The 44,868-nt window shown below is 75.0% G+C and carries 44 protein-coding genes and 1 riboswitch; of the genes, 27 read left to right on the forward strand and 17 right to left on the reverse strand.

Annotation, left to right across the window (positions count from 1 at the left end; all coding sequences use genetic code 11):
• The 10 genes from CBZ_RS07970 to CBZ_RS08015 all read left to right on the forward strand — a co-directional run.
• Positions 1-1,527: RsmB/NOP family class I SAM-dependent RNA methyltransferase (locus CBZ_RS07970; RefSeq protein ID WP_246013148.1), on the forward strand; the 1,527-nt coding region annotated here is incomplete at its 5' end.
• Between the two features lie 76 nt (positions 1,528-1,603).
• Positions 1,604-2,263, forward strand: a complete 660-nt coding sequence (gene rpe, locus CBZ_RS07975) for a ribulose-phosphate 3-epimerase (RefSeq protein ID WP_130781041.1) — start codon at positions 1,604-1,606, stop codon at positions 2,261-2,263.
• Positions 2,264-2,397: 134 nt separating this feature from the next.
• Positions 2,398-2,533, forward strand: a riboswitch (FMN riboswitch).
• Positions 2,534-2,709: 176 nt separating this feature from the next.
• Positions 2,710-3,825: a bifunctional diaminohydroxyphosphoribosylaminopyrimidine deaminase/5-amino-6-(5-phosphoribosylamino)uracil reductase RibD gene (gene ribD / locus CBZ_RS07980; RefSeq protein WP_130781076.1), complete on the forward strand. Its 1,116-nt coding sequence runs from the start codon at positions 2,710-2,712 to the stop codon at positions 3,823-3,825.
• Positions 3,826-4,449 (forward strand): riboflavin synthase, encoded by a 624-nt coding sequence (locus CBZ_RS07985; protein WP_130781042.1) that lies wholly within the window; start codon positions 3,826-3,828, stop codon positions 4,447-4,449.
• A complete protein-coding gene (gene ribB / locus CBZ_RS07990; protein ID WP_130781043.1) occupies positions 4,446-5,804 on the forward strand; it encodes a 3,4-dihydroxy-2-butanone-4-phosphate synthase in 1,359 nt (452 codons plus the stop codon). Before CBZ_RS07985 ends, ribB begins: the two co-directional genes overlap by 4 nt.
• Positions 5,801-6,268: a 6,7-dimethyl-8-ribityllumazine synthase gene (gene ribH, locus CBZ_RS07995; RefSeq protein ID WP_130781044.1), complete on the forward strand. Its 468-nt coding sequence runs from the start codon at positions 5,801-5,803 to the stop codon at positions 6,266-6,268. Before ribB ends, ribH begins: the two co-directional genes overlap by 4 nt.
• Position 6,269: 1 nt before the next feature.
• Positions 6,270-6,971: a nicotinamide riboside transporter PnuC gene (gene pnuC / locus CBZ_RS08000; protein WP_130781045.1), complete on the forward strand. Its 702-nt coding sequence runs from the start codon at positions 6,270-6,272 to the stop codon at positions 6,969-6,971.
• 51 nt (positions 6,972-7,022) lie between these two features.
• The gene (locus CBZ_RS08005; protein ID WP_130781046.1) at positions 7,023-7,286 is read left to right on the forward strand and encodes a phosphoribosyl-ATP diphosphatase; all 264 of its coding nucleotides are present in this window, start codon (positions 7,023-7,025) and stop codon (positions 7,284-7,286) included.
• Positions 7,287-7,345: 59 nt separating this feature from the next.
• Positions 7,346-8,194 (forward strand): ATP phosphoribosyltransferase, encoded by an 849-nt coding sequence (gene hisG / locus CBZ_RS08010; protein ID WP_130781047.1) that lies wholly within the window; start codon positions 7,346-7,348, stop codon positions 8,192-8,194.
• 8 nt (positions 8,195-8,202) lie between these two features.
• Positions 8,203-8,637, forward strand: a complete 435-nt coding sequence (locus tag CBZ_RS08015) for a PH domain-containing protein (protein ID WP_165446702.1) — start codon at positions 8,203-8,205, stop codon at positions 8,635-8,637.
• 47 nt (positions 8,638-8,684) lie between these two features.
• Here CBZ_RS08015 and CBZ_RS08020 read toward each other — a convergent pair whose 3' ends face one another.
• Complete coding sequence (locus CBZ_RS08020; RefSeq protein WP_130781049.1) at positions 8,685-9,827, reverse strand: DUF3866 family protein; 1,143 nt, start codon at positions 9,825-9,827, stop codon at positions 8,685-8,687.
• Positions 9,828-9,863: 36 nt separating this feature from the next.
• On the opposite strand from CBZ_RS08020, the gene CBZ_RS08025 reads away from it, so the two are divergent.
• From CBZ_RS08025 to CBZ_RS08070, 11 genes are all read left to right on the forward strand, one after another.
• Positions 9,864-10,913 carry a helix-turn-helix transcriptional regulator gene (locus CBZ_RS08025; RefSeq protein ID WP_130781050.1) on the forward strand — a complete coding sequence of 350 codons (1,050 nt, stop codon included), beginning with the start codon at positions 9,864-9,866 and terminating at the stop codon, positions 10,911-10,913.
• Positions 10,906-11,880: a helix-turn-helix transcriptional regulator gene (locus CBZ_RS08030; RefSeq protein ID WP_130781051.1), complete on the forward strand. Its 975-nt coding sequence runs from the start codon at positions 10,906-10,908 to the stop codon at positions 11,878-11,880. Before CBZ_RS08025 ends, CBZ_RS08030 begins: the two co-directional genes overlap by 8 nt.
• A 6-nt stretch (positions 11,881-11,886) precedes the next feature.
• Positions 11,887-12,216 (forward strand): hypothetical protein, encoded by a 330-nt coding sequence (locus CBZ_RS08035; RefSeq protein ID WP_130781052.1) that lies wholly within the window; start codon positions 11,887-11,889, stop codon positions 12,214-12,216.
• Positions 12,217-12,304: 88 nt separating this feature from the next.
• Positions 12,305-12,568, forward strand: a complete 264-nt coding sequence (gene tatA, locus CBZ_RS08040) for a Sec-independent protein translocase subunit TatA (RefSeq protein ID WP_130781053.1) — start codon at positions 12,305-12,307, stop codon at positions 12,566-12,568.
• 45 nt (positions 12,569-12,613) lie between these two features.
• Positions 12,614-13,402 (forward strand): twin-arginine translocase subunit TatC, encoded by a 789-nt coding sequence (tatC, locus tag CBZ_RS08045; protein WP_130781077.1) that lies wholly within the window; start codon positions 12,614-12,616, stop codon positions 13,400-13,402.
• Complete coding sequence (locus CBZ_RS08050) at positions 13,399-14,313, forward strand: diacylglycerol/lipid kinase family protein (RefSeq protein WP_130781054.1); 915 nt, start codon at positions 13,399-13,401, stop codon at positions 14,311-14,313. Before tatC ends, CBZ_RS08050 begins: the two co-directional genes overlap by 4 nt.
• A gap of 64 nt (positions 14,314-14,377) precedes the next feature.
• The gene (locus CBZ_RS08055; protein WP_373862155.1) at positions 14,378-17,254 is read left to right on the forward strand and encodes a DEAD/DEAH box helicase; all 2,877 of its coding nucleotides are present in this window, start codon (positions 14,378-14,380) and stop codon (positions 17,252-17,254) included.
• Positions 17,255-17,348: 94 nt separating this feature from the next.
• On the forward strand, positions 17,349-18,986 hold the full coding sequence (locus CBZ_RS08060; RefSeq protein ID WP_130781056.1) for an amidohydrolase: 1,638 nt from the start codon (positions 17,349-17,351) through the stop codon (positions 18,984-18,986).
• A gap of 524 nt (positions 18,987-19,510) precedes the next feature.
• Positions 19,511-20,683, forward strand: coding sequence for an apolipoprotein N-acyltransferase (gene lnt, locus CBZ_RS08065; protein ID WP_246013150.1), 1,173 nt, complete (start codon positions 19,511-19,513; stop codon positions 20,681-20,683).
• A gap of 39 nt (positions 20,684-20,722) precedes the next feature.
• A complete protein-coding gene (locus tag CBZ_RS21725; protein WP_246013152.1) occupies positions 20,723-21,076 on the forward strand; it encodes a carbon-nitrogen hydrolase family protein in 354 nt (117 codons plus the stop codon).
• Complete coding sequence (locus CBZ_RS08070; protein WP_130781057.1) at positions 21,073-21,861, forward strand: polyprenol monophosphomannose synthase; 789 nt, start codon at positions 21,073-21,075, stop codon at positions 21,859-21,861. The genes CBZ_RS21725 and CBZ_RS08070 overlap by 4 nt, the downstream gene beginning before the upstream one ends.
• 23 nt (positions 21,862-21,884) lie before the next feature.
• On the opposite strand, the gene CBZ_RS08075 is transcribed toward CBZ_RS08070, so the two are convergent.
• On the reverse strand, positions 21,885-22,229 hold the full coding sequence (locus tag CBZ_RS08075; protein WP_130781058.1) for an RNA polymerase-binding protein RbpA: 345 nt from the start codon (positions 22,227-22,229) through the stop codon (positions 21,885-21,887).
• A 223-nt stretch (positions 22,230-22,452) separates the two neighbouring features.
• On the opposite strand from CBZ_RS08075, the gene CBZ_RS08080 reads away from it, so the two are divergent.
• On the forward strand, positions 22,453-23,400 hold the full coding sequence (locus CBZ_RS08080) for an aldo/keto reductase (RefSeq protein ID WP_130781078.1): 948 nt from the start codon (positions 22,453-22,455) through the stop codon (positions 23,398-23,400).
• Positions 23,401-23,475: 75 nt separating this feature from the next.
• Here the strand turns inward: CBZ_RS08080 and CBZ_RS08085 are convergent, their stop codons facing one another.
• The 6 genes from CBZ_RS08085 to CBZ_RS08110 form a co-directional block, all read right to left on the reverse strand.
• On the reverse strand, positions 23,476-24,000 hold the full coding sequence (locus CBZ_RS08085; protein ID WP_130781059.1) for a hypothetical protein: 525 nt from the start codon (positions 23,998-24,000) through the stop codon (positions 23,476-23,478).
• A gap of 125 nt (positions 24,001-24,125) precedes the next feature.
• Entirely contained in the window at positions 24,126-24,599 is a 474-nt protein-coding gene (locus tag CBZ_RS08090; protein WP_130781060.1) for a heme-degrading domain-containing protein, read from the reverse strand.
• Positions 24,600-24,653: 54 nt separating this feature from the next.
• Complete coding sequence (locus CBZ_RS08095) at positions 24,654-25,706, reverse strand: tyrosine-type recombinase/integrase (protein ID WP_246013154.1); 1,053 nt, start codon at positions 25,704-25,706, stop codon at positions 24,654-24,656.
• A gap of 929 nt (positions 25,707-26,635) precedes the next feature.
• Complete coding sequence (locus tag CBZ_RS08100) at positions 26,636-27,136, reverse strand: GNAT family N-acetyltransferase (protein ID WP_130781061.1); 501 nt, start codon at positions 27,134-27,136, stop codon at positions 26,636-26,638.
• Between the two features lie 35 nt (positions 27,137-27,171).
• Entirely contained in the window at positions 27,172-27,366 is a 195-nt protein-coding gene (locus tag CBZ_RS08105; RefSeq protein ID WP_130781062.1) for a hypothetical protein, read from the reverse strand.
• Positions 27,367-27,454: 88 nt separating this feature from the next.
• The gene (locus tag CBZ_RS08110; RefSeq protein ID WP_130781063.1) at positions 27,455-28,102 is read right to left on the reverse strand and encodes an MBL fold metallo-hydrolase; all 648 of its coding nucleotides are present in this window, start codon (positions 28,100-28,102) and stop codon (positions 27,455-27,457) included.
• 186 nt (positions 28,103-28,288) lie between these two features.
• Here CBZ_RS08110 and CBZ_RS08115 point away from each other — a divergent pair, with 186 nt between their 5' ends.
• On the forward strand, positions 28,289-29,056 hold the full coding sequence (locus CBZ_RS08115) for a ParA family protein (protein ID WP_130781064.1): 768 nt from the start codon (positions 28,289-28,291) through the stop codon (positions 29,054-29,056).
• Positions 29,057-29,165: 109 nt separating this feature from the next.
• Here the strand turns inward: CBZ_RS08115 and CBZ_RS08120 are convergent, their stop codons facing one another.
• The 8 genes from CBZ_RS08120 to clsA all read right to left on the reverse strand — a co-directional run bounded on the left by CBZ_RS08120 (position 29,166) and on the right by clsA (position 35,364).
• Positions 29,166-29,756, reverse strand: coding sequence for a MerR family transcriptional regulator (locus tag CBZ_RS08120; protein ID WP_130781065.1), 591 nt, complete (start codon positions 29,754-29,756; stop codon positions 29,166-29,168).
• Between the two features lie 160 nt (positions 29,757-29,916).
• A complete protein-coding gene (locus CBZ_RS08125) occupies positions 29,917-30,435 on the reverse strand; it encodes a bifunctional nuclease family protein (RefSeq protein WP_130781066.1) in 519 nt (172 codons plus the stop codon).
• A 68-nt stretch (positions 30,436-30,503) separates the two neighbouring features.
• Positions 30,504-31,268, reverse strand: a complete 765-nt coding sequence (gene ftsR, locus CBZ_RS08130) for a transcriptional regulator FtsR (RefSeq protein WP_246013155.1) — start codon at positions 31,266-31,268, stop codon at positions 30,504-30,506.
• Between the two features lie 43 nt (positions 31,269-31,311).
• Complete coding sequence (locus CBZ_RS08135) at positions 31,312-31,794, reverse strand: FHA domain-containing protein (RefSeq protein ID WP_130781067.1); 483 nt, start codon at positions 31,792-31,794, stop codon at positions 31,312-31,314.
• Between the two features lie 111 nt (positions 31,795-31,905).
• Positions 31,906-33,483, reverse strand: a complete 1,578-nt coding sequence (locus tag CBZ_RS08140; protein ID WP_130781068.1) for a DUF881 domain-containing protein — start codon at positions 33,481-33,483, stop codon at positions 31,906-31,908.
• Positions 33,480-33,812 (reverse strand): small basic family protein, encoded by a 333-nt coding sequence (locus CBZ_RS08145; protein ID WP_013771088.1) that lies wholly within the window; start codon positions 33,810-33,812, stop codon positions 33,480-33,482. The genes CBZ_RS08140 and CBZ_RS08145 overlap by 4 nt, the downstream gene beginning before the upstream one ends.
• Positions 33,809-34,783 carry a DUF881 domain-containing protein gene (locus tag CBZ_RS08150; protein WP_130781069.1) on the reverse strand — a complete coding sequence of 325 codons (975 nt, stop codon included), beginning with the start codon at positions 34,781-34,783 and terminating at the stop codon, positions 33,809-33,811. The genes CBZ_RS08145 and CBZ_RS08150 overlap by 4 nt, the downstream gene beginning before the upstream one ends.
• A complete protein-coding gene (gene clsA / locus CBZ_RS08155; protein ID WP_130781070.1) occupies positions 34,780-35,364 on the reverse strand; it encodes a cardiolipin synthase ClsA in 585 nt (194 codons plus the stop codon). The genes CBZ_RS08150 and clsA overlap by 4 nt, the downstream gene beginning before the upstream one ends.
• A 157-nt stretch (positions 35,365-35,521) precedes the next feature.
• Here clsA and CBZ_RS08160 point away from each other — a divergent pair, with 157 nt between their 5' ends.
• Both CBZ_RS08160 and CBZ_RS08165 read left to right on the forward strand, forming a co-directional pair.
• Positions 35,522-35,938, forward strand: coding sequence for a CoA-binding protein (locus tag CBZ_RS08160; RefSeq protein ID WP_130781071.1), 417 nt, complete (start codon positions 35,522-35,524; stop codon positions 35,936-35,938).
• A gap of 250 nt (positions 35,939-36,188) precedes the next feature.
• On the forward strand, positions 36,189-37,955 hold the full coding sequence (locus CBZ_RS08165; protein WP_130781072.1) for a DEAD/DEAH box helicase: 1,767 nt from the start codon (positions 36,189-36,191) through the stop codon (positions 37,953-37,955).
• Positions 37,956-38,089: 134 nt separating this feature from the next.
• Here the strand turns inward: CBZ_RS08165 and CBZ_RS08170 are convergent, their stop codons facing one another.
• Positions 38,090-40,789, reverse strand: coding sequence for a substrate-binding domain-containing protein (locus CBZ_RS08170; protein WP_130781073.1), 2,700 nt, complete (start codon positions 40,787-40,789; stop codon positions 38,090-38,092).
• A 138-nt stretch (positions 40,790-40,927) separates the two neighbouring features.
• Between CBZ_RS08170 and CBZ_RS08175 the strand changes: the two genes are divergently transcribed.
• Entirely contained in the window at positions 40,928-41,962 is a 1,035-nt protein-coding gene (locus CBZ_RS08175) for a LacI family DNA-binding transcriptional regulator (protein WP_218022731.1), read from the forward strand.
• Positions 41,963-42,155: 193 nt separating this feature from the next.
• Positions 42,156-44,777 carry a glycoside hydrolase family 6 protein gene (locus CBZ_RS08180; protein ID WP_130781074.1) on the forward strand — a complete coding sequence of 874 codons (2,622 nt, stop codon included), beginning with the start codon at positions 42,156-42,158 and terminating at the stop codon, positions 44,775-44,777.
• The last annotated feature ends 91 nt before the right edge of the window (positions 44,778-44,868 follow it).

The following is a 44,868-nucleotide window of genomic DNA, read 5'->3' on the forward strand; positions in this document are numbered from 1 at the left end:
GACCGTGGCGGTGCGCGCGACGGCGGTCGCGCCGCCGGTCGTGACGCCCAGGGGCGGCAGCGCGGAGCGGCACGCAGCGAGGGCCGCACGACCCGCTCGGCGGCCGCACCGGGGCAGCGTCGGCGCGGCACGGACCCGGCACGCCGCGTCGCGTTCGACGTCCTGCGCACGGTCGCCGAGGGCGACGCCTACGCCAACCTCGTCCTGCCACCGCTGCTCCGCGAGCGCGGCCTGACGGGCCGGGACGCCGGCTTCGCGACGGAGCTGACCTACGGCACGCTGCGCCTGCGGGGTCGCTACGACGCGGTCGTCGAGCTCGCGGCGGCACGCCCGGCCGCCCGGATCGACGGTCCTGTGCTCGACGTCCTGCGACTCGGCGTGCACCAGGTCCTCGGCATGCGCGTGCCGGCGCACGCGGCGGTCTCGGAGACCGTCGGCCTCGCCCGCGAGGTGACCGGAGCGGGACCGGCCCAGTTCGTCAACGCGGTGCTGCGCGCCGTCGCACGCGAGCCGTGGGACGTCTGGGAGCAGCGCATCGGCGACGCCGCGGACCCGGACGGCAGCGACCCGGTCGCGCGGCTCGCCACCGTCGGCAGCCATCCGGTGTGGGTCGTGCGCGCGCTGCGCGAGGCCCTGGTCGGCAACGACCGCGGCGTGGACGAGATCGCCGCGCTGCTCGACGCCGACAACGCCGCGCCGCTGGTCACGCTCGTCGCCCGCCCCGGCCTCGCGACCGTCGAGGAGCTCGGAGCGACCGCCGACGCCGCCGCGGGACCGCTGTCGCCCACCGCGGTCGTGCTGCCGGGCGGCGACCCCGCGTCGCTTCCCGCGGTGCGCGAGGCACGCGCGGGGGTCCAGGACGACGGCAGCCAGCTCGTGGCGCTCGCGCTCGGGGCGGCACCGCTCGACGGCCCCGACGAGCGGTGGCTCGACCTGTGCGCAGGGCCGGGCGGCAAGGCCGCGCTGCTCGCGGCGCTCGCCTCGTCGCGGGGCGCCCGACTCGTCGCGAACGAGGTGCAGCCGCACCGGGCGCGCCTGGTCCGCCAGTCGCTGCACGCCGTCCCGGCGGACGCGGTCGAGGAGGTCCGGACCGGCGACGGACGCACCGTCGGCACCGACGAGCCCGCGTCGTACGACCGCGTGATGGTCGACGCGCCCTGCACCGGGCTGGGCGCGCTGCGTCGACGGCCCGAGTCGCGGTGGCGGCGGACGCCCGCGGACGTCGCGACGCTCGGCACCCTCCAACGCGAGCTGCTCGGCTCGGCGCTGCGCGCCGTGCGCGTCGGTGGCGTCGTCGCGTACGTGACGTGCTCGCCGCACCTCGCGGAGACGCGGCTCGTCGTCAAGGACGCGCTGCGGGCGGCCGCGAAGTCGGGCGTGGACGTCGAGACGCTCGACGCGGCCGCGGTGGTGCGCGACGTCGCGCGGCGAGACGTGGACCTGCCGGACCGGACGGACGTGCAGCTGTGGCCGCACGTGCACGGCACGGACGCGATGCACCTGACGCTGCTGCGCCGCACGTCCTGACGGCACGCCGGGGACCCTCGGCAGCGGGGCTCGGTCGCGGGCGGCACGGCGCTGGTCGCGTGACTACGCTGGCCGCGTGCCCGCCATGATCAACCCGAGCATCCTGTCCGCCGACTTCGCGAACCTCGAGCGCGACCTCGCGAGGATCGCGGACGCCGACTACGCGCACGTGGACGTCATGGACAACCACTTCGTGCCGAACCTGACGATCGGGCTGCCGGTCGTGCGCCGCCTCGCGCAGGTCTCGCCCGTCCCGCTGGACGTGCACCTGATGATCGCCGACGCGGACCGCTGGGCTCCGGCCTTCGCGGAGGCCGGTGCGGCGTCCGTGACGTTCCACGCCGAGGCGGCGCAGGCGCCGGTGCGGCTCGCGCGCGAGCTCCGCGCGGGGGGTGCGCGCGTCGGTGTCGCGCTGCGTCCGGCGACGCCGGTGGAGCCGTTCCTCGACCTGCTGGCGGAGATCGACATGGTGCTCGTGATGACGGTCGAGCCGGGGTTCGGCGGCCAGTCGTTCATCGAAGGGACGCTGCCGAAGGTGCGGCGGACCCGGGCGGCCATCGAGGCGGCCGGGCTCGACACGTGGGTGCAGGTCGACGGCGGGGTGTCGCGGGACACCGTGGGGCGGATCGCGGCGGCGGGCGCGAACGTCTTCGTCGCGGGCTCCGCGGTGTACGGAGCGGAGGACGTCGCGGCGGAGATCGCGGCGCTGCGCGACCTGGCGGACGCCGCGTCCTGACCTGCGGGTCGGCCACCCGCGGGGTGGTCGGGACCAGCCCCCGGGCGGTGCTGTCCGACGCGTGAGACGCAGGTCGCGCGCCGAGGGCGGGAATGCCCCGTGTGGCATGATCGTTGGCGCAGTGCAGAACACGAACACGTGCTCCGGGGTCGGTGTAATTCCGAGCCGGCGGTGACAGTCCGCGACCCGCACGGTCCTTCGGGACCTGGCGGTTGACCTGGTGGAACTCCAGGACCGACGGTGAAAGTCCGGATGGGAGGAAGTACGTGGCGGGGCGTCGCCGAGCGACGTCCCGTGGCAGGGCGACGGCCGTCGGACGACGGTGTCCTCTGCGCGACCCCGGGGCCTGAGCAGCGCCCGGAGGTGACCCTGTGACGAGCACGCCAGCCCTGAGCACGTCGGGCACGAGCACGCCCGCGGCGGGCACGTCGGCGACGCCCGTCCGCGTGCCGGGGGCGGCCGGGTCCGGTCCGGCGACGCCGTCGGCTGCTGCGGGTGCCGTCCTCCCCGCCGAGCTCGCCGCGCTGCGTCAGGCCCTGCTGCTCGCTCGCCGCGGACCCCGGCACGGACCGAACCCGCGCGTCGGCTGCGTGCTCCTCGACCCGACCGGCGTCGTCCTCGGCGAGGGCTGGCACGCCGGAGCGGGCACCGCGCACGCCGAGGTCGCCGCGCTGCGCGACGCCGCCGCGCACGGCGCCTCGACCCAGGGCGCGACCGCGGTCGTCACGCTCGAGCCGTGCGACCACACCGGGCGCACCGGCCCGTGCACCCAGGCGCTGCTCGACGCCGGCGTGCGGCGCGTCGTCGTGGCCGTCCCGGACCCCAACCCGGTGGCGGCCGGCGGTGCGGACCGGCTGCGCCGCGAGGGCGTCGACGTCGTGACGGGCGTGCTGGCCGAGGAGGGCCGCACGCTGCTCGGCACGTGGCTCACGGCGGTCGAGCGCGGCCGCCCGTTCGTCACGCTCAAGCTCGCGTCGACGCTCGACGGCCGCGTCGCCGCGGCCGACGGGACGAGCCGGTGGATCACCTCGGACGTCGCCCGGCACCACGCCCACGACCTGCGCGCGGAGGTCGACGCCATCGCCGTCGGCACGGGGACGGTCCTCGCGGACGACCCGACGCTCACGGCGCGCAACGCGGCGGGGGAGCCGCACTCGTCGCAGCCGCTCCGTGTCGTCGTGGGGCACCGCGACGTCCCGGCCGGTGCGCGGCTGCACGGCCCGGGCGGCGAGCTCGTGCACGTGCGGACCCACGACCCGGCCGAGGTCCTGCGCGTGCTGGGCGAGCGCGAGGTCCGGCACCTGCTCGTCGAGGGCGGGCCGACCCTCGCGGCGGCGTTCCTGCGTGCGGGGCTCGTCGACGAGGTGCACGCCTACGTCGCACCCGTGCTTCTCGGATCCGGCCCGTCGGCCGTCGGCGACCTCGGCATCGGCACGATCGGCGACGCCGTGCGCCTCACGCCGCGCAGCGTCCTGCCGCTCGGCCCCGACGTCCTCGTCGTCGCCACCCCGGAACCGGCCGGCGACGCGTCCCGCACCACCCCCACGGACCAGGAGGTCTGAATGTTCACCGGCATCGTCGAGGAGATCGGCACGGTCGAGGAGATCGTGCCCGGCACGGACGCGGGCGGGCAGGCTGCCGACGCGCGCGTGCGCATCCGCGGGCCGCTCGTCACGTCCGACGCGCGGCTCGGCGACTCCATCGCGGTGAGCGGCGTCTGCCTGACGGTCACCGACCTGCCCGGCGACGGGACCTTCACCGCGGACGTCATGCCCGAGACGCTGCGCCGGTCGGCGCTCGGCGACCTCGTCGCGGGCGGTGAGGTGAACCTGGAGCGGGCGCTGCCCGTGGGCGGGCGCTACGGCGGGCACGTCGTGCAGGGACACGTCGACGGCGTCGGCACGGTCCTCGGGCGCACGCCCGGACCACGCTGGGACGACGTCGAGATCGGCCTGGAGCCGCAGCTCGCGCGGTACGTCGCCGAGAAGGGTTCGATCAGCGTGTCCGGGGTGTCGCTCACCGTGACGCACGTCGGCGACGACGCGTTCGGGGTGTCGCTCATCCCGACGACGCTCGCCGCGACGACCCTCGGCACGCTCGCGCCCGGTGCGCGGGTCAACCTGGAGGTCGACGTGCTCGCGAAGTACACCGAGCGCCTGCTCGCGACGGCGGGGGTCGGCCGATGACCGACGTGCGGCTGGGGACGGTCGAGGACGCGCTCGACGCGCTGCGTGCCGGTCGGCCGGTGCTGGTCGCGGACTCGCCCGACCGGGAGAACGAGGCCGACGTCATCCTCGCGGCGCAGTCGGCGACGCCCGAGTGGGTCGCGTGGACCATCCGGCACTCGTCGGGCTACCTGTGCGCGCCGATGCCGGCCGCGCGGGCCGACGCGCTCGACCTGCCGCTCATGGTCCCGCACAGCCAGGACCCGCGGCGGACGGCCTACACCGTGACTGTCGACGCGGCGACGGGCGTGACGACGGGGATCTCGGCGTCCGACCGGGCGCGCACCCTGCGGGTGCTGGCCGACCCGGCGTCGGGGCGCGAGGACCTGATCCGCCCCGGGCACGTGCTGCCGCTGCGGGCCGTCCCGGGCGGCGTCCTGCACCGGGCGGGCCACACCGAGGCCGCGGTCGACCTGTGCCGGCTGGCGGGTCTCGAGCCCGTCGGGGCGATCGCCGAGCTCGTCGACGACGACGGCTCGATGACGCGCCTGCCCGCGGCGTCCGAGCTGGCCGAGCGGGAAGGGCTCGTCCTGCTGACGATCGACGCGATCGTGGCGTGGCGGACGGCGCACGACGACGTCGAGCCCGTCGACGCCGCGGTCGTGCCCCTGCTGCGCGACCGTGTGCACGCCACGCACACCGCGTACCTGCCGACGCGGCACGGCGACTTCCGGATCCACGGCTACCGCGACCTGCGTACGGGCGACGAGCACGTCGCACTCGTCCCGACGTCCGGGCTCGCCGCCACTCCCGTCGTGCGCGTCCACTCGGAGTGCCTCACGGGGGACGCGTTCGGGTCGGCCCGGTGCGACTGCGGGCCGCAGCTCGACGCCGCGCTGCAGCTCGCCGCCGAGCAGGGGGGCGCGGTCGTGTACCTGCGCGGGCACGAGGGCCGGGGGATCGGCCTGCTCGCGAAGGTCGCGGCGTACGCGCTGCAGGACGAGGGCCGCGACACCGTCGAGGCGAACCTCGACCTCGGCTGGCCCGCGGACCGCCGCGAGTACGGGGCAGCGGCCGCGATCCTCGCGGACCTCGGCGTCCGGCGCGTCAGCCTGCTGACCAACAACCCCGCGAAGGTCGCGGGCCTGCGGGCGCACGGCATCGACGTCGCGGAGGTCCGCGGCCTGGAGGTCGGCCGGACACCGCAGAACGAGGCGTACCTGCGCACCAAGGCGACGTCGATGGGGCACCTGCTGCACCTGCCCGCCGACGGCCGCCGCGACCCGATCCCCGTGCGTCCCGTCCTCGCGGCCCCCGCGACGCCGGGCGCCGACACCACCGACCACGCGTTCGAGAACCTGGAGGACCTGGCATGAGCGGTGCGGGAGCACCTTCCCTGAGCGTCGACGGCACCGGACTGCGTGTCACCGTCGTCGCCGCGAGCTGGCACACGACCGTCATGGACGGCCTCCTCGACGGTGCCCGCCGGGCGCTCGCGCGGGCGAACGTCACCGACGTGCGCGTCGTGCGCGTGCCCGGCACGTTCGAGCTGCCGGTCGCCGCCGCGGCAGCCGCCCAGCAGGGCGCGGACGCGGTGGTCGCGCTCGGCGTCGTCATCCGCGGCGGCACGCCGCACTTCGAGTACGTGTGCCAGGGCGCGACCCTCGGCCTCACCGACGTCGCGATCCGCACGGGTGTGCCCGTCGGCTTCGGCGTGCTGACGTGCGACGACGAGCAGCAGGCGCTCGACCGGGCGGGCCTCGAGGGCTCGCACGAGGACAAGGGCGCGGAGGCCGCGGAGGCGGCCGTCGCGACGGTCCTGGCGCTGCGAGCGCTCTGAGATGGGTCCGCTCGCCTGGCTGTTCGACGCCACGGTGACGATCGCGGGCCACGACATCCTGTGGCGCGAGATCGTCGGCAACCTCTTCGGCCTCGCGTCGGCCGTGGGCGGCCTGCGCCGGCGCGTCTGGGCGTGGCCCGTCGGGATCGTCGGCAACGTGCTGCTGTTCACCGTGTTCCTCGGCGGGGTCTTCCACACGCCCCAGGCCACGGACCTGTACGGGCAGGCCGGCCGCCAGGTGTTCTTCGTGATCGTGTCCGTGTACGGGTGGGTGCGCTGGCGGCAGTCGCAGCACGCGGCCCAGGCCGCCGGCGGCGCGCCCGACGCGCCCGCCGTCGTGCCCCGGTGGGCCGGGCCGCGCGGCTGGGTGCTCATCGGCACGGTCGCGGTCGTCGGCACGGTCGCGTGCGCGCTCGTCTTCCGCGCACTCGGGTCGTGGGGGCCGTGGGCCGACGCGTGGATCTTCGTCGGCTCGCTGCTCGCGACGTACGGGATGGCGCGCGGCTGGATCGAGTTCTGGCTCATCTGGATCGCGGTCGACGCCGTCGGGGTGCCGCTGCTGCTGTCCGCCGGGTACTACCCGTCGGCCGTCCTCTACCTCGTCTACGCGGGCGTCGTCGTCTACGGCTTCGTCGTGTGGCGGCGGGCCCGCCGGGAGGAGGCGGCACCCGCGGTCGACGCCCAGCAGGCAGCGCATGCCTGATCGGCGGACGGCGGACGACCGTCCCGTGGGACGCGTCTAGGCTTGGCCGACGTGAAGACCTTCGACGCCCTGTTCGCCGAGCTGTCCGAGAAGGCGGCCACCCGCCCCGCGGGCTCCCGCACCGTGACCGAGCTCGACGCCGGCGTCCACTCCATCGGCAAGAAGATCGTCGAGGAGGCCGCCGAGGTCTGGATGGCGGCCGAGCATGAGGGCGACGAGCGCACCGCGGAGGAGATCTCCCAGCTGCTGTACCACCTCCAGGTGCTGATGCTGGCGCGCGGGCTGACGCTCGACGACGTCTACGCCCATCTCTGACGCGCCACCGCGCACGCCCCGCCCCGCCCCCCGTGCCCTGACCCACCGATAGGACCCCCGTGCTGAGGATCGCCGTCCCCAACAAGGGCTCGTTGTCCGAGCCCGCCGCCGAGATGCTCCGCGAGGCCGGCTACCGGCAGCGTCGCGACTCGCGCGAGCTCGTGCTGCCCGACCCGGACAACGACGTCGAGTTCTTCTTCCTGCGTCCGCGCGACATCGCCGTGTACGTCGGAGCCGGGACCGTCGACGTCGGCATCACCGGCCGCGACCTGCTGCTGGACTCGCAGTCCGCGGCGGTCGAGCACCTGCCGCTCGGGTTCGGCGGGTCGACGTTCCGGTGGGCCGCGCCCGTCGGGCTCATGAGCGACGTCAGCCACGTCGCGGGCAAGCGGGTCGCGACGTCGTACCCCGGGCTCGTGTCGACGTACCTCGCGGAGCGGGACGTCGTCCCGGCCGGCATCGTGCGGCTCGACGGCGCGGTGGAGACCGCGACCCGGCTGGGCGTCGCCGACGTCATCGCGGACGTCGTCGAGACGGGCACGACCCTCAAGGCCGCGGGCCTGGAGATCTTCGGCGAGCCGATCCTGCGCTCGGAGGCCGTCCTCGTGCGCCGCTCCGGCGAGGAGGAGCCCGTCGGTCTCGACGTGCTCGCGCGCCGCCTGAAGGGCGTCCTGACGGCCCGCGAGTACGTCCTCATGGACTACGACGTCCCGCTGTCCCTCGTGGAGCAGGCCGTCGCCATCACGCCCGGGCTCGAGTCGCCGACCGTGTCGCCGCTGCACAACCGCGAGTGGGCGGCCGTGCGGGCGATGGTCCGGCGCTCGGAGACCAACCGCGTCATGGACGCCCTCTACGACATCGGTGCGCGCGCGATCCTCGTGACGACGATCCACGCGTCGCGTCTGTGACGCTCGCCATGAGCGGGACGGTCACGGTGTTCCGGCCCCGGTTCGCGCGCGTCGTCACGCTGGCCCTCGCGGTCGCGGTCGTCGTGCTGACCGGCGTCATCATCGCCGTCCTGCCCGGTGCCGGACCGCTCGACCAGGCGGGCTTCGCGCTCGTCGGTCTGCTCATCGCCTGGTTCTGCTGGCGGCAGGCGTCCGTCAGCGCCCGGGCGGACGACGCGGGGCTCGTCGTGCGCAACCTCATGCTGACGCGTCGCCTGGAGTGGGCCGAGGTCGTCGCCGTGCGGTTCGGGCACGGGCGACCGTGGGTGCAGCTCGACCTCGCCGACGGGGACACGCTCGCCGTCATGGGGATCCAGCGCGCCGACGGCGAGCGGGCCGAGGAGGACGCACGCCGGCTCGCGACGCTCGTCGCCGAGCACACCCGGACGCAGCGGGACGACTGACCGCCGGTCCGCCCTCCCCGGGTCGCGGCACGCCGCGCCCGTCCGCGTCAGGCGGTGAGCAGGTCCACCGCGTGGACGCCCGCGACCGCCGCCGCGAGGAACGCCGCGGGGTCGTCGTCCAGCCCGCGTCCCATCGTCGAGAGCCGCACCGGGCTGCCCGCGAGCGCGCTCAGCAGGTCCGCGCCGGCGTTCACGTCGACGAGCCGGTGCAGCCCGTGCGGGGCGCCGAGCGCGGCGACCTGGTGCTGCACGCGGCGGCCGAGGGCGTCGAGGCCGCCGTCGGGATCGGGCTCGAAGACGGGCACGGGGACGTCGGCGGGACGCAGCGCGACGCGCCCGTAGGCGGTGAGGGAGTGGTGCGAGACGCCGAGGTGCCGTTCGCGGGGGTCGGCGCCGCTGACCCGCAGGGAGGCGACGGGACGTCCGCCGAGCACGGCGGCGGCGTTGACGGCCTCGCCCGCGGCGACGCCGGAGAACCCCCAGCGGGTGCCGGTGCCGAGGTTCCCGGGGCCCTGCGCGACGACGACGACGTCGGCGCCGACGACGTGCCGGGCGGCGAGCAGGCCGGTGTGCACGGTGACGGCCTCGTGGTCGCCGCCGAACGCCTGCCCGGTGGTGACGCAGGCGTCGATCCAGCCGGCGTCGCGCAGGCCGGCGACGGCGCGGGAGAACCAGGCGGGCAGGGCGCCGCCGTCGGTCATGACGTAGGCGACGGTCGGTGCGGGGCGTCCGGCGCGGGCCGCGGCGTACCGGAGGCCGGCGACGACCGCGGGCAGCGCCGAGTGCAGGTCGGCGACGACGACGGGCAGGCCGGCGAGGTCGTCGGCGTCGCGCAGGGTCTCGTGGTGGGGCGACTCCTGGTCGTCGACGCCGAGGACCATCGCCTGCAGGGGCGTGTAGCGGGCCTTCACGAGGTGGCCGGGTCCGGGCGGCGGGTCCGCGGGAAGGTCTCCGCCGGGTGCCGCGACGAGGGCGTAGCCGCCCGTGCCGAGGCCGCGGGCGAGCGCCGAGACGTTGAGCAGGACCCGGTCGCCGACGTCGGGCCGGCCGACGAGCGCGGGGTACGCGAGCGCGCGGACGCGATGGGGGAGGACGCCCTCACCGGGGTCGTCGAGGTCGACGGTGAGCTCCTGGGCGCCCGACCAGCTCGTCCCGGTCCCGACGACGACACCCGAACGCCACGTGATCACGGCCCCACGGTACCGGGGCGGCTACCGTGGTCCCCGATGCCCCCCGCGATCCCTCCCGCCGAGCGCCTGCTCAACCTCGTCATCGCCCTCGTCAACACGTCCGGCCGCATGACCAAGGAGCAGGTGCGCACGAGCGTCGCCGGCTACCAGGACGCCCCGTCGGACGACGCCTTCGAGCGGATGTTCGAGCGCGACAAGGACACGCTGCGCGACCTGGGGATCCCGGTGCTCACGGTGACGGACGCGGGTCACGGCGACGACATCGGCTACCGGATCGACGCGGACGCGTACGCGCTGGCGCCGCTCGACCTCACGGCCGCCGAGCTGGGCGTGCTCGCGATGGCGGCCCAGCTGTGGCAGGACCAGTCGCTGCGCTCGGACACGTCGCGCGCGCTGACGAAGCTGCGGGTGGTGGGGGCGGGGCCCGAGTCGGGCGACCTCGTCGCCGGTCTCGCGCCGCGGGTGCGGTCGGGCGGGGGTGCGGTCGGCCCGCTGCTGGACGCGGTGCAGGCGCGGCAGGTCGTGCGGTTCGTGTACCGGGCGGCGAACACGGGCGAGGTGCGCGAGCGGACGGTCGAGCCGTGGAAGCTGCTGGCCCGCCGCGGCGGGTGGCTGCTCGTGGGCCGTGACCGCGAGCGCGGCGCGTCCCGCTCGTACCGGCTGAGCCGGGTGGAGGGGGCGGTGCGGCCGGTCGGCGAGGCGGGGGCGTTCGCGCCGCCGTCGGCCGAGGAGCTCGCGGAGGCGCTGCGCCCGTGGGACGAGCGTCCGGAGCGCGTCGCGACGCTCGCCGTCCTGCCGGAGCGGGCGAGCGCCGCCCGCGCGCGGGCCGTGCCCGCCCCGGCGGACGCTCCCGACCTCGCGGCGGACCCGCACGTCGCGACGCTGCTCGCGCACCGCGACGTCGTGCACGTGCCGTTCCGGCTGGACTGGGAGCTCGCGGAGGAGCTCGTGGGGTACGGCGACGCCGTGGTGGTCCTCGACCCGCCGAGCGTGCGGCACGCGGTCCTGCACCTGCTGCGGACGGCGGCGACGCTCGACGACGCGGCGGGGGCTCCGGCGACCCGCTCGGGAGGTCACGATGGCTGAGCGCGCGAGCGACCGGCTGCTGCGCATGCTCGGGATGATCGCGTACCTGGACCGTCACGAGGGCGTGCCGGTCGAGGAGATCGCGGAGCAGTTCGGCGTGAGCGCGTCGCAGGTCCTCACCGACATCGACACCCTGTGGGTGACGGGGACGCCGGGCTACTTCCCGCACGACCTCATCGACTTCGACGCGGCGTCGTACGAGCAGGGCGTGGTCCGTCTGACGGAGTCGCGCGGCATGACCCGGCCGCTGCGGCTGGGCGCGCGCGAGGCGGTCGCGCTGCTCGCGGCGCTGCGGGCGCTCGACTCGGCCCTGCGGCCCGCCCTGGACCCGGAGCGGGCGCAGGTCCTGTCGTCCGCTCTCGCGAAGCTCACGGCCGCGGCGGGCGACGCGGCGGCCGCGCTGGACGTGCGCCTCGGCCTGGACGCGGCGCCGGACGTCGCGGCGGCCCTGGCGACGGCGCTGCGCGAGGGGCGACGGCTGCACCTGCGGTACGTGGACGCCTCGGACGTGGCGACGCAGCGGGACGTCGACCCGCTGCGCCTGGTCACCGACGACGAGCGCTCCTACCTGCTGGCGTGGTGCCGGCTCGTCGACGGGGAGCGGCTGTTCCGGGTGGACCGGGTCCTCGAGGCGCGCGTGCTGGACCAGCCCGTCGCCGACCACACGGTCGCGCCGGACGCGGGGGAGTTCCAGCCGGGCCCTGACGGTGACCTGGTGACGCTGCACCTGCGCAGCCGGGCGCGGTGGGTCGCGGAGAGCACCCCGGTCGAGGCGGTCCGCAACCACGAGGACGGCTCGTTCGAGGTCGACCTGCGCGTGCTGCGACCGGTGTGGGTGCGGCACCTGGTGCTCCAGGTCGCCGACGACGTCCTCGAGGTCCGGCCGACGCGGGTCGCCGCGGAGGTCGCGGCGTCGGCCCGTGCTGCGCTCGACGCGTACGGGCCGCTGGCCGACGGGGACGGGTGATCGACGGTGCTGTGGTTCACGGTCTGGACGGTGCTGGTGGTCGGCACCCTGGTCGGGGCGCTCTTCCTGGGGCGTCGGCTGTGGCGCTCGAGTGTCGCGCTCGGGCGCGAGCTGGGCATCGCCGCGCAGACGTGGGAGGTCCTGGCCCGACGGCTGGACGAGCTGCGGTCGCTCGCGGAGGACCGGGCGGGCGAGACGCGGCCGACGGTCCTCGCGGACCGCGACGTGCTGCGGGAGCGGCTCGACGACGTGCGCGCCGCGCGGGACGTCCGCCGGTTCGCCCGGGCGGAGCGGCACCGCCGCACGTGGCAGGGCTGGCGCGCGTACTGGCGCTGAGGCCGGCGTCGCCGGGACGTGCGGCGAATCGGACCTGCGGGGTTAGGATTCGCGGGACTTCGGCAATCCGTGATGGAGGGGCAGCCCCGTGATCCGCAACCTGAGCGCCTGGCACATCATCGTCCTGGTGCTGGTCGTCCTGCTCCTGTTCGGGGCGAACCGCCTCCCGGGGCTGGCCAAGAGCGTCGGCCAGTCGATGAAGATCTTCAAGTCCGAGGTCAAGGACCTGCGGGACGACGACAAGGACGGTCCCGCCGACGGCACCGAGACGGCGGCCACGGCGAACGGCACGGTGAACCGCGACCGGCGTCCCGAGGAGCCGACCGAGGGCACCACGCCTCCGAAGGTCTGACCCCGGGTGAGCACCTCCCGCCGCGGTCGCGACGCCGGCGGCCGGATGCCGCTGCGTGCGCACCTGCTCGAGCTGCGCAAGCGCCTCGTCCTGGCGTCCATCGGCATCGTCGCCGGTGCCGTCCTGGCGTGGGTCTTCTACGACCCGGTGTTCGAGGCGATCCAGCGACCCCTGGAGATGGCCGCGACCACGCGTGACGAGCTCGTGACGCTCAACTTCGCGGGCGTCGCGGCGCCGTTCGACATGCGCGTCAAGGTCACGGTGTTCCTCGGCGTGATCCTGTCGAGCCCGTGGTGGCTCTACCAGCTGTGGGCGTTCATCACGCCGGGGCTGACCCGTCGCGAGCGCGGGTACGCGTTCGGGTTCCTCGGGGCCGCGGTGCCGCTGTTCCTCGGCGGTGCGCTGCTCGCCTGGTACGTGCTGCCGCACGCCGTGGGGCTGCTCATCGAGTTCACGCCCGAAGGCGCGTCGAACCTCGTCGACGCACAGACGTACCTCGGGTTCGTCATGCGCGTGATGCTCGTCTTCGGCCTGGCGTTCCTGCTGCCCGTCGTCATGGTCGCGCTGAACTTCGCCGGCCTGGGCACCGCCGCGACGTGGCGCAAGGGCTGGCGCTGGGCCGTCATGGTGGCCTTCACGTTCTCCGCGATCATGACGCCGACGCCCGACGCGATCACGATGATCGCCGTCGCGATCCCCATCTGCCTGCTCTACGCGGGGGCGCTGGTGATCTGCACCGTGCACGACCGGCGCGTCGACCGGCGCCGTGTCGCTGCGGGTCTGCCGCGGCTCGACGGGACGTTCCCCGACGACGCGGACAAGGCGACCGCGTGAGGCACGTCGGCGTCGTGGTCAACCCGACGGCCGGCAAGGGGCGCGGCTCGACCGCCGGGCGACGCGTGCACGAGCTGCTGGTCGCGCGCGGCATGAAGGTCGAGGACCTGTCCGCGCCCACCCTCGCGCAGGCGAGCGACCGGGCCCGTGCGGCCGCGGTGCAGGGGCTGGACGCGCTCGTCGTCGTCGGCGGCGACGGCATGGTCCACCTCGGCGCGAACGTCGTGGCGGGGACGGCGCTGCCGCTCGGCGTCGTCGCGGCGGGCACCGGCAACGACATCGCCCGTGCGCTGGGCCTGCCGCTCGACGACGTGACCGCGGCGGTCGACGTCGTCAAGCGTGGCCTCGACGAGGGCCCGCGGCGCATCGACGCCGTCCGTGTCGGGACGCCCGCGCACTCGGCTCACGAGTGGTTCGTGGGCGTGCTGTCGTGCGGCATCGACGCCGCCGTCAACGCCCGTGCCAACACCATGACGTGGCCGCGCGGGTCCGCCCGCTACGTGCGCGCCCTGGCCGCCGAGCTCACGTCGTTCCGCCCGTACGGGTACCGCGTGACGCTCGACGACCGCACCTGGGAGTCACCGGGGACCCTCGTGGCGATCGCGAACACGCCCTGGTTCGGCGGCGGTCTGCACGTCGCCCCCGACGCCCGCGTCGACGACGGGCTGCTCGACGTCGTCGTCGCCGGGCCCCTGTCCCGGTCCGCGATCACGCGGATCTTCCCGGGGATCTACCGCGGCCGGCACGTCGGGCACCCGGCCGTGACGATCGTGCGGAGCCGCACCGTGCTGGTCGAGCCCCTCACGGCGCTCGGCGCACCCGCACCGGCGGCCTTCGCCGACGGCGAGCGCGTGGGGCCGCTGCCGCTGCGCGTGCAGGTCGACCCCGGGGCGCTGGCCGTCCTCGCCTGACGCCGACGCGCGCGACCGGCTGCGTCCGTCGTCGGGCCGTGCGCGTGCCTAGGGTGTGCCTGTGGTGTCACGCTGGCGTCGTCCGTCCTCCGCCTCCGCTCCGTCGAGCACCGGCTCGACCCGTGCCCCCGCGGCCGAGCCGTCGCCCGCCGAGCGGTACGCGGCGTCGCGCCGTCGCGCCGAGGAGGAGCGCGGCGAGCTCGCGCAGTTCCGCCAGCTCCTCACGTTCCCCCTGGACGAGTTCCAGGCCGACGCGTGCGCCGCGCTCGAACGGGGGAGCGGCGTGCTGGTCGCCGCCCCGACCGGCGCCGGCAAGACGGTCGTCGGCGAGTTCGCCGTGCACCTCGCGCTCGCGTCGGGGCGCAAGGCGTTCTACACCACGCCCATCAAGGCGCTGTCGAACCAGAAGTACGGCGACCTCGTGCGCCGGTACGGACCCGAGCGGGTCGGGCTGCTCACGGGCGACACCACGATCAACGGCGAGGCGCCCGTCGTCGTCATGACGACCGAGGTCCTCCGCAACATGCTCTATGCGGGGTCGCCCACCCTCGCGGGCCTCGGGTACGTGGTCATGGACGAGGTGCACTACCTCGCCGACCGGTTCCGCGGCCCGGTGTGGGAGGAGGTGATCATCCACCTGCCCGACGACGTGCAGCTCGTCTCGCTCTCGGCGACCGTGTCCAACGCCGAGGAGTTCGGCGACTGGCTCGCGACGGTGCGCGGCGACACGGAGATCGTCGTGTCCGAGCACCGGCCCGTCCCGCTCGGGCAGCACGTCCTGGTGCGCGGCGACCTGCTCGAGCTCTACGCGGGCCACGTCGACCCGACCGACCCGGGCGTCGACCCGCCCATCAACCCGGACCTGGTCCACCTGCTGCGCCGCACCGAGCGCACCGACGGGCCGTCCGGTCGTCGGGGTCCGGGCGACCGCGGGTACCGGGGGCGCGGCGGTCACCGTCCGGGCGGCGGGCAGGGCTTCGGCCGGCCGACGCCCCGGTTCGCGGTGGTCGACGCCCTCGACCGGGACGGCTTGCTGCCCGCGATCGTCTTCATCTTCTCCCGTGCCGGGTGCGAGGGGGCCGTGCAGCAGTGCCTCGCCGCCGGCGTGCGCCTCACCGACCCTGCGGAGCAGGCGACGATCCGGCGCGTCGTCGAGGAGCGCTGCGCCGCGGTGCCGCCCGAGGACCTCGACGTCCTCGGGTACTGGGACCTGCTGGAGGCGCTCACACGCGGCGTCGCGGCCCACCACGCGGGCATGCTGCCGCTCTTCAAGGAGACCGTCGAGGACCTGTTCTCCCGCGGTCTCGTCAAGGTCGTGTTCGCGACCGAGACGCTCGCCCTCGGCATCAACATGCCTGCGCGCTCCGTGGTGCTGGAGAAGCTCGTCAAGTGGGACGGGTCCAACCACGTCGACGTCACGCCCGGCGAGTACACCCAGCTCACCGGCCGGGCCGGGCGGCGAGGGATCGACACGGAGGGGCATGCGGTCGTCGTCGCGCACCCGGGGCTCGACCCCGTGCAGCTCGCGGGGCTGGCGTCCAAGCGCCTGTACCCGCTCAAGTCGAGCTTCCGCCCCACCTACAACATGGCCGTCAACCTCGTCGCCCAGGTCGGCCGCGACCGTGCACGCGAGGTCCTCGAGACGTCGTTCGCGCAGTTCCAGGCGGACCGCGGCGTCGTCGGGCTCGCCCGCCAGGCGCAGGCGCACACCGAGGCCCTCGACGGGTACGCCGAGGCGATGCGCTGCCACCTCGGCGACTTCGCCGAGTACGCGGCGATCCGGCAGGACATCGCCCGCCTGGAGCGCGAGCAGTCCCGCGCCGCGGCGAGCGCACGCCGGGCCGAGGTCGCCCGCTCGCTCGAAGGCCTGCGCGTGGGCGACGTCCTGGAGATCCCCGTGGGACGGCGCCCCGGGCACGCCGTCGTCGTCGACCCCGGCGGCAGCGGCGGCTTCGACGGCCCCCGCCCGACCGTCGTGACGACCGACCGTCAGGTCCGCAGGCTCACGGTGGCGGACGTCGGGACCGGCGTGCGCACCGTCGGCTACCTGCGCGTCCCGAAGGGATTCAACGTCCGCGTGCCGGCCGCGCGGCGCGAGCTCGCCGCGGCCCTGCGCTCGTCCGTGCAGACCGGCCCGGCCCCCGACGGACGCCCTGGCCGCACGAAGCGGCCCGAGCGGCACACGGCCGCGCAGGACGACGCCGCGGTCGCAGCGCTGCGCCGCCGGCTGCGGGCGCACCCCTGCCACGCGTGCCCCGACCGTGAGGAGCACGCCCGCTGGGCGGAGCGCTGGCACCGGCTGCGCGGCGAGCACGACGCGCTCGTGCGGCGCATCGAGGGGCGGACCGGCTCGATCGCCGTGGTGTTCGACCGGATCTGCGACGTGCTGGAACGCCTGGGTTACCTGGAGCGGTCCGACGGGGCTCTCCAGGTCACCCCCGACGGCCGGTGGCTGCGCCGCCTGTACGCGGAGAACGACCTGCTCCTCGCCGAGTGCCTGCGACGGGGCACGTGGGACGAGCTCGACGTGCCCGGCCTCGCCGCGGCGGTGTCGACGCTCGTCTACCGGTCCCGCCGCGAGGACCAGGGGGAGCCGCACGTGCCGGGCGGACCCGCCGGGCGGCTCGGCGTCGCCCTGGACGGGACCGTGCGGGCGTGGTCGGAGCTCGAGGACCTCGAGTCCGAGCACCGCCTGGAGTCGACCGTCCCGCTCGACCTGGGGCTCGTCGAGGCCGTGCACCGGTGGGCCGCGGGCCGCAGCCTGGACGCGGTCCTGCGGGGCGGGGACCTGTCGGCGGGCGACTTCGTGCGGTGGTGCAAGCAGGTCATCGACGTCCTCGACCAGGTGTCCGGCGCGGCCCCGCACGAGCGCACGCGGACCACGGCCGCCCGGGCCGTGGACGCCCTGCGGCGCGGGGTCGTGGCGTACTCGTCGGTGTGATCCCGGTCGGTCGTCCACGTCACGGAGCCGTTCGCCCGGTTTCGCCCGATCTCGGCAGGGTGCGCCGCGCTGACCTGCCCTATCGTGAGCGGATGTGAGAGCGACCCTCTACCGCAACGGTGTCATCCACTCCTCGGCCGACCCGTTCGCACAGGCCCTGCTCGTCGACGACGGCGTCGTGGCGTGGCTCGGGGACGACGACACGGCCGACGGGCTCGCCGCCCGCGCCGACGAGGTCGTCGACCTGGACGGGGCTCTCGTGGCCCCCGCGTTCGTCGACGCGCACGTGCACGTCCTGGAGACGGCCCTCGCGCTGGAGAGCGTGCACCTCGCGGCGGACGCCGGGGTGCGGTCCCTCGCCGACGCCCTCGACGCCGTGGCGCGCGCTGCTCGTGAGCGCCCCGTCGAGCAGCAGGACGCGCCCCTGCTCGGGTTCGGGTGGGACGAGCTCGCGTGGCCGGAGCGCCGGCCGCCGACCCGGCACGAGCTCGACGCCGCGGCCGGTGGCGCGCCGGTGTACCTCGCCCGGGTCGACGTGCACTCGGCCGTGGTCTCGACCGCCCTGGCCCGTTCCGCCGGCCTGGAGGACCTGCCGGGCTGGAGCGACGACGGCCGCGTGGAGCGCGAGGCCCACCACGCCGCCAGGGAGGCCGCGCGGCGCGTGTCGGACGAGCGCCGGACGTCCCTGTACCGCCGGGCGCTGACGCATGCGGCGTCGCAGGGCGTCGCGTCCGTCCACGAGCAGAGCGCGCCCTTCATCGACACCCGTGCGGGGCTCGTCGAGCTCCTTGGCACGACCGCGGACCCGGCCAGCGGTCTGCCGCTGGTCGTCGGGTACCGCGGCGAACGGTGCGTCACGGTCGACGACGCGCGGGCGCTCCTCGAAGCCGTGCCGGGTCTCACCGGCATCGGCGGCGACCTCAACGTCGACGGCTCCCTGGGGTCGCACACCGCTGCCCTGCGGGCCCCCTACGCGGATGCCGACGGTTCCGGTGTGCTGTACCTGTCGGCCGAGGAGATCTGCAACCACGTCACCGCGGTCACGCGCGCCGGGCTGCAGGGCGGCTTCCACGTGATCGGCGACCGCGCGATGGACGAGGTCGTCCTGGGGCTGCGGGCCGCCGCCGACGTCGAGGGCGTCGAGGCGATCGGGCGTGCCGGGCACCGGCTCGAGCACGCCGAGATGGTCGACGCACCGACGCTCGCGTCGCTCATCCTGCTGGGCGTGCGCCTGAGCGTGCAGCCCGCGTTCGACGCCGCGTGGGGTGGCGACGGCGGCATGTACGCGCAGCGGCTGGGCGCGGGCCGTGCCGCGGCGCTCAACCCGCTGGCCGACCTCGCCGGCGCCGGCGTCCCGCTCGCGTTCGGTTCCGACTCGCCCGTGACCCCGGTGAGCCCGTGGGCGGGCGTGCGGGCCGCGGTGCTGCACCAGGCGCCCGAGCAGCGGATCTCGGCGCGGGCGGCCTTCCGGGCGTCGACGCGCGGCGGCTGGCGGCTCGCGGGTCTCGACCACACGGGCGCGGGGGAGCTGCGCGTGGGTGCGCCCGCGCACCTGGCGGTGTGGCGGGCCGACCACCTCGTCGTGCAGGCGCCCGACGGGCGGCTGGCGTCGTGGAGCACCGACGCGCGCTCGGGCACGCCCCTGCTGCCGTACCTCGGCCCTGACGCTCCGGAGCCGCAGTGCCTGCGGACCGTCCGCGACGGCGTCGTGCTCTTCGACGCGCTCGGCTGAGGCCCTCCGCCGCCTGCGACCCGCGACTCGCGGAGCCCGCTTTCCCGACGGGGTCGCGAGGTCGCGGCCCGTCCGCGTCGACCCGAGCGGGTGATTCTTGCGGGGCGCGCTGACACGCGTCGTGCTGGACAGATGTCCGATTCCTGCGACACGCCACGCGACACGCCGGGCTGGGGGAGACCACGCCTTCGGGGTGGTCGCGGATGACCTGCGCAGAGAACCCCCACCTGCACCGACGCCACCTTGACACCTCGGCTGATCTCGGTAGGTTCACGAGGGTATTCGTGGCTGCACGAGATCGGTTCCACCCCGACGCAGGCGTCGGGACGGGCACGGGTCGCAGCCCCGTCATCGAACGGGGGGCACGAATTCTCTGGGTTCCGACCGGGCCCGCGTGTTCAACAGACAACGGTCGCGCCGCTCGGCGCCGACCGGTACGAAGGACACGCGGGCCGGTCGGTCGGACACCCCTCACCAGCACCTCGACGGACCCGGCGCACAGCGGGCTGTCGTACTCTTGCGCGGTGCTCGCCCGTGAACCGTCCCGCTGGTGGGCCCTCGCGCTGGCCGTCGCGAGCGGGCTGGTCACGCGCGTCGCGTTCCCCGGCCCCGCGGTGTGGGGAGCGGCCTTCGTCGGCGTCGCCCTGCTGTACCTCGCGATGCGCCGCGACAGCGCCCGCTGGAACGCCCTCGTCGGGTTCGTCTGGGGGCTGGCGTTCTTCGCCCCGCTGATCACCTGGGCCGACGAGGCCGTCGGGCTCGTCCCGTGGCTCGCGCTCAGCGTGCTCGAGGCGTCGTACATGGCGCTCTTCGGCGCCGCCTGGTCCTGGGCGCGCCGGGGAGAGGCCGTCTGGCGCAACGGCGGCCTGCAGGTCGCCGTCTTCACGATCCTGTGGGTCGCGATCGAGGACCTGCGCTCGACCTGGCCGTTCGGTGGCTTCCCCTGGGGCCGCCTCGCGTTCTCGCAGGCGGACTCGCCGCTCGTCGCCTACGCCTCCTGGGCCGGAACGCCGCTCGTCTCCGCGGCCGTCGTCGTCGTCGGGGTGCTGCTCGCCCGGGCCGTGATCAGCGCCGGCCGCGTCGTCGTGGGACGCACCGTGGGTGCCGTGGCGGTGGCGGCCGCCGTCCTCGTCGGCGCCCTGCTCATCCCGCTCGACACCGCCGCCGAGAGCGGCACCCTGCGCGTCGGCGCCGTCCAGGGCAACGTGCCCGGCACCGGCCTCGACGCGTTCGGCCAGCGCGAGGCCGTGCTCCGCAACCACGTCGACGGAACGATCGCGCTGCTCGACCAGGTCGAGCCCGGCGAGCTCGACCTCGTGCTGTGGCCCGAGAACGGGACCGACATCGACCCGCAGGTCGACGAGGGCGCCGCCGCGCTCATCGACTCCGCCGCGCAGGCCGTCGACGCCCCGATGCTGGTCGGCACCGTCGAGTACCCGCCGTCGGGCGGCCGCTACAACACCGCGGTCCTCTGGGAGCCCGGCACCGGTGTCGTCGCCACCTACACCAAGCAGCACCCCGCACCGTTCGCCGAGTACATCCCCATGCGGTCGTTCGTGCGGCACTTCTCGTCCGCCGTCGACCTCGTGACGCGCGACATGATCCCGGGCGACCGCCCCGGCTACGTGCCGCTCGAGTCCGAGCGCCTCGCCCGCACCGTGGGCATCGGTGACGTCATCTGCTTCGAGGTCGCCTAGGATTCGCTCGTCCGGGACGCGGTCAGGTCCGGGGGAGAGGTGCTCGTCGTCCAGACGAACAACGCCTCCTTCGGCATGAGTGACGAGTCGACCCAGCAGCTGGCGATGGCGCGGCTGCGGGCCGTCGAGCACGGCCGTGCGACGGTGCAGATCTCGACCGTCGGCGTGAGCGCGGTGATCGAGCCCAACGGGGTCGTGAGCCAGCAGACCGGGTTGTTCACCGCCGAGCAGATGGTCGCCGGCCTGCCCCTGCGCACCACCTGGACACCGGCGACGCGGCTGGGCCCCTGGCCCGGGCTCGTCGTCGACGCCCTCGCGGTGTGCGTGGTCCTCGCCGGTGCCGCCGGCGCGCGACGCGTGCCCCGCACCGACCGAACGGAGAGCGCGGCATGAACCTCAGCGACGCCCGGGTCCTCGTGGTGATCCCGACGTACGACGAGCGCGAGAACATCCCGATCGCCCTCGAGCGGCTCCGCGAGCACGCTCCCACGGTGGACGTGCTCGTGGTCGACGACGGGTCTCCCGACGGCACGGGCGAGCTCGCCGAGAAGATCGCCGCCGACGAGGCCGCCGCACCCGACCCCACGCGCTCGCTCGCGGTGCTGCACCGCAGCGGCAAGCTCGGGCTCGGCACCGCCTACGTCGCCGGCTTCGGCTGGGCGCTCGCACGCGACTACGACGTCGTCGTCGAGATGGACGCCGACGGGTCGCACCGCGCGCAGGACCTGCCGCGGCTGCTCGCCGCCGTCGCCGACGCGGACCTGGTCCTCGGCAGCCGGTGGGTGCCGGGCGGGAGCGTCGTCAACTGGCCGCTGCACCGCCGCCTGCTGTCCGTCGGGGGCAACACCTACACGCGGATCGTGCTGGGCATCCCGTTGCGCGACGCGACCGGAGGCTTCCGTGCCTACCGCGCCGACCTGCTGCGGTCGCTCCCGCTCGCCGAGGTGGCGTCGCAGGGGTACTGCTTCCAGGTCGACATGGCCTGGCGGGCGGTCCGTGCGGGCGCGCGTGTCGTCGAGGTGCCGATCACGTTCGTCGAGCGCGAGATCGGGCGCTCGAAGATGAGCCGGGCGATCGTCGCCGAGGCGCTGCTCAACGTCACCGGGTGGGGGATGCGCGAACGCTCCCGCCGGCTGGCGGGAGCGTTCGGGCTGTCACGCCGCGCCGCGGCCCGCTGAGGGGCCGGGCAGCGGTCGACGGGTCAGGCGCTGCGGCGGAGCTTGCCCGCGCGCAGCAGGCCGAGGCGCTCGTCGAGCAGCTCCTCGAGCTCGCCGATGGTGCGGCGCTCGAGCAGCATGTCCCAGTGCGTACGGGCGGGCTTGCCCGCCTTCGCCTCCGGCTTCGAGGCGTCACGCAGGAGCGCCTCCGCGCCACAACGGCACTCCCACACCACCGGGACCTCGGCCTCGACCGAGAACGGCAGGATGATGGTGTGCCCGTTGGGGCAGTCGTAGTGCGCCTGGAGGCGGGGGGCGAAGTCGACGCCCTCGTCCGTCTCCATGCTGTGGGACCCGATGCGCATGCCGCGCAGGGACCGGTTTGCCATCAGGGGACCTCCGTGCCGGGTTCCGGCCGTCGAGTGAGAACTTCCACCGATGTTCAACGGCGGTCGACCCCCCAGTGTTCCACGCAGGCGTGAAGGTCTGGTGAACGGGCGCCGGGAAGGGGTGGACGAACCGGGCAGACCCGCGGGGGACGGCCCCGCCGGAACGGGCGAGGGCTGACGTAGGGTGCTGCGGGTGACGACGACGGCGCCCCCGGCGCAGACCATGTCCTACCGGCGGCTCGGCACCAGCGGGTTGACCGTGTCCGTCGCCGGCCTCGGCTGCAACACCTTCGGGGCCACGTTGCCGCCCGAGGGCGTGGCCGGCCTCGTGTCCGCGGCGCTGGACGAGGGCGTCACGTTCTTCGACACCGCCGACGTGTACGGCGGCACCCCGGGCCAGAGCGAGGAGCTCCTCGGCGCCGCCCTCGCCGGACGACGCGACGACGTCGTCGTCGCGACCAAGTTCGGCATGGACGTCGCGGGCCTCAACGGCACGGACTGGGGTGCAAGGGGGTCCCGCCGGTACGTGCGGCGCGCCGTCGAGGGGTCGCTTCGCCGCCTCGGCACCGACCGCATCGACCTCTACCAGATGCACGCGCCCGACCCGCTGACGCCGATCGGCGAGACCCTCGCGGCGCTCGACGAGCTCGTGCACGAGGGCAAGGTCCTGTACGTCGGCTCGTCGAACTTCGCGGCCTGGCAGGTCGTCGACGCCGACTGGGTCGCGCGCACGACGCACGTGGCCCCGTTCGTCTCGGCGCAGAACCGGTACAACCTGCTGGACCGCTCGGCCGAGGCCGACCTGGTCCCCGCACTGGACCGCGTCGGTGGCGGGCTGATCCCGTACGTCCCGCTCGCGTCCGGCCTGCTGACCGGCAAGTACCGCCGGGGTGAGGGCGCACCCGAAGGCTCGCGCCTCACGCGCATGCCGCAGCGGCTCGAGAGTGCCGACTTCGACCGGATCGAGGCGCTCGACGCCCTCGCGGGCTCGTGGGGCGTCGACCTGCCAACCCTCGCCCTCGGGGGTCTCGCGGCGCAGCCCGCCGTGACCAGCGTGATCGCCGGGGCGCGCACGCCCGACCAGCTCCGGGCGAACGTCCGCAGCATCCTGTGGGAGCCGACCCTCGAGCAGCTCGCCACGATTGACGAGGCGGCGCCCGGAGCCGCCTGAGCAACGCCCGGGCCGCGGGGAGCGGCGTGGGCCGAGGGGCCCGGTGAGGGTCGCGGCGGGTGAGGGACGCGGCCCTCACCACTCGATGACGCGAGCCCTGCTCGCACCGATCGCGGCCATCGCCCGGACGCGCACGCCGTGCTCGTCGGCCGCGTCCCGCAGCGCCGGCGCCCACGACGTCTCGAACGCGCCGCGGTCGCCGCCCGCCGCGCGGACCAGCCCGACGACCACCGCCCCGCCGGGCGCCTCGCGGTCGAGCACTGACGCGAGCACGTGCATGACGTGCGCGGCGACGCCGGGGGACGCCGTCATCGGCACGTCCGCCAGCGGCAGCACGCTCGGCAGGCAGCGGTCGTGCGCGTCGAGCAGCACGAACCAGAGCGCCGGGGGACCGGCACGCTCGGGGCCGACCAGGCGCAGCAGCAGCCCCAGGAGGTCGTCGGGGTCCTGCAGCGCGTGCCGGGGGAGACGGGGCAGGTCGTCGTCGGGTCCGTGCCCGTCGACGACCCACGGCACGTCGGCCCAGTCGTCACCGTCCGACGTGCCGCCGTCCGGGTCGTCGTCCCAGCCCAGGTCGTCGTGGTGCGGGTTGATCCTCATCGCCGCAGCGTGGCGTCACGCCCCGGTGCGAGGGCTCACGGCGTCCGCGCGCCGTGGACGGGCCACGCCGCCGTGCGGCCTGTGGACGGCTCGTCAGGTGACGGACGCCCGCACCACTCGGCTCGTCAGGCGGCGAACGCGCGCAGCGCCTCGACCACCAGCGCGTGGTCGTCGGCCTGGGCGAGCCCGGACACCGTGACCACGCCGACCACGCCGACGCCGTGCACCCGCACCGGGAACGCCCCGCCGTGCGCGGCGTACTGCTGCAACGGGAGCTCGTGCTGCTCCCCGAAGGTGGTGCCGCGGGCCCGCGCCCGCAGCCCCAGCAGGAACGACGACGCGCCGAACCGCTCGACGACACGCACCTTGCGCTCGACCCACGAGTCGTTGTCGGGCGAGGTGCCCTCGCGCGCCGCGTGGAAGAGCTGCTGGCCGCCGCGACGGATGTCGACCGTCACCGGCAGGTCGCGCTCGGCCGCCATCTCCATGAGCAGGCAGCCGAGCTGCCACGCGTCGTCGTACGTGAACGAGCGGAGCACGAGCTCGCGCTCCTGCTGCTCCACCTGGGCGATCGTGGCGTCGAGGTCGTCGGTGCTCATGCCCTCATCGTGGCCCACGACGCCGACGCGGCGCGCGTCGCACGCCGGTCGACGTCACCGGGCTGCCGCGGGCGTGCCCCCGGTGACGTCCGGCGCAACGGTCCCGGGGGAGGGGAGTGCCGCGTCGACCTCCCGCAGCACACGTCGTGAGGGCGAGACGAGCACCGCGTCGCGCACGTCGGACGCTGTCGCCTTGACGTAGATGCCCGTCGTCTTGAGGTCCTCGTGGCCGAGCAGCGCCTGGACGGCGGGGGCGGGGACACCCGAGCGGATCAGGCCCTTCGCGAACGTGTGCCGGAACCCGTGCGCCGCCTCGCCCTCCTGCTTGGCGACGCCGGACCGCCGGATCCACCCGTCGACCAGGTGGTTGAGGGCACCGCGCTGCAGCGGGCGGCCCGACGACAGCCGGAGCAGGGGAGCGGCGTGCTCGGGAGGCCCGAAGCGCTCGTCACGCTCCGCGACGTACTCCTGCACGACGCGCAGCGCCTCGGGGGGCACCGGCACGTTCCGCTGGCGGTTCCCCTTGCCGATGACGGTCAGGACGGCCTCGCCGTCGTCCTCGACGCGCACCGAGCGGTCGGTCAGCGAGCACAGCTCGGAGGCGCGCACGCCGGTCGTCGACAGCAGCGCGAACGCCGCCCGGTCGCGCGCGGGCCAGCGCCGCTTGTCGCCGGGCGCGACCTCCCACGCGACCTTCGCGAGCCGCAGGAGCTCGCCGTCGTCCCACCCCGCGGGGAGGCGGACCGGGCGCTCCGGCGCCTCGATCCGCAGCGTGGGGTCGACCGCGAGGTGGCCCTCCATCTGCAGCCAGCGGACGAACAGGCGCAGCGTCCCGACCCGGCGCTGCACGGTCGACGCGGCCTCGCGGGCGCGGATCTGCCGGTAGGCGTTCTTCACGTTGAGCTCGGTGAGGTCGTCGGCCGTGAGGACCGCCAGCGGGTCCTCGTCGTCGTCGCCGAGACGGCCGAGGTCGGAGGCGACCTGGTGCGCCCACGTGACGACGTCCTGGCGGTAGCCGGCACGCGACCCGTCGGTCAGCCCGCGCCTGGTCAGCGTCGCGCGGTCGGTGAGGAACGGCTCGACCACGGTCGAGAGCAGGACGGGCATGGGGGAACCGTAGGCATCCGTCGACCCGTGGGGAGCACGGCACGCCGCAGTTCTGCCAAAGTCGACGCGCGGAGGTCTGGAGGCCCGGCTGCGAGAGAGGGGCGTCGAAGTCGGCGACCCACCGGCGCGAGCATCGTGCGCGTGTGCACCGGCCGAAGCGGCACGCCCCGGGTGGCGCCGGGATGCCCGGGTGCGACGTGGCCGCCAGGCGTACGTCGGCGCGTCAGGAAGTCCTGACGACGCCAGGAGTCGGTCACGGAGAGGACCGCCCGGAGACGTCCTGGCGCGACGGCCGTGACGTGTCGGGAGACGTGCGGCCGCAGGACGAGGCGCGCGGCCGTCCCGGCGCCGAGAGAGTGGCTCTCCACGATTCTGCCAAAGTTCCGGCTATGTTCGAAAACCTGCTGGATGTGGGCGAAGAGGGGCTGAGAGGCGGTTTCGGTCCCGGGTACGTCCCTGACGCCGTCCTCGGCACCGCGTTCCCGTGGACACGCTGCGCCGTGCGCGTGCCGCCCGCACCGTCGTCGCTCGTGAGCCGTACGTGCGCCGGCGCACCGTTGACGGGCGCCGACCGTGCTCGGGCGACAGCCGCGTGCCGATGGACCTGGTGTCCGTGCCGTCGTCGTCGACTGCGAGCCGACGCGGGCACCCTGCCGAGGCGTCGTCTCAGCGGTGCTCTCGTGAGACTCGCCTCGCGACGACGACGACGACGACGACGTGAAGCTCGCCGCCCAGGCGTCGTGCTCAGCGGCCGCACCGCACCGACCGGCACCTCGTCCAGACGCACGTGGCGGCCCCCGCCGGCCCGTGACCCACAGGCACCGCCGAGCGCGTCAACTATGGCAGAAACCTTCTCGCCCACGGCGTCGGTGGATGCCCCCACGGTCGGCGTCACCGCATGCAGCCCGCGCACGGGAGTCGCCTGCGGCTCAGCGCAGGTCGACGTCTCCCACCGGACGGACCCACCGCTCCTCGACCCGCGACGGGTCACGCGGCAGCGGCTGCCTCTCCCCCGTGCGCGTGAACCCGGCACGGACGTACAGGTCCCCCGCGGCGTGGTTGCCGTCGACGATCCACAGCGACACCGTGCGCGCCCCCTCGGCCTCGGCGGCGGCCTGGACGGCGTCGAGCAGCGCCCACCCGACACCCTGGCGCCGCGACTCCGGGGCCACCCAGAGCGACACCACGTGCCGGTCGTCCACCGGCGAGCCGGGCTCGAGGATCATCGTCACGATGCCGCGTGGCACGCGCTCGTCGTCGACGGCGACCCACGTCGGGCCGCCGCGCAGGCGCATCCGCCAGTGCGACTCGCGGAACGACTCCTCGCGCTCGAGCGACGAGCCGAAGACCCCCGGGTCCTCCCGCAGCGCCCGCAGGCGCACGTCACGCACGAGCTCCCAGTCGTCTTCCAGCACCCGGTGGATCAGCACGGCTCAAGGATGCCTCACGCGTCCCCGCTCGGCGCTCAGGCCTCGTCGCGCGCCGCACCATCCGCAGCGCCGGACGCGCCTGCCGCACCGGGCAGGTCGTCGGGCGAGCCTCCGTGGCCCTCGGGGTCGGGGACGGAGCGGGCGACGTCGGCGATCTCCTCCTCGGGGCGAGGCGGGACGGTCTCGTCGAACTCGAGCTCGGGCACCTCGTGCCCCACGGGGAACGTCACGTCTGCCTCCGTCTGGCGATCGGGCGCGCGGTGGCGCCGGTCGGGTTGTCGCACAGGCTACGACCGACGCGCACGTCGCGCCCGCCGGTCAGCCGACGTCGATGCCCTCGCCCGGCCCGAGCGCGACGAGCTCGCCGGCTCCGGCGAGACGAGCGACCAGCGCACGCGCGCTCGCGCGCCCGGCGTCGCTCAGGAGGGCGTCGTGGATCATGACGACCTTCCCCGGTGCGACACCGCGCACCCAGTCGACGACCTCGCCCAGCCGCAGCCACGGCGCGCCGACGGGAGTCAGCAGGACGTCGACCTGGGCGCCCTGCGGGTCGACGTAGGCGTCGCCGGGGTGCAGGACGCCGGCGACGAGGAAGCCCACGTTGGCGACGCGCGGCACGTCGGGGTGGATCACGGCGTGCCACTCCCCCAGCACGCGCACGTCGAACCCGCCCACCTCGAGCTCGTCGCCCCTGCGCACCTCGTGCAGGCGCTCGGTCGGTGCGCCGGCGTCACGCAGCGCGGTCAGGACCCCGGCCGGGGCCCACACGTCCGCCCCGGCGGCGACGGCAGCGGCGACGGGTTCGACCGCGACGTGATCAGGGTGCTCGTGCGTCACGAGGATCGCCGCCACGCCGTCGAGGGCGTGGTCCAGGTCGGAGAAGGTGCCCGGGTCCACGACGAGGGCGTCGTCCCCCCGCTCGAACCGCACGCAGGAGTGCCCCCACCGGACCAGTCGCGTCGTCATCGGGCCAGTGTGCCGCAGTCGTGCGGTGTCGCCACAGGTCAGCGCGTCACCCCCGCGCCGCGGGCGCGTGCCGCGGTCTCCACGGGCAGCGGCGCAAGGCCGCCGAGGCGCCCGCTCCCCCGCTCCGGCGTGCCGGACGCGCGTCCGGTTTCGTGCCGGGCAGCCGGTGCCCGTACCGTGTTGGCCGTGCTGGTGCTCGGGGTGTGCAGTCTCAAGGGTGGCGTGGGCAAGACGTCGGTGACGCTCGGGCTCGCGTCCGCCGCGCTCGAGCTCGGCCTGCGCACGCTCGTCATCGACCTGGACCCCCAGGGCGACGCGACGATGGCGCTCGGGGCGCGCGCGGCAGGTGAAGGCGACGTCGCCGGCGTCCTCGACGCGCCCGGTGCCGAGTCCGTCGCCGCCGCGACGGTGCTGAGCTCGTGGGCCGACGACGGCCTGGACGTCCTCGTGGGCTCCGAGCGGTCGGCGCTGCACGACCGCCTCGACGACAACGACGTCGACCGACTGCGGTTCGCGCTCGCGTGGGTGTCCGGCTACGACCTGGTGCTCGTCGACTGCCCGCCGTCGCTCGGCGGCCTGACCCGCACCGGGCTGACGGCCTGCGACCGTGCGGTCGTCGTCACCGAGCCGGGGCTGTTCTCCGTCATGGCCGTGGGTCGCGCGATGCGCACGATCGACGACCTGCGGCGTGGACCCGCCCCCCAGCTGCAGCCGCTGGGGATCGTCGTGAACCGGGTACGCGCGCGGTCCGTCGAGCAGGCGTTCCGGCTCGAGGAGCTCCGCACGCTGTACGGGCCGCTGGTGCTCGCGCCGTTCGTGCCGGAGCGCGCGGCGCTGCAGCAGGCGCAGGGCGCCGCCCAGCCCGTGCACGCCTGGCCCGGTGCGGCCGCTGCCGAGCTCGCGAGCACGTTCGAGGCGTTGGCCGAGCGGGCGTTGCGCGCACCGCGTCGCTGACGTCGACCGCCCCCTCCGGCGTCGCACGCACCGTGAAGGTGCGGACGGAACACGCGCCGCGCCTGATGCGTGCGATGCGCCGGGGCCCAGCGTCGAGGCCGGGCCGTCGTCAGCCGGCGGAACGGGCCTGACGACGCAGAGCGAGCTCGTCGTGCGGCTCGTGGGCCATCACGGTCGTGCCCTCGTCCTCGGCGCGCTCGGTGGGCAGCTCGGCCAGCGACCCCTCGACCTCGCGCCAGACCCGGCCCACGGCGATCCCGAAGACGCCCTGGCCGCCCTGCACCAGGTCGATGACCTCGTCGGCGGACGTGCACTCGTAGACGCTGGCACCGTCCGACATGAGCGTGATCTGCGCGAGGTCGTCGACGCCGCGCTCGCGCAGGTGGCTGACGGCCGTGCGGATCTGCTGCAGCGAGACTCCGGTGTCGAGCAGACGCTTGACGACCTTGAGCACCAGGATGTCGCGGAAGCTGTAGAGCCGCTGCGTGCCCGAGCCGGTGGCGGGGCGCACGGAGGGCTCGACGAGGCCCGTGCGGGCCCAGTAGTCGAGCTGGCGGTACGTGATGCCGGCCGCGCGGCAGGCGGTCGGGCCGCGGTACCCGGAGTACGTGTCGAGGTCGGGGAGGTCGTCGTCGAACAGCAGACCCTGTGCGCGCTGCGGCACCGGTGTGGCGTGCTCGGCGCTCTCGTTGCTGCTCACGGGTCCTCCACTCGCTGCGCCGTGCGGCGCGCTCTTCCCTGACTTCCTGCAACGCTAGGCCTGCGACCACCCCGATGCAACGACGCCCGCTCCGGGCGTGTCGCGCTCGGCGAGTCTCACCTTCGACCTGAGGTCGAAGGTTGCTGCTGGTGGCGCGGTCTCACGGGCCGCGCCCGGGCTCGTCGGGGTCCTCGCCCGTCCCGAAGTCGTCGGGTGTGACGACGTCGAGAAAACGCCGGAACCGCTCCAGGTCCTGCTCGGTGGCCGTCGTGCGGACCTCGACGCCCGCCACCGCGACCACCTCCGCCGCGCACATCACGGGACAGCCGAAGCGCAGCGCGAGCGCGATCGCGTCCGACGCGCGCGAGTCGACGCGCGGCCCCGTCTGCAGGACGAGCTCCGCGTGGAAGACGCCGTCCTCCAGACGGGTGATCTCGACGCGCGTGAGGCCCGACCCCGTGGCGACCAGGACGTCCCGCAGCAGGTCGTGCGTCATCGGCCGTGGCGGGACGATGCCCGCCTGCGCGGACGCGATCGCGCTGGCCTCGGCGGCCCCGATGAGGATCGGCACGAGCAGCTCGGAGTCGGGGTCGAGCAGGAGCACGACGATCTCGTCGTCGGCCAGGTGCTGCCGCACGCCGACGACCTCGACCTGAACGAGCTCGACGTCCTCCCCCACCCGACCAACGTACGACGCCCGGACCGATCTGGCGCGGCTCAGTCGGCGTGTGGCTGGGACGTCCTGCGTCAGGGGGCGAGCTCGGCGACGGCGGCCCGGACGAGCGCCGTGTGCATCTGCGTGCACAGCTCCCCGACCTCGGCCGCGACCGTCCCCGCGCGTGCCGCCGCCGACGCTCCTCGGCGACCGCGCCACGGTGCCGCGACCTGCTCGACGAGGTCCGCCTGGCGGTCAGCGGCGGTGCGGAACTGGCGCAGATGACGCGCGTCGATGCCGTGCTCCGCCAGCGCGGCGGCCGCGACGACCACGTCCCGCGCCCACGGGTCGAACGACGAGCGTCCGTGCGGCCGCAGGACGCCGGCGGCGACGAGCTCCTCGACGAACGCCACCTCGACCTCGGCCTGGGCGGCGAGCGACTCGACCGTCCAGCGGACCTCACCCGACTGGACGACGCCGTCGCGCGTGGCGAGACGCGCCCGGGGCGCGGCCTCTTCCTCCTCGCCGGCGTCGAGCGCCGCGAGCCGCTCGCCGATGACCTTGAGCGGCATGTACTTGTCGCGCTGCTGGCGCAGCACGAAGCGCAGCCGCTCGATGTCGGCGGGCGAGTACTGCCGGTAGCCCGCGGGCGTCCGCACGGGCTCGACCAGGCCCTGCTCCTCGAGGAAGCGCAGCTTCGACGTCGTCACGGCCGGGAACTCGATCCGCAGTGCGGCGAGCACGTCGGAGATCCGCATCGAGGCGCGGCGGGAGATCCCCCGCGGCCACGGCTCCGACGCCGCCGGCTCGCGCTGCTCCGCCTGGTGCTCGGCGCGTCGCGCCTGCGCCCCGGTCATGCGCCGCTCCCCTGCGAGATCGGCCCGTGAGGCACGGTCCCGGTCACGCGCGCGGTGCCTCACGGTGCGGGCTCGGGTGGAACGTGAGCCGGTACTTGCCGATCTGGACCTCGTCGCCGGCCCGCAGGACGGCCTGGTCGATGCGCGTCCGGTTGACGTAGGTGCCGTTCAGCGAGCCGATGTCGCGCACCGCGAACTGCTGCCCGTCGCGCACGAACTCGACGTGCTTGCGCGACACCGTGACGTCGTCGAGGAAGATGTCGGCCTCGGTCGACCGGCCCGCGACCGTCCGGTCGGCGTCCAGCAGGAAGCGCGCGCCGGCGCTCGGCCCGCGCTGCATGACCAGCAGGGCCGACGTCGGCGGGAGCGCGTTCACCGCGACGACCTCGTCGGGCGTCAGCCCCACGGGTGCGGCCGCCTCGATCTCGACGGGCTCGAGCGCCCCGAACGACATCGTGGTGTCGGGGCCGTACCCGCGACCCGCCTGCGGTTCGGGGACCCCGGGGGCCTGCTCGTTGCCGCTCATTCCGCCTCCCGGAGCCGTACCGTTCGTCCTGACCACCGCCGCCTTCGGGGGGTCACGCACACCCTATGCGGACGTGCGCCATCGGTGCAGCACCACCCCCCGGGCGCGCCCTCAGCCGGACTCCGGCGGGACCGGTGTCGCGTGCACCGGGTCTGGCACGACCCGGATGGCCGTGACCTCGACCAGGTCGGCCCGCTCGACGCTGCCGGTGCCGCCGTTGCGCCGCACCTCCGCCAGTGCGCCACCGGGGATCTGCAGGGCCGGGGCGATCGTGTCGGGGTCGCCGATGACGTCCCAGACGTACGGCGCGGTGAGCGTGACCCCGTCGAGCTCCACGGAGCCGGCGGACCCGGTGAACGCGCTGCTCGCCGTGATCCGCTGACCGTTGAGCTGGATGGCCTCCGCCCCGGCGTTGCGGAGCTCCTCGAGCATGTTGACCATCGTGACCGGCTTGATGAGCCCGTCCGGCTCGACGTCGTCGAGCGTCGCCACGACACCCGGCCCCTCCGCGGGCAGCCGCCCGGTGAGGATGCCCTGCGTCTCGGCGTTGCGGCGCAGCGCGTCGAGCGCCGCCTGGCGGGTGTTCGACCCCGACAGCAGCTCGTCGCGCTCGTCCGCCAGGTCGGCGAGCTCGCGCTCCAGCGCGTCGCCGCGGGTCGTCGCCTCGTCGAGGATGCGCACGAGGTCCGCCTGCCGCATGCCCGTGAGCGTCGAGTCGCTCGTCTGCCGGATCTGCACGGCGAGCGCGAAGCCGAGCAGCGCGCACAGGACACCGGCGAGCACCTGCGCCCGCGTCACGCGGGGCTTGAGCGCCCGGCCGAGCACGACCCAGCCGCTCGGCCCCGGCGTGCCGACGACCGGGGTCCCGGCGGTCGGCGGGCCGACGACGGGGGTGGCGGCGCTCGGCGGGCCGACGACCGGGGTGCCGGCGGTCGTCGGCCCGCCCCGCTCACCTGCGTCGAGGATCCCCGGGGCTGCGAGGAGCGCGGCGGCCGCGTGCGGGTCGACATCCGGTCCACCCACCTCGTCGACGCCGTCGTCGGACGCGAGGGCGGCGTCGCTGTCGTCGGCGTCGCGACGAGGGTCCGCGCCGTCCGCTCCGACGTGGGCCGCTGCCCACGAGGACTCCGGCGTTCGGGCCGGGTCAGGTGTCACCCGTTCCCGCGCGAGGAGCTGCTCGTCGTCGTGCTCCTGGGCGACCGCCGAGGACGACGCGAGCCAGGCGGCCTCGTCGAGGGCGTGCTCGGCACCGACGGGCTCCGCGTCAGCGATCTCGTCGGGCGTGGCAGCGACCTGGGCGACGGTGGTCCGCGCGAAGGGCTCCGTCGCGTCGGCGTCACGGTCGTCGATGCTGTCGGCAAGGGCCGCGGAGGCCTCGTCGTCGCCCGCAGCGCCGGCGCCGACCTCGTCCTCGCCCGCGTCGCCGGCGCCGACCTCGTCGTCGCCCGCAGCGCGGTCCACGTCCGCGTCGCCGACCGCGGTTCCGTCCAGGTCGGCGTCGACGTCGCCGCCCGCGTCCACGTCCGGCGTACCTGCCGTGCCGTCGGTGGTCGCGTCCAGGTCGACAGCCCCGGGCCCACCGTCGTCCGCCGGGTCCCCTGGGACGGCCGGCGTCACGACGTCGGGCCGTGTCGCCGCGTCGCCCGGCGCCGGTGTGGCGTCGGACGCGTCGTCGGGACGGTCGCTCATGCCTTGAAGAGGTGCCGGCGGATCGAGGCGGCGTTGGAGAAGATGCGGATGCCGAGCACGACGACGACGGCGGTCGAGAGCTGCGTGCCGACGCCGAGCTGGTCGCCGAGGAACACGATGAGCGCGGCGACGACGACGTTCGAGAGGAACGACGTGAGGAAGACGCGGTCGTCGAAGATGCCGTCGAGCATCGCCCGGAGGCCACCGAAGAGGGCGTCGAGCGCCGCGACGACGGCGATCGGCAGGTACGGCTGCAGCTCGACGGGCACGGTCGGCTGCAGGACGAGGCCCACGACGACTCCCACGACCAGCCCGATGACTGCGATCACGTGCCATCCCTCCCCGAACGACGTGCCGACCCTGCCATACCCGCGGCGTCCGTCGCACCCTCCTCGACCGCGGCGGACTCGTCGTCCGCCGGTCCCTCGGTCGGGCTGGGCGTCAGGAGGCTCGACTCCTCGGGCACGGTCGCGCTGCGCAGCGTGACCTGCCCGGCGCCGCCGAGCTCGAGCTCGGGCTGGGACGACCAGGTCACCCCGATGTCGTAGCTGCTGCGGAGCGTCGCGAGCAGCTGCCCGGCGGGGCTGCGCGCGAGCTCGGTCTGCATCGCGACGGCGTCGCCGATCGCCTCGACGGTGTACGGGCTGACGAGCGGGACGAAGTCGACCCACACGGCGGAGCCGGCGCTGCGGATCGCGGACGTCGCGATGAGGCGCTCGCCGTTGATCGCGACGGCCTCGGCGCCGACGGCCCAGAGTCCGTTGACGAGCACCTGCAGGTCGCCGTCCTGCACGCGCGACAAGGGGTCCTCCTCCTCGGCGGGGTCGGTCTGCGCGTCGGTGAGGACGATCCGCAGGCCAGGGCCGGTCACCGGGACGAGCCCTGCGGCGACCTGCCCGGCGGCGATCTCCTGGGCGAGCGCGGGGTCGGCGTCGCCGAGCGCGTCGGCCTGGAGCGCGCGGATGTCGTCGTTGAGCGTGTCGATCTCGCGCTCGAGGTCGTCGGCCTCGGAGGTGCGCTGCTCGATCTGGCGCTCGAGGAGGTTGCGGGCGGCGGTGACGGCGGTGGGCGGCGTGCGCAGCGAGAGCGCCGCGGTGACGGTCCCGGCGCCGAGCGCGACGGCGACGACGACGAGCCCGACGGTGCCGCGGCGCGTGCGGGGCGGCTGGGTGCCCGCCCGGACCCGTTCGGCGGCGGCCGCGTACCCGGGGTCGAGGGGACGCCGGTAGACCTCGTTGAGCAGCGTCATCGAGACGTCCGGCGCGGGGCGCGGGACGGCGTCGCCGTGCCGGGCGGTCACGCGGTCGCCGTCCGGTCACGCAGGAGGCCGCGGGCCTGCACGAGGTAGAGCGCGCCCGCGAACCAGTACAGCCCGACACCCCACAGGGCGCAGGCCCACCCGACGACGAACGCGACCGAGCCGAGCGGGTCGGCCCACTGGCCGAGCAGGAGCAGCGGGAACGCGTAGAGCAGCGCGAACGTGCCGGCCTTGCCGGCCAGGTGCACGGGCGGCGGTCCCCAGCCGGCGCGCGCGAGGCGCACGAGCAGCCCGGCGAGCAGGACGTCGCGGGCCACGAGGACGGCCAGCAGCCACCACGGGACGGCTCCGCGCCACACGAGACCGATGAGCGTGACGAGGATGAACAGCCGGTCGGCCGCGGGGTCGAGGAGCTGCCCCAGCCGGGAGACCTGGTGCAGCCGGCGCGCGAGGACGCCGTCCAGCCAGTCGCTCGCGCCGGAGACGGCGAGCACGACGACGGCCCAGCCGTCGTGACCGGTCGCGATGAGCCACCCGAAGACGGGGACGAGGAGGAGCCGGACGAAGCTCACGAGGTTGGGCACCGTCAGCACGCGGGGTGTGACGACGTCGTTCTGACTCACTGCCTCCCCCGTCGTTCTTGGTGCTTGCGGCGACGATCCTACGGCGCGGACCCGCCCGAGCCGGCCGAACACGGCGGAGACGGGACGCACACGTCCTCACCTGCGGCTCCGCGCCGAGTCCCCTGCGCCGCGCCGCGGGGCGTGCGACGCTTCCCCCGTGACCCACCGCAACGATCCCGACGTCGTCCGCCGCCTGCTGACCACGCCCGGCCGCTGGGCCGTCGTCGGCCTGTCCACCAACACGTCGCGCGCCGCGTACGGGGTCGCGCGGTTCGTGCAGGACGCCGGTCACGAGATCGTGCCCGTGCACCCGTCGGCACCCACGGTGCACGGCGCCGCGGGCTACGCGTCGCTCGCCGAGGTGCCGGGTGCCGTCGACGTCGTGGACGTGTTCGTCAACAGCGACCTGGCGGGCGCGGTCGTCGACGAGGCGGTGGCGATCGGCGCGAAGGCCGTGTGGCTCCAGCTGGGCGTGGTCGACGAGGCCGCCGCGAAGCGGGCCGCCGACGCGGGGCTCGACGTCGTGATGGACACCTGCCCGGTCATCGAGGCGCGGCGGCTCGGGCTGGACTGAGCGGCCGCCCCGGGGCCTGTGCCGGAACTCACGCGCACGTCACCCCCGCGATCGGCCCGTCCACCCGTAGACTGGTCGGCGATTGTTGGAGTTCGTCGCGCGTCCCCCGTCGAGAGCCGCACCAGGTGCGTGCTCGTGTCGAGAAGGTCTGGGCACCGTCCATGGTGCCGTCGGGTGTTCGGGGCAGCAGCGACCCGCCGTCGCCGTCCTGGCGCACGGTTCAGGGCTCCGCGCTACCCGAACGGTGACCATGAGCTCCCTCGTGCCCCCTGCCCCCACGTCCCCGGACGCCTCCCCCACCTTCGACGGCCTCGGTCTGCCGGCGAGCCTCGAGCGCGCCGTCGCCGACCTCGGCTTCGTCACCCCCTCCGCGATCCAGGCCCAGGCGATCCCCGCGCTGCTCGCAGGCCGCGACATCGTCGGTGTCGCGCAGACCGGCACCGGTAAGACGGCCGCGTTCGGCCTGCCCCTGCTCGCCGCGGTCGACCCCGAGATCGCGGCCGTCCAGGCCGTCGTCCTCACCCCGACGCGCGAGCTCGCGATGCAGGTCGCCGACGCGATCGCGTCGTTCGCGACCCACCTGCCGCGTCTCGGTGTCGTCGCCGTCTACGGCGGCTCGCCGTTCCTCCCGCAGCAGCGAGCCCTGGCTCGCGGCGCGCAGGTCGTCGTCGGCACCCCCGGCCGCGTCCTCGACCACCTGGACCGGCGCACGCTCGTCATGGACCAGGTCCGCTACCTCGTGCTCGACGAGGCCGACGAGATGCTGCGCATGGGCTTCGCCGAGGACGTGGACCGCGTCCTGTCCGCCGCGCCCGAGAAGCGGCAGGTCGCCCTGTTCTCCGCGACGATGCCGCCGCCGATCCGCCGCGTCGCCGAGCAGCACCTCAACGCGCCCGTCGAGATCACCGTGGCCCGGCAGTCGTCGACCGTCACGACGGTCCGCCAGACGTACGCCGTCGTCCCGCACCGGCACAAGATCGGCGCGCTCGCCCGCGTGCTCGCCGTGACCGAGGCCGACGCGTCGATCGTGTTCGTGCGGACCCGCGGTGCGGCCGAGGAGGTCGGCAGCGCGCTCGTCGAGCGCGGCATCTCCGCGGCGCACATCTCCGGGGACGTCGCCCAGTCGGACCGCGAGAAGATCGTCGAGCGCCTGCGCTCGGGTGCGCTGGACGTGCTCGTCGCGACCGACGTCGCCGCGCGTGGCCTCGACGTGGACCGCATCGGCCTGGTCGTGAACTTCGACGTCCCGCGCGAGGCCGAGACCTACGTGCACCGCATCGGCCGCACCGGCCGTGCCGGTCGCGAGGGCGAGGCGCTCGCGTTCGTGACCCCGTCCGAGCAGTCCCGTCTGCGCACCATCGAGCGCACCACGCGGGCGACCCTCGAGCAGGTCACGATCCCCAGCCCCGCGGAGGTCAGCGCGCACCGCGTCGCGAGCCTGCTCGGCCGCGCGGCCGAGCGTGCGACCCTCGGTCGCCTCGACGTGTACCGCGAGGCCGTCGCCGCGCACCTCGCCGCGCACCCCGGTACGGACCCGGTCGACCTCGTGGCCGTCGTGGCGGCGCTCGCGGTCGGCGACGAGGGCCCCGCGGCCCGGACCGGCGACGACCTGGACGACGCCCTCGAGCGCGCCCACCTCGCTCCCGGCCGCCCCGAGCGGTCGGCGGCGGGCGACGACCGGCCCCCGCGCGAGCGTCGTCGCAACGACACGCACATCGCCGGTGGTCCCCCGCGCTGGCGCGTGGCGGTCGGGCACCGTGACGGCGTGCAGCCCGGTGCCCTCGTGGGGGCGCTCACGGGTGAGGGCGGCCTGACGGGCAAGGACGTCGGCAAGATCGACATCTTCGGCAGCTTCTCGCTCGTCGACATCCCCGGCGGCCTGTCCGCCGAGGCTGTCGACCGGCTCGCCCGGGCCCGCGTCGCGGGTCGTCCGCTGCGCATCCGCGTCGACTCCGGCCCTCGTCCGGGCCACGGCGCCTCGCGGCCGTCGCACGGCCCGCACCGCGGTCGCCCCTGACCGCACCTCGGGCCCCGCGCCCGCACACGCACCGGCCCGTGGCGACCTCGTGTCGCCGCGGGCCGTCGTGCATGCGGCCGTCGTGCACCCGGCCGTCGTGCACCCGGACCGTCGTGCGTCCGAACCTCAGTCCGTCAGCGCAGCACCTGGCCGGGACGCGCCTCGTGCCACGCCGTGGAGCCGCCGCGCAGCAGCGCGATGTCGACCTCCCGCAGCACGTCCGACACGTCGCGGAAGCCCCGGATGCTGCCGAGCGCACCGACCCGGATGCGCGTCCCGAGCTCGTTGCGGAGCTGGTCGAGCAGCTGCCCCACCCGCCCCGGCACGCCGCCCGGGCCGACGTCGTCGAGCAGCACCGCGAAGTCGTCCTCGGCGATCCGGGCCGGGGTGTCCCCCTCGCGCAGCGGCCGCCGCAGCCGCCGGACGAGCTCGCGGTGCAGGTCGAGCTGCACGTCCCCGTCGCCGTCGTGCCGGCCCTGCGTCGGGATCGCCTGGTCGTCACCGACCCGCACGAGCACGACCGCGCAGTCGTACGACGGCGAGCGTCGCGTCCGCAGCAGCGCCGACGCGAGCCGGTCGAGGAACAGCAGCCGGTTGACGAGGCCTGTCTCCGGGTCGTGCAGCGCGTCACGCTGCAGCGCGAGCTCCGCCTCCTTGCGCTCCGTGACGTCGACCAGGGCACCGACGAGCCGCGCGGGGCAGCCCGCGTCGTCGAGCACCGTGACGGCGCGGCACAGCATCCAGCGGTAGTCGCCCGACGACGTGCGGACGCGGTGCTCGAGCTCCAGGGGCGTCCCGGCGCCTGCGAGCTGCGACGCGATCGCCGCCGACAGGTCGTCGCGGTCGGCGGGGTGGACGCGCTCGAGCCACTCGGCCGGGGAGTCGCCGATGACGTCGTCGTCGTAGCCGAGCGTCTGCTTCCACCGTGGCGAGTAGTAGACCGTCCCGGCGGACACGTCCCAGTCCCACGTGCCGTCGTGCGCCGCCATCGACGCGAGCGCGTACCGCTCCTCGCTCGCGCGCACGGTGTCGGCGAGCGAGCGCTCGCGGGCGGCGGCCTGCTCGAGGGCCCGGCGCTGCTCGCGCAGGGACGCGAGGAGCCGCTCCTGGTCGAGCGCGACGGCGAGCAGCGCGGCCCAGTGGTTGAACCGGTCGCGGGCGCTCGTCGCGCGCGTCTCGGCCGCACCGTCGATCGCGAGCAGCCCCCAGTCGCTGCCGCCGAACGTCACGGGGATCACGAACGTCAGCTCGTTGGCGCCCACGGTGCCGGCGCGGGTGAGCGCGGTGGGCGGGAACTGGCTCGCCGTCGTCCGCATCCCGACGAGCCGCGACAGCGTGCCCGACGTGTCGTGGACACCCACGACCTCCATCTCCCGGTCGCCCGGGCCGCGGTCGCCGCCGAGCCACAGCCCGAGGCACGCGTGCCCCCGCACGCCACGCGGCAGCCACCCCAGCGCCCGCGGGCTCGCGCCGTCGCCGCGCAGCAGGTCCATGTCGACCTCGTACTGGTCGACGATCGTCCGCTCGAGCTGGCCGGACCGGGCGAGCATCGCGCGCGTGCAGCCCTTGGTGAGGGCCAGGAGCACCTCGGTGACGGCCCGGCGGACGCTCGCCTCGTGGTCCGCACCGGGGAGCGCTTCCACCGCGGCGACCTCGATCGCGCGCAGACAGGCGACGAGCTGCTCCAGCGCCTCGGGGTGCGGCTGCATCGCCGCGGTGAGGTCCGCGAGCCGCGCGAGGGCAGGCGGTGCGGGCACCACGCCGCGCTCGGCGGCGGCCTCGAGCGGCTCGACCACGGCGTGCCACCACGTGTCCCGCGGGGCGCTCCCGGCCCGGCGGCCGATGCCCGCGCCGACCGGCCCGACGAACGCCGTCTCGGCCAGGGCACGCAGCACCTGGTGCCCGCCCGCGACGCCGCGTCCCGCGAGGTCGAGCGGTCCCGCCGAGCCCACCTCGGTGCACCCGCACGACTCGCGGAGCACGAGCGTCGAAGGCGCGCGGTACTCGCCCCCGGGGACGTCCTCCCCGCGCATGCGGGCCAGCAGCAGCGAGACGGCGGTCTCCCCCACGCGGTCGTAGTGCGCGTCGACCGTCGACAGGCGCGGCGTCACGCGGGCGCCCGAGTCGGCGTGGTCGAACCCGATGACAGCCTGGTCGCGGGGCAGGACGAGCCCGGCGGCGCGCAGGGCGCGCTGGAAGCCGATGGCGTTGCGGTCGGTCGCGGCCACGACGGCCGTGGTGGGCCGTCCGAGGGCGAGCATCCGCGCGGCGGCGTCGGCGCCGCCCTGCTCGTGGTTGTCCGTCGCGTCGTACCACCACGTCTCGGCGGGCTCGATGCCGTGGTCGGCGAGCGTCGCGCGGTAGGCGGCGAAACGCTCGCGCATGTCGCGCTGCGTGAGGCAGCCGACGAAGCCGATCTGCGTGTGCCCGTGCTCGACGAGGTGGTCGACGGCGGCCCGCAGACCCCCGGTGTTGTCGGGCACCACGACGGGGTCGTCGAGGCTCGTCGGCTCCTCGCTGACGAGCACGAGCGGCACGCCCCACTGCTGCACGGCGGCGAGCCGGTCGGCCCGCAGCGCCTTGCCGACGACGACGAGACCGTCGACCGCACCGAGCGCCACGGGGGCGTCGAGGATCGACTCGTCGGGGTAGCGCTCGCGGTCCAGGCCCGCCGGATACGTCTGGACGGCCACCACCCGGTGGCCCGCCGCACGGGCCGCGCGGGCGACTCCCGCGATGAGTGCACCGAAGTAGAAACCCCCGACGACCGGCGAGAGCACCCCGATCGTGCGCCGCGCTGTGGGCGACACCGGACCTCGCCGGACGGTTCCCATGGCCACTCCCGTCTACGTCGTCGGAGCCGAGATGGTGCAATTGTGCCGCATCGGGCGACACACTAGGTGATCGTGGTCACACCTGCATATGACTCGTCCACCGCCGGGAGCACTCCGTCGTCCCCGACCCCTGGGCCAGTGCCGCCTGCGTCCCCGACGACCCGCCGCCCGACGATCACCGACGTCGCGCGCGCGGCCGGGGTCTCGATCGCCGTCGTGTCGTACGCCCTGAACGGCCGGCCCGGTGTCTCGGCCGCGACCCGTGAGCGGGTGCTGCGCGTGGCTGACGAGTTCGGCTGGCGACCCAGCGCGGCGGCCCGGTCGATGCGCACCGGCCCACGCGCGGTCGGTCTGGTGGTGGACCGCTCGGCGGCCGGTCCGGCGGCGCACGCCACGGGCGTGCTCGAGTTCGTCACCGCGCTGCAGGAGGTCCTCGCGACGCGCAACCTCGCGCTCGTGCTGCAGATCGTCGACGGCCCGGAGGCCGCGGTCGCCCTCTACGGCGAGTGGTGGGCGGAGCGGCGCTTCGACGTCATGGTCGTGACAGACGTGCTCGTCGAGGACGCGCGCATCGACGCGCTGCGCCGGCTGCGGGCCCCGGCGGTCGTCGTGGGCGGCTCGCCCGACGACCACGACCTCGCGGGTGTGCGGGTCGACGAGGCGGACGCGTTCTCCCGGGTCGCGCGGTACCTGCTGGAGCTCGGGCACCGGAACGTGGCGGCGGTGACGGCCCCCGCCGGGCTGGCACGGACGCGCGCGCGGGTCGCGGCGCTGGGGCGGGTCCTCGACCCGGCGGGCGGGCACCTGGTGCACGAGGCGACCGCGGGTACGGCCGAGGAGGCCGCCGTGGCGACGCGGCGGCTGCTGACGTCGGGCCGGCCGCCGACGGCGATCGTCTACGACTCGGACCAGATGGCCATCGCGGCGCTCGACGTCGCGCGCCGCACGGGCATCGCGGTGCCGTGGGACCTGTCGGTCGTGGCGGGGTCGGACTCGGCGCTGTGCCGGCTCGCGACGCCGTCGGTGACGACCCTCCCCTCGGCGCAGCACGACCTCGGCGTCGCCGCGGGCGAGGCGGTGCTCGCGGTGATCGACGGCGACCCGCGGGCACGGCGCGAGCTCCAGGTGGGCGGTCTAGCGGTGCGGGGCAGCACGGGGCCGCGCAGCCGGTGACCTGGGCGTCCGTCCGACGGGCGTCCGATCGGTCACGAATCGGTAACGCGCAGGGCTTAAACGATTTGCCCCATCCCGTCCCGCCGGGCCGCCATGTTGAGGTAGCCGCCAGTCGCCGTGGACTCCCCCCGGGCGACTCGCGCCCGGCCGGGACGGTCCGCCCGGGTGTGCCGAACGACACCCGGAGGACCACGTGTCCACACACCGCAAGCCAGCAGGGGTGAGGCGGCGCCTGCGCGCCGTCGCGACCGCTGCGACGGCGACGGCACTCGCCGTCGTCCCACTCACGAGCCTCGCGACGGGCGCGAGCGCCGCGCCCACGCACGTCGACAACCCCTACGCCGGCGCGGTGCAGTACGTGAACCCCACGTGGGCCGCCTCGGTGAACGCCGCCGCCGGCCGCCAGAGCGCGGACCCGACCCTCGCCGCGAAGATGCGGACGGTCGCGGGCCAGCCGACGGCCGTGTGGATGGACCGGATCAGCGCCATCACCGGCAACGCGGACGGCAACGGCCTGAAGTTCCACCTCGACAACGCCGTCACGCAGCAGAAGGCCGCGGGCAAGCCGCTCGTCTTCAACCTCGTCATCTACGACCTGCCGGGCCGCGACTGCTACGCGCTCGCGTCGAACGGCGAGCTCCCGGCGACCGACGCGGGCCTCGCGCGGTACAAGACCGAGTACATCGACCCGATCGCGGACCTGCTCGACAACCCGGAGTACGAGAACATCCGGATCGCCGCGACCATCGAGCCCGACTCGCTGCCGAACCTGGTCACCAACATGAGCCAGCCGGAGTGCCAGCAGTCGGCGCCGTACTACCGCCAGGGCGTCAAGTACGCGCTCGACAAGCTGCACGCCATCCCGAACGTCTACAACTACATCGACATCGGCCACTCGGGCTGGCTCGGCTGGGACAGCAACGCCGGTCCCGCCGCCACGCTCTTCGCCGAGGTCGCCAAGTCGACGACCGCGGGCTTCGCGTCGATCGACGGGTTCGTCTCCGACGTCGCCAACACGACGCCGCTCGAGGAGCCGTACCTGCCCGACTCGTCGCTGACGATCAACAACAACCCGATCCGGTCGTCGAAGTTCTACGAGTGGAACTTCGACTTCGACGAGGTCGACTTCGCGGCGCACATGCACCGCCTCCTCGTCGCCGCAGGCTTCCCGTCGACGCTCGGCATGCTCGTCGACACCTCGCGCAACGGCTGGGGCGGCCCGAACCGGCCCACCGCCGTCTCGACGAGCACCGACATCAACACCTACGTCGACCAGTCCCGCGTCGACCGTCGCGTCCACCGTGGCGCGTGGTGCAACCCGCTCGGTGCCGGCATCGGCCGGTTCCCGGAGGCCTCGCCGTCCGGCTACGCCGCGTCGTACATCGACGCCTTCGTCTGGATCAAGCCCCCGGGTGAGTCCGACGGTGCGTCGACCGACATCCCGAACGACCAGGGCAAGCGGTTCGACCGCATGTGCGACCCGACCTTCGTGTCGCCCAAGCTGAGCAACCAGCTCACCGGTGCCACCCCGAACGCGCCGCTCGCCGGCCAGTGGTTCGAGGAGCAGTTCGTCACGCTCGTGAAGAACGCCTACCCCGTCATCGGCGGCACGACGCCGGTCGAGGACACCCAGGCGCCGTCGGTCCCGTCCGGCCTCACCGCCGGCACGACCACGTCGACCTCGGTCCCGCTGACGTGGACCGCGTCGACCGACAACGTCGCCGTCACCGGCTACGACGTCTACCGCGGCACGACGCTGGTCGCGACCGCCACCTCGACGAGCTACACGGTCACGGGCCTGTCGCCCGCGACGGCGTACTCGTTCACCGTCCGCGCCAAGGACGCGGCGGGCAACGTCTCGGCGGCCTCCACGGCGGTCTCCGCGACCACGCAGTCCGGCACGGTCACGGACACGACGGCGCCGTCGGTGCCGACTGGCCTGACGGCCGGCACGACGACGACCACGACGGTCCCGCTGTCGTGGAACGCGTCGACCGACAACACCGGCGGGTCCGGCGTGGCCGGCTACGAGGTGCTGCGCGGCTCGACGGTCGTCGCCACGACCACGTCGACGAGCTACACGGTGACGGGCCTGACGGCCGGCACGGCGTACTCGTTCTCCGTGCGGGCCAAGGACGTCGCGGGCAACACGTCCGCCGCGTCGGCAGCCGTCTCGGCCACGACCAAGACGGACACCGTGGTCGACACCACGGCGCCGTCGGTCCCGACGGGTCTCGCCGCGGGCTCCGCGACGACCTCGTCGATCCCGCTGTCGTGGAACGCCTCGACGGACAACGCCGGCGGGTCCGGCGTGGCCGGCTACGAGGTCTACCGCGGCACGACTCTGCTGGCGACCGTGACCACGACCTCGTACACGGCGACGGGCCTCACGGCCGGCACGACGTACGCGTTCACGGTCAAGGCCAAGGACGTCGCGGGCAACATCTCCGCGGCCACCGCGGCGCTGTCCGCCTCGACGCTGCCCAGCAACCCGACGGGCGGCTGCACCGTGAAGTACACGGCCAGCTCGTGGAACACCGGCTTCACCGGCTCGGTCAAGGTCACGAACAACGGCACCAGCGCGCTCAACGGCTGGACGCTCGGCTTCTCGTTCGCGAACGGCCAGCAGGTGACGCAGGGCTGGAGCGCCGAGTGGTCGCAGAGCGGTGCCGCGGTGACGGCCAAGAACGCCGCGTGGAACGGGACGCTCGCTGCGGGCGGCTCGGTCGACGTCGGCTTCAACGGCTCGCACACGGGCACGAACAACGCGCCGACGGCCTTCACGCTCAACGGCGTGGCGTGCACGGTCGCGTGACCTGAGGTGCCCACGGCACCGACCGCATGACAGGGCGGGGGTCCTCCGGATGTCCCGGAGGACCCCCGCTCCCGTCTGTCCGGCCCACCAC

The sequence above is a fragment of the Cellulomonas biazotea genome (assembly GCF_004306155.1).
Lineage (GTDB): Bacteria > Actinomycetota > Actinomycetes > Actinomycetales > Cellulomonadaceae > Cellulomonas > Cellulomonas biazotea.

What these genes read in the sequence shown, in the direction of transcription:
- CBZ_RS07985 (WP_130781042.1), top strand. Translation starts at nt 3,826, where the DNA reads ATGTTCACCGGCATCGTCGAGGAGATCGGCACGGTCGAGGAGATCGTG.
- ribB (WP_130781043.1), top strand. Translation starts at nt 4,446, where the DNA reads ATGACCGACGTGCGGCTGGGGACGGTCGAGGACGCGCTCGACGCGCTG.
- ribH (WP_130781044.1), top strand. Translation starts at nt 5,801, where the DNA reads ATGAGCGGTGCGGGAGCACCTTCCCTGAGCGTCGACGGCACCGGACTG.
- pnuC (WP_130781045.1), top strand. Translation starts at nt 6,270, where the DNA reads ATGGGTCCGCTCGCCTGGCTGTTCGACGCCACGGTGACGATCGCGGGC.
- CBZ_RS08015 (WP_165446702.1), top strand. Translation starts at nt 8,203, where the DNA reads ATGAGCGGGACGGTCACGGTGTTCCGGCCCCGGTTCGCGCGCGTCGTC.
- CBZ_RS08025 (WP_130781050.1), top strand. Translation starts at nt 9,864, where the DNA reads ATGCCCCCCGCGATCCCTCCCGCCGAGCGCCTGCTCAACCTCGTCATC.
- CBZ_RS08030 (WP_130781051.1), top strand. Translation starts at nt 10,906, where the DNA reads ATGGCTGAGCGCGCGAGCGACCGGCTGCTGCGCATGCTCGGGATGATC.
- tatC (WP_130781077.1), top strand. Translation starts at nt 12,614, where the DNA reads ATGCCGCTGCGTGCGCACCTGCTCGAGCTGCGCAAGCGCCTCGTCCTG.
- CBZ_RS08070 (WP_130781057.1), top strand. Translation starts at nt 21,073, where the DNA reads ATGAACCTCAGCGACGCCCGGGTCCTCGTGGTGATCCCGACGTACGAC.
- CBZ_RS08075 (WP_130781058.1), bottom strand. Translation starts at nt 22,229, where the DNA reads ATGGCAAACCGGTCCCTGCGCGGCATGCGCATCGGGTCCCACAGCATG.
- CBZ_RS08080 (WP_130781078.1), top strand. Translation starts at nt 22,453, where the DNA reads ATGTCCTACCGGCGGCTCGGCACCAGCGGGTTGACCGTGTCCGTCGCC.
- CBZ_RS08085 (WP_130781059.1), bottom strand. Translation starts at nt 24,000, where the DNA reads ATGAGGATCAACCCGCACCACGACGACCTGGGCTGGGACGACGACCCG.
- CBZ_RS08090 (WP_130781060.1), bottom strand. Translation starts at nt 24,599, where the DNA reads ATGAGCACCGACGACCTCGACGCCACGATCGCCCAGGTGGAGCAGCAG.
- CBZ_RS08095 (WP_246013154.1), bottom strand. Translation starts at nt 25,706, where the DNA reads ATGCCCGTCCTGCTCTCGACCGTGGTCGAGCCGTTCCTCACCGACCGC.
- CBZ_RS08110 (WP_130781063.1), bottom strand. Translation starts at nt 28,102, where the DNA reads ATGACGACGCGACTGGTCCGGTGGGGGCACTCCTGCGTGCGGTTCGAG.
- ftsR (WP_246013155.1), bottom strand. Translation starts at nt 31,268, where the DNA reads ATGACCGGGGCGCAGGCGCGACGCGCCGAGCACCAGGCGGAGCAGCGC.
- CBZ_RS08135 (WP_130781067.1), bottom strand. Translation starts at nt 31,794, where the DNA reads ATGAGCGGCAACGAGCAGGCCCCCGGGGTCCCCGAACCGCAGGCGGGT.
- CBZ_RS08140 (WP_130781068.1), bottom strand. Translation starts at nt 33,483, where the DNA reads ATGAGCGACCGTCCCGACGACGCGTCCGACGCCACACCGGCGCCGGGC.
- CBZ_RS08165 (WP_130781072.1), top strand. Translation starts at nt 36,189, where the DNA reads ATGAGCTCCCTCGTGCCCCCTGCCCCCACGTCCCCGGACGCCTCCCCC.
- CBZ_RS08170 (WP_130781073.1), bottom strand. Translation starts at nt 40,789, where the DNA reads ATGGGAACCGTCCGGCGAGGTCCGGTGTCGCCCACAGCGCGGCGCACG.